We start from the raw sequence: 57,671 nt of genomic DNA, 5'->3' as shown, positions 1-57,671 counted from the left end.
CGAACTATTACGAACAATAACGAATGGTTTATTCATATACATCGCAACGCTTTGCGCAATCGGAATTCCTTTAGTCTCAACTGTCATAATAACATCAACATCAGCATCAACATATTGAGTAGCGATTAACTTACCAATCTGCCGTAAGATTTCCGGTTGGCCGATTAAATCCGATAAGTAAACATAGCCACCTGGTAACAAACGTGAATCATCATTAACCCGGTCAACCAAGTTATTAATGGCCACTTGAGCATTTTCTTTAGAATAAAATGGTGTTAATACTGCCCCACCACTTGCACCAGGAATTGTCTCTAATCGTCCTTGTCCCCAAGTTTGGAAGGTATGTTTAACAATCCCTAAATCTTCACTGATTGATGACTTAGCTGAGTCGTAACGTTCTCCGAAAAACTTCAACGATACTAATGATCGCGGATGTTCAAGCAAGTAACGTGTCATGTCCACCAATCGGTTACTCCGTCTAATTTTCATGTTCTTTCTCTGCCTTTCAAAAAGGATTAATTAACATTGATTTTAACATAAAATGTTCGGTTTTTCGGCAAAAATTTAGCATTTACTGAGAAAAAATGGCGCAAAGGAGAAATCTATCGCAGCTTCATTTTTCGACGCAAAACTAACCTCTAAGAGCTCCTACAAACAAAAATAGACCTCCAACGTTCGGCTTTACCGGACGATGAAGGCCATTATTCTATTGTGCTATTTTAACCTACCAGATGCCACAGCTTTCTCCAATAAAATCAATTTGATTCAATAAATTTACTATAAATCAAAGCTACTGCATAAATAACAACTTCAATTACTGCGATAAAGAAGCTGACCGGCCATTCTGTCAAATAACCAAGAAAGAGACCGAGCCATGTTCCTAACAGTGAAAATAAAATTGCTAAAACGATCATCCGCGCGACGCCATGCGTAAAGTATTTAGCGCTAGCAGCAGGTAACGTTAGAAGAATAAAAATTAGCAAAGAACCAACAATCTGAGCAGCAACACTAACACTTAGAGCAAGCAGTAAAAGAAAAACAACAGAAATCACTGTTTGATTTATCCCACTGACTTGCGCACCAATCGCATCAAAGGAGTCAAATTTAAGGCGGCGATACATCAACAACAAGATGATCAAAACAAGAACGGAAAGGTAGACAAGCTGCCAGACCTCATTCGAACTAATTCCAACTACACTACCAAATAAAATACTCGTTGCTGAGCTAGCTGACTGACTGCTCAAAGATAAGAAAAGAATCCCTAAGCCAATGAATAGTGCCGAAACAGCACTAATAACGGCTTCTCGTCGTGATTCTTTTATACTCATTTGTCCAACAATAACTGAACTTAACATGGTAAACAAAATCATTCCATTTAGTGCTGGCCATCCAGCAAAAACGGCAAAAGCACCACCAGCAAACCCAATTTCAGACAAGGTATGTGTTAAAAATGATAAATTTCGTGCAACGACAAAGACTCCAATAATCCCGCAAATAATCGCAATAAACGTACTAGCGATAAATGCATGACGCATAAAACTTAAAGTCAACATTATTTTTTATCCCCCTTTATCGGACTGGGTAACTCATTAATTGGCCCAGTGGAATAAGAACCGGGAGAAAGGTACAAGAAACGTGTCCCGTATTGTTCTGCTAAATCCCAATCATGAGTAATAAACATTACGCTTAAACCATTTTGTTGAAAACGGGTTACAAGATCTAGCAATTCATACTTCATTTCATTATCCAGACTCGCAGTCGATTCATCCAGAATAAGGAGGTTAGGATTAGGTAATAATGCCTGAGCAAGATATGCTCGTTGTTTCTCACCACCTGATGCTAAGCCAAGAGGACGTTCAGCAATCTTTGTTAGATTATTTTCACGAATCATCTGTTCAACGCGGTTTCGTTCGCTTTTAGTTAGCCATGGTAAAAGGCGTGGTTTAGTATTTAAAGCAACAAAATCGCGAATAGATAGTGGGTATTCCTCATCAATATTACGAAACTGAGGAACGTAGCCAAGGCGTGTACTTTGCGGAATAGTTATTGTCCCGCTTTTCGGTTTTAAAAAACCAAGCATCGAGCGAACAAGAGTCGTTTTTCCGACCCCGTTTTCACCAACTACGACGAGAAAATCCCCTTCATTAATGGAGAAGCTTAAATGATCGATTACAGTATGGTTTCCGTAAGCGATCGTTAAATCATCAACTGATACAACTGCCATTATCTTCTTAATTCTCCTTTTGTTGAATGCGAGACAATGCTTGGTATTGCTTGAGCATCCACTGCATATAGTCATCCCCATTCGGCTTTGTTTCCGTTACCTTTAATACTGGAACATCATGTTCATGGGCAAGTTTAACTAAATTATCAACAACTTTATCACTTGTCTGTGAATTATCAACAAAGAAGGCAATTTGGTGATTAATGATTGCTTGTTGAATTTCTTCAATATCTTTTGGTGATGGATCATTCCCATCTTCAACAGCTTTTTCGAAATGCTTGTCCATAATTTGATAACCAGCATTTTCTAAGGCATAATCAAAAACTGGTTCACTGACTGCAACGCGATTATTATTAGGATTTACCTGGCGCTTTACTTTCGCAATTTCTTCATTAAGCGGTTGAAGAGAAGCTAAATATTTGCGTGCATTTCTTTGGTAATCCTTAGCATGTTGCGGATCAATTTTACCATATTGAGTTGCAAGATCATTTGCTAACTTTTCGACTGTCTCAGGTGCGTACCAAATATGCTCATTGTCACCAGCTTTCTTGCCGGCTAAAGATGCTACATTAATTACTTTAATCTTGTTATGGTTACTGCTTGATTTAACAAGTTTGTTTACCCAGCTATCATAGCCGAGACCATTTTCAATTACTACATTGGCTTTAGCAACTTGTTGGGCTTGCTTAGTATTGGGTTGATAATCATGAGGATCAACCGAAGCACTATCAATAAACGAAATCACTTGGCCATGATCGCCAGCTACTTTCTGCGCTACTTCACCATAGAAATTCAATCCGGTTACCACTCTAATTGGCTTTTGATTTTTCCCCATCGATTTCCATGGAACGAAGGATAAACCAAGTATTATAACTAACAAAGCAATAATGCTACTAATACCGATAATATATTTTTTCATTCTTTCCCTCTTTTAATCGTAATCATTACTATTTAGAACAATGAATATAATAGCGAACTTTATGCGGGATTGCAACTATAAAAATAAAAAGGACAAGAGAGAAAGCCTTTTCTTCCTATCCTCTTGTCCTTAAATATAATCAGAGCAAAGTTACAACATGAACGTCGCGACAAAATCCGCGAATACTATTTTGAATCCGTTTTGCTCGCGATTCTGTATGACAGATTGCGAAGACAGTTGGTCCCGTCCCACTCATCTGTGCAACATCAGCCCCCAATTCTTTCATCTTATTCTTTAGACGACCGATTTCTGGATAAAACTTCATCGTTAAGGGTTCTAAAACATTTCCCATATATTTTGTTGCTTCTTGCCAATCCTCTTTTTTTAGATTTGCCAGTAAAGCTCCATTGTTAAGATGATGAAGCCTTTCATAATTAATTTGCCGTAAAATTTGCGGCGTGGAGACACTAATCTTTTGCTTTGCAATCACGGCCCAATAGTGAGGCTGTGATGGTAATAATTCAATCTTTTCACCATGCCCAGTAACGTGAGCTAATTTGTTGTATATACAATATGGAACATCAGAATCAATTGTTAATGCGATTTTTGCTAACTCTGATAAACTCAAGTCCAACCGCCAAATACTATTTAACGCTCGCAAAACTGCCGCTGCATCCGAAGAGCCACCACCTAATCCGGCCGCGACTGGAATTTGCTTCTTAATCCGAATTGTAACACCATCTTTACAATGAAAACGACTGCGTAAAATATGAGCTGCTTGGTATGCTAGATTACGTTGGTCATTAGGTAAAAAGCCACTATTTGTATAAACTTTAATTGTTGTCGGGTGTCGGTGGGTCTCAACAGTTACATAATCAGCCAGGTCTGCCGAAACCATTACCATATCCCATTGAGGAGAACCATCAAAATATCGCATCGGCGTGTCTAAACTCAAATTCAATTTTGCTGGTGCTTTTTCTGTAACTATCATCCGGCAACCCTCCTTATCTGTAATAATTTAGTTAGTTAAATTATACTAACGGAACTATAATCCATGCAACTACTGTTTCCTAACTATTCCTAAAGCAAAAGGAGTGGGTAAAAACTGCCTTCCAGTTGAAAGGTATTTTTTACTCACTCTTATTATTTTATAAATATGAATTTTAATTTTTATCAGCTTATTCTGCTTCATCGAAGGCAATTGAAATATTTCGTGTTAACAAATCAGTATAACTATAGGAAACTCGATCCAATGTTCCTTGTTCATCATTCAAATGAATAACAAATACTGCAGGATAAGTCTTACTTAAAATACCGTGATGGGTGGTAATACGTTTACGTCCAGCTTGCGCTTTTACTAAAACATGCTCGCCAATCCGTTCATCTAGCTTCTTCTTAATTTCTACAATGCTATTAGGCACGACTCCTTCACCTCACTGTAGACTAGCATACTCTTTTTTTACACAAAAAGCAAAATTGTACCATAATGTTTTATAACGGTCAACCATCTTTTACAAGAGATTCTGTTGATGAAGAGCATTCGCGAGTTCAATAAATTGTTCAAGGGTTAGCTTTTCTGGACGAATTTGCGGTGAAATATCCAGCTGGGCTAAGACAGCAGTCATTTTCTCTTTTACTGCTGGATCTTTACCAATTACACTTTGCAAGTTATTCCAAAGACTCTTGCGACGATGAGCAAAACATCCCCGAATAAAACCAAATAATTTTTGCTTATCAAAAGGCTGAACTGGAAGCGGATTTGTCCGTGGCGTTAATACAACAATTGCTGAATCAACATTAGGTGACGGCACAAATACTTTCCGTGAAACATCAAAAGCAATTTTAGCTTGCATTTGGTATTCCATCGCTAATGTCAAAGCACCATATTGTTTAGTTCCTGGTTTAGCTGTGAGTCGCTGAGCAACTTCCTTTTGCATCATTACACAGATTGTTGCCCACTCAACAGGACTAGCCAGTAAATTCATTAAAATGGGACTTGTAATGTAATAAGGAAGATTAGCAACCACCTTAATTGGTCGACTAGGATCTTTAAATTCCTTTTTGATTAATTCTGGCAAATTAGCTTGAAGGACATCTTGATTAATCACCTTTACATTATCATATGGTGATAATACTTCTTTTAGAACCGGAATTAAATCCTGATCTATTTCTAAGGCTAAAACTTCTCCTGCAGCTTGTGCTAATTGCTCCGTTAAAGCGCCAATACCGGGACCAATTTCAATTACATTGTCATTATCTGTAATATCCGCCGCCTCAACGATATTTTTTAAGACATTCAAATCAGTAAGGAAATTCTGACCGAAACTTTTCTTTGTGCGGATCCCGTACTTTTCCATTATCGCGCGGGTACGTGTTCGACTACCAATTTCTGGTGAATTACTCATGATCTTCCTCCTGATTTATTTGCTTAATTGCTTGTTCAAATGTTGCGCGGTCAACTTGAAACATATTTAGACGGTGAATCAATTGCTTTCCATTTCCATAGCCGATTCCAAGTAATTGCCCTAACTTTTCACGCCGTTTTCGTGAATCTGCTTGACCTGTTAATCCCCATTTTTGCAAATCTTCGCGCGTAAAGACTTGCTGGGGTGTCGCTGCCTGGGTATAAAGGTGCTCTAAAGCTGACTTTATAACTGCTGGCATTGCATGCTCAACTCCTAAGCTACCGTGAGCCTCAGTTGGCACACCATCTTTGCGTTTAATAAAAGCATGCTTAACTCCAGGGATGGCTTCACTGATTATTTTTCTAATCCGCTCACCGTTAAAGTCCGGATCAGTAAAAACAATTAGGCCCCGGCTTGCTTGTAACTTTTTCAACTTTGCCAAGTCAGCTGTTGAAATTGCAGATCCATTTGTTTCGTATGTATCTGCATCAACTGCTTTTAAAATTTGCTTAGTATCATCTTTACCTTCAACAACTATAACTTCTTTTATTCTAATCATAGGCCTCTTTCTTCATTTTCCAAAAATAAGCGGTGGGCGTTCGTAAATGTTTTATATGCCACTTTACCAGCATCAATTTGCTTTAAATCCGCAATTGCATCCACCGTAAATTTAGTAAAACCGGGTTCATTTTGCTTTCCTCGATATGGGAGTGGCGTTAGGTAAGGAGCGTCTGTTTCAACCATCATCTTTTCCAAGGGTACAACTAATGCGGCTTCATGGACTTCTGTCGCATTTTTGAAGCTTACGACACCACTAAAAGAAATCATCATCCCGAGATCCATAAATTTCTCTGCCCATTCTGGTGTCCCGTTAAAACTATGCATAACACCACCAAATTCATCGATGTGAGCATTACGCAAAAGATCATACGTATCAGCTAATGCATCCCGGCAGTGAATTGAGACCGGTAATTTAAGTTCTCGCGCCCATTCAAGCTGTTCAGCAAAAATTTCTTGTTGCCGCTTGTGAGGAGAATGCTCATCATTATAATAATCTAAACCAATCTCTCCAATCCCTACGACTAAGGGATCCGCTAATTGTTGACGTAACTCTTTTTTAGTTTCGTTATTCCAATTAGCAATATCTTCTGGATGCCAACCAATAATTGGATGAAGGTGATCATATTGGTGTCCCAACTTTAAAGCACGGGTATTTAACAGCTGATTAGAGCCAACAATATTCATCTCCGTCACGCCATAATGAGCAGCACGGTTAATAAATGCAGGCACATCATCATAAAACGCATCGTCATTTAGGTGGGTATGGGAATCATAAACCAGCTGCTGGTGTTGATGATTGCTCACTTTATTCAACGCCCATTCCAGGCACTAAATTATCAGGAACAGTTACTACTTGCACATTACCGTCCTTTTCAGCAGACAAAAGCATTCCTTGGCTTAATTCGCCCCGCATTTTCCGTGGTTTCAAGTTAGCAACAATCAAAACTTTCTTACCAACTAAAACAGAAGGATCTGGATACCATTTAGCAATTCCAGAAAGAATTTGACGGCCTTCTTCTGTTCCATCATCCATATGGAATTTTAGAAGCTTATCAGCACCTTTTACATGGTCGGCAGCAGTGATTTGAGCCACTTTCAATTCAACCTTGTCAAAGACATCAATCCGAATTGACTTTTTACCATCGTTTTTCTCTTCTTGCGCTGTTTCTTGAGCTTTTTCTTTTGCTTCAGCCATTGCCTTTCTTCCCTTCTTCTTTTCATTTGCTGTCATCTTACTCTTAATAAATTCAACCTCAGCCTTTACATCCAAGCGTGGGAAGATCGGAGTTCCTTTAGCGACAACTTGAGCCTCTGCTGGGAAATCATTAAATTGAAGATCAGTTAATGACAAGTTAGTTTCTTCAATTCCAAGTTGTTCAACAATTTGTTTTGGTGCGTTCGGCATAATTGGTTGAATTAAGGCTGCAATAATTCGCAAACTCTTTGCTAGATGGGTCATCACATCAGATAATACAGCCTTCTTACTGTCATCTTTTGCTAATACCCATGGTTCAGTTTCGTCAATGTACTTGTTAGCACGACTAACTAGCTTCCAAATAGTTGCCAACGCTTCAGCAAATCGTGTTTTATCCATTAATTCTTTGTACTCAGCGATTACATCACTAGCAGTTTGTTCTAAATCAGCATCAAAATCAGTGGTTGCATCATTAGCGCCAACCAATTTACCGTTTTGATACTTATTAATCATCGCAACAGTCCGATTAAGCAAGTTTCCTAGATCGTTAGCAAGGTCATAGTTTACCTTATCAACAAAGTCTTCTGGACTAAAGACGCCATCATTACCAAATGGCATTGCCCGCAATAAGTAGTAACGTGTAGCATCGAGGCCGTAGCGATCAACAAGAGTTTCAGGATAAATAACATTTCCCTTTGATTTCGACATCTTACCGTCACGCATTGTTAACCAGCCATGACCGATGATATGTTTTGGCAATGGTAAGCCAAGTGCATGAAGCATGATTGGCCAGTAAATCGTATGGAAACGAACAATCTCCTTCCCTACCATATGGACATCAGCAGGCCAGTACTTTTTGAAGAGACTATCATCATCACTGCCATATCCTAATGCAGTAATATAGTTTGATAATGCATCAATCCATACGTATACCACGTGCTTAGGATCACTAGGTACCTTAACGCCCCAGCTAAATGATGTCCGCGTAACTGCAAGGTCTTCTAGTCCTGGTTTTAAGAAGTTATTGATCATTTCATTCATCCGTGATTGTGGTTCGATAAAGTCAGGATGTTCCTTATAGTAGTCCATTAACCAGTCGGCATACTTGCTCATCTTAAAGAAGTATGATTCTTCCTCAACTAATTGAACCTCATGACCTGATGGAGCTTTTCCACCGATCACATTGCCGTCTTCATCACGGTAGACTTCTGCTAACTGACTTTCTGTGAAGTACTCTTCATCATCAACAGAGTACCAACCAGTATACTTACCCTTGTAAATATCCCCTTGGTCGAGCAATTGTTGAAAAATCTTTTGGACAGCCTGTTCATGGTAGTCGTCGGTCGTCCGAATAAACTTGTCATTTGTAATTTCAAGTTTATTCCATAGTTCTTTAATTTGGGCAGCCATTTGATCAACGTATTCTTGTGGCTTCATGCCAAGCTTTTCAGCCTTTTGTTCAATCTTAAGGCCATGCTCATCGGTTCCTGTTAAGTAGAATACGTCATAGCCCATCAAACGCTTAAAACGTGCTTCTGCATCGCATGCAATTGTTGTGTATGAATTACCAATATGGAGTTTACCAGATGGATAGTAAATTGGTGTTGTAATGTAATAAGTTGGTTTTTGTTCAGCCATATGAGGCCCCTCTTTCTAAGATATTACTAATTAAGATTTAACATTTAGTATAGCATTTTATTAGGACTTGCTCCATCCTAAAACAGATCAAGCTGTTCTGGCGATTTAGGTGCCAGCCCCTCGAATTCAATATTCATCATTTTTTGCAGACTCAATGCATTGGGTGCTGCATCCTTAGCTGAGTTATTGTTGAAGATAACACAGAGTTCTTTAGGTTGCGGCTCTAAAGACTCAATTTGTTCTTTAAAGAATTGAAGTTCTTCCGACGAATATCGATACAAAGTCCGCGTTTTCCGCCATTCTTTTCCTTGATTTTCCCATCCTTTTCGATTACGGCCATGAAGGCGCAACATCGCTAAGTCAGGATTAGTTGTTGCAAGTACAAATGGTACTGATGTTGGTGTATTATGGGGTTCATCAGCGGCCACTAATGTAAAATTGAGTTCACGACAAAAATCTAAGACTGACGGTAAAATTTCTTCCTTATACCAAGTTTGGTTACGAAATTCGACTGCAATTGGCAGATTTCCTAACCATTCTCGAATTAATCGTAAGTAGGAAAAGTCACGCACAGTTGCATCAAAATATGGAGGAAATTGAAACAATATCGTCTTTAATTGACTAGCAGCTACCAAGGGGGAGATTGTCCGACGGTATTGTTGAAAGACCTGTTCTAGTTCGCCACGTTCTTGATTTCGCTGATGCAATGTCATTTTCTGGTTAGCCTTAACGATAAACTGAAAAGTTGGTGGAACAGTAGCAAGCCAGTTTTGAATTGTTGATATCTGAGGTAAAGCGTAGAAAAAAGTATCAACCTCAACCACCGGAAAATGTTGAGCATACTCATCAAGCCTTACAGGGCGTTGTTCATCATGAATGAGTACTGGATGCTCTGTCCACGTTGTCATCCCCATTGTTATTTTCATCTTTAATCCTCCCTTTCATGCCTAAAAATCCGCCTCAAATTACTTAGCAAATTCTTATACACTGCAAAATAAATCTATATTCATTTTTTAAGGACCTCAATCCCCATTTTTATCACTTTTATTCATTTTGATAGTAAAATACGAACGGATTATGCATTATTCTCACGCCTTAAAATGAAAGCGCTTCTCATACTTCATTATTTCTCTAGGAAAAGCGTTCAAAACATGTTATTTTACAAGTGAACAATACGAAAGGAGCGATCAGAAATGCTACTAAAGAACAAAGGTATTCGTCACATTTTTTATCAAGAAAAGGATGCTACTAAAAAGAAGGGTTCTCGTTTAGTAGCACTCCCATTCAAAGTTGATGGGAAGGTCGTTTTCTTTGAATAGACACTGGAGCAAAAAGAAGCTGGAAATTGTCCTCAGACAACTGCAGCTTCTTTTTTATACTTTTAATTCGTCAAAGAATTTTGTTGCATCGTCTTGAACCATTTGAAAATCAAAGGGAAATTGCAATAACTGCTGATTAACCGCAATCACCTTTGCATTGGGATTGCGATAATCTAACAAGCCCGCAAATGGGTATACTTTCATTGAAGTCCCCACAATCACAACTAAGTCAGCTTGTTGCATTGCCTTGACAGAATTGACAATATCTTCTTGCCTAATCCCTTCATCGTATAGCACAATATCTGGACGCAAGGGACCATTATCCTTTTGATGCAAGCGACTCTTCAAATATTCACTCACCGGAACTGTTTCATGACACTTTTCGCAATAAACGTGGAAGAGATTCCCATGAAAATCAATCAAGTGTTTCGTTCCCGCTTCTTCATATAAGTTATCAATATTTTGCGTTATCACAGTCGCACGATCCTGTTGTGTCAAAGCTGCCTGTTTTTGATGAATTACATTGGGCTTTGCATCTGGAAAATACAACTTTTTCTTGCAAAATTCATAAAAGCCTTCTGGATCGCTAACAAAATAACGATGACTTAAGTAATATTCAGCATTCTGATTCTGCGTATATAAACCGTTTGCTGACCTAAAATCAGGAATACCAGAAGCGGTTGAAACACCAGCTCCCGTTAGAAAGACAATATTTTTTGCGTCGTCAAATGTTTTTTGAATCGTCGCATCCATCTAACTCACTTCCTTACGATGTATGGAATGCTATTCTGTTCAAGAAATTCCTTCACTGATTGATCATATATCTTCTTGAATGCTTCGGGCGCATTTTGAGTTGGTGCCGGAAGAGTAAATGAATTTTGTCCATCACTCCGCCGAAGACCAACGTAGGCGCGCTCATCTGTCCCTCGTTCTTTCATATCAGAGTGATAGATTTCAAACACTTGGCGCATTTCTAAGCGCAATTGACGAGCACTTAGCACCGGTGAGAGGGTTGTGTATTCGTTATTATGTAAGGCTGGTAAGCCCCATTCCTGCATCTGTTGATCAAATAAAGAATAAATCTTAACAATTGACCGGCGCATATCGAATGGTGACTTAATTGGCTTCTTTGTGATTTCGGCATACATCTTTTTTGCCGCAGCCAGTGCAAGCGGGTACTTTTCTTCTAAAGTTTTTTCATACTTTGAAATGTGGTCACCGTAAAAGACCAAAGCATCCAAAAGGGTTAATAACCGTAACGTCCGTTCATCATCTTCCTCTTTTTCCGGAGTTAATGTATGTTCAATCCCCTTTAAATACTGCTCTTCAATCTCATCAGTAATAAAACCATGCTTACGTTGTTCTGCCACAACTACTCGATGCATAGCGATATTATACAAGTCAGTTGACATAATCATCATCTGTTCATCAAGTTCCTTATCCCCAAGAGATAGTTGGAAAAAGATTTGCGGAAAACCTTTTAACAACATCAAAAGGTGCAATAATTCGTGTGAAGCAGTGTAATTGGGAGCAGTCAAGTCAGTCACAATTATAACCAAGGCACCAGGAATGGTTTGCTGCGTTGCTTGGTCATGGCGAACGTATCCTGACTTGTCACCATGAAACTGAACGAAGACACTACCTTCAGGATATAGGCTATTAACCTGATCAAGGAGTGCTTGATTTTCTTTATTTAGTGTAATTCTCTCTTCAGTCATTAACTTGGTCCTTTCTGATCGTTGATAATATTTCCTTAGCAAGCGCTTGATCAACATGTGAGCGTTGCTTTAACCGTGCTACTACTAATGGCACTTCTGCTGGGGTCGCGCCGACGCTTGCCGCTAACGAACGGTATTGGAGTTTCATATGGCCAGCTTGAATCCCGGTAGTTGTCAATGCTCGTAAAGCAGCCAGATTTTGCGCTAATCCGATACTTGCTGTCACTGCTGCTAATTCTTCGGCACTTTTAATTTGACTAATATGATAGTTTATCTTTGTCATCTTATTTAAACCAATTGAACCACCAATTACACCGACCGGTAAAGGAAGAACAATTTTTCCTACCAAATAGTCATCCTGAATTTCCCAAGTACTTAACCCTCGATATTGTCCGTCACGAGCAGCATAGGCATGTGCTCCGCTTTCAATCGCCCGCCAATCGTTTCCACTTGCGATCATGACCGCATCGATTCCGTTCATTATTCCCTTATTATGGGTAGCTGCTCGGTAAGGATCAACTTGTGCAAGATCACTAAGACGGGCAATTCGTTGAGCAACCTCTTTACCATCCATCTCCAGAGTTGCTAAGTATCGAAAATCAACTTTACAGGTAGCGGTTTGCAAACTCTGCGTTGCAAGATTGCTTAAAATTGCGGTAATAACATGGAAGCCTTGATCCGTTAACCATTTTCCAACCGCTTCTGCCATCGTATTGACACTATTAGCTCCCATCGCCTGACAAACATCAATCCCTAAATCAACGCTAATGAAGTCACCAGGAGTGCGAACTTTCATCGACTTTGCACCCCCGCCTCGTGCCTGCATTGAGGGATGAGCCTGGTTAGCGATTGTTAAAATCGCATCTTGGTGTTCGAAGAGCCATGATTTAACTGCTGTTTTATCGGTCACGCCGTCTAAAACAACTTGGCCCACTAATTGCCGGTCTTGCTGAGGGGCAGTAAATCCTCCTGACCTACTTACCCGATGCGCGCCATTGCTAGCAGCGGCAATGACTGATGGCTCTTCAACCACCATTGGTACAACATACTGACGATTATTTACAGTTATATTTAAGGCTACTCCTTCAGGCAAAGAATAATCTGTAATATAATTTTCGACTAACTCATCCCCTAAATCTGAACTTGTATTTGCTAATACTTGCTCTTCTAGCGGGGATAGTTGACGAGCTTTTGTCAATTGTTGACGTCGATCATGGGCAGATAATTTATAAAAACCGTGTTGCCAATCAGTCATGGTGTCGCTTCCTTTGATTTACATATTCAGTGATAATTCCTTCACGAACACCACTCTCTGAAAAAATAACCCGACCATCACTATTGCGTTGCAAAAGGGTTACAAGAGGCAGCATTCCGCCAATGATAATGTCTGCGCGTTCTGGTTCTAGACCAGTCATACGTTTACGCTGGGCTAAATTACGATTTAGCAATTCACGATAAGTAGCAAATACTACTCGTGAAGAAAGCTGATATCCATGAATCGAACCATTTCGGCGATGACGGTGATGATAGGATTGAGTCATCCGTGCTAAAGTCCGGTTCGCACCACCTAATAAAACAATCGGCACACGTGTCGCATAACGTAACCATGGAATTTTTGTCAATCGTTCATTCATCGCTACCTGAGCACGAAAAAGGTCAGCTGAACGAACATAACCATTTAAGTGGTATTGCTCTGATAAATTAACAGCTCCTACCGGAATCGAAATCAAGTTACGCGCTTTTCGCTGCTGCACTAATATCAATTCACAACTTGCTCCACCAACATCTAGAATTAAACAGTGGTTAAGTCGCAATGTCCGAACAACGCCTAAGTAATCATAATAGGCTTCTTTTTTACCAGATAAAACTTGTAGATGAATACCAACTTCCTGTTGGACACGATTCAAAAACTCTTGGCGATTTCGGGCCTGCCGAACTGCAGCAGTTGTAATCGCACGAACCTTAATATTAGGAATCTCTTGGTAGATTTTTTTAAATCGTTTTAGAGCCGCAATCGTTCGTTCAATTGCACTCTCTTGTAACATTTTTTCTCGTCCCATTCCCTCAGATAAACGTGTATTTTCTTTTACACGTCGAATTTCACGAAATCGTCCATCTGGAGCAATTTCCGTTATTGCCATTCGGGCCGAGTTTGAGCCGAGGTCTACAATCGCGAGGTTTTCCACCATTTTCACCTCCGCTTTAATTAATTATTTTTCGTATAAATACATCTCTTTTATGTTACCATGTTCTGCTATTGGAGACACGAAAAAAAACGGGGCTCAAGGAAAAACTTATTTTCCTAACAACCTCGCTTTTTCAGCTCATATTTTTATCCAAAGTAATTAATCCCGATTGCATCACGAACTTCTTTAAGCGTTTGATTAGCGACTTCATTTGCTCGTGCTGATCCTTCTTTAAGAACCTGATCTACATAATCAAGATTAGCAGCATATTCTTCGCGCCGCTTGCGAATTGGTTTAAGTTCAGCTTCAAGGACTTCATTTAAGTACCGCTTGATTTTAACATCGCCAAGACCACCAGCTTGGTATTGTTCTTTCAATTTAGCAACCTGCTCTTTGTCTGGATCAAAGATGTCAAGGTAAGTAAAGACAGTATTACCTTCAACATGACCAGGATCACTAACTTTGATATGTGTTGGGTCTGTATACATCGACATTACTTTCTTTTGCACTGTATCAGCATCATCAGACAGGTAAATTGCATTGCCAAGGGACTTACTCATCTTTGCGTTGCCGTCTAGTCCTGGAATTCTTCCTTGGCCCTTTGGCGGAAATACTCCTTCAGGTTCAACTAAAATATCTTGTTGGTAAATGCGGTTGAACGTCCGTACAATTTCACGGGTTTGTTCAAGCATTGGTTCTTGATCATCACCAACCGGTACTGTATCAGCCTTAAATGCCGTAATATCCGCAGCTTGGCTTACTGGATAAATAAAGAATCCGGCTGGAACACTTTCACCAAATTTCTTTTGCTTAATCTCAGTCTTAACAGTTGGATTTCTGCGTAAACGCGCAACAGTTACTAAGTTAAGGTAGTGCATCGTTAATTCATTTAATGCTGGAATTTGTGATTGAACCAAAATTGTTGATTTCTTTGGATCAATTCCAACCGCCAAATAATCAAGGGCAACTTCATGGAGACTACGACGGATTTTTTCAGGATCACGAGCATTATCAGTCAATGCTTGTTGGTCAGCAATCATGATAAAGGTATCATATTTACCCGTATTTTGTAATTCAACCCTATTTTTTAATGAACCTACATAGTGTCCAATATGCAACTTACCTGTTGGTCGATCACCAGTTAAAATAACGTGTTTTTCTTCTGCCATTTTAAATTCCTCCTAAACTATAAAACGCCCTACTTAGCCATATAAACTAAATAGGACGCTTTTCGCGCGGTACCACCTAAATTGCAATCATCATTGCCGCTCATTATATATTTTGTTGTGACCATTTCGCACTTTGGGAACCTTTTCACCAACCGTCCCTCGCTAAGACTCGCGCTACTTAATATAGTTAATTTTAATCCAACTCCTACTAAAAAGGCAAGACAATCCTGAATATGACAAGTATAATAATACTAAACGTCGAACAGGAGTGGTCAATATGCGCTCAAAAAGAAATAAAACAATTGATTTCACGCTTGAGGAGGCTTCACCTGAGCTCCTCAGCCAGATTATTCACCCAACTGATAATCTCCAGACAATATCCAACAAGATTATCAACGGGGATTCCTTCAAAGTAATGACTCAACTAGCACCACACCAGGTTGATCTTGCCCTTATTGACCCTCCCTATAATCTTAACAAACAATATGATGGTTTAAACTTCAAAAAGATGTCTACGAGCCAATATCAGACTTACACGCAAAAGTGGATTGATCTCTTAAAGCCATTACTAAAAGAAAATGCTAGTATCTATGTCTTTTCTGATTGGGCAACTAGCATGGCACTTGCGCCGATCCTCGAAAAAAATTTTACAATTCAAAATCGGATTACTTGGCAACGGGAAAAAGGACGCGGCTCACAGAAAAATTGGAAAAACGGGATGGAGGATATTTGGTTCTTGACTGCTAACCCCAGTGACTATACCTTTAACGTCGACCAAGTTAAACAACGACGGCAGGTGCTAGCCCCTTATCGTCAAGATGGGGTCGCTAAAGACTGGCAAGCTACTAAAAACGGTAATTTTCGTGATACAATGCCCTCTAATTTTTGGAACGATATTTCAATCCCCTATTGGTCAATGCCAGAAAATACTGGTCACCCTACGCAAAAGCCAGAAAAATTACTGGCAAAAATTATTCTGGCTAGTTCTAATCCCAATGACTTTATTTTCGATCCTTTTGCCGGTTCCGGTTCTAGTTTAGTGACTGCTGCTAAGCTCAATCGCCACTATCTTGGAATCGAGCAAAGCCTCTTATATTGTGCATGGGGCCAGTACCGGCTTAATCAAGTAAAGGCTGATTCTAGCATTCAAGGCTATACTGACGGTGTTTTTTGGGAACGTAATACCCTAGCAGTACAACGGAAGATTAAACGCCAACAAAAAACAAATGGAAGATAAAAAGACTGAGAGAAAAATTTTTTCTCTCAGTCTTTTTATCTTCTACTGCTTATCTTTAATATCAAATTCTGGGAACCAAATACCAATTTCGCGAGTAGCGCTATCAACATTATCAGATGTATGAATGATATTTCGCAAGTTACCATCAGGCCATTCACGACCGTAGTCACCACGAATTGTTCCCCATTCAGCTTCACCAGGGTTAGTAGCTCCTGCCATATTATGAATTGCTTGAATTACATTAGTGCCAGAGACGACAATTCCTACAATTGGTCCTTCTGTCATGTATTCTAACAATTCAGGGAAGAATGGTTTGTCAACTTTATCAAAATAATGCTGACGAAGCTTTTCTTCTGATGGGTCAATCATCTTAAGAGCTTCAATATTATAACCCTTTCGTTCAATACGGGTAATAATATCTCCAATATGGCGGGTCTTTACCCCATCAGGTTTTACTAGTACAAGTGTGTATTCGTCTTTAACCATGGCGAAGCATCTCCTTTTTCTATATCTACTCCATTAGATTATCATAAGTCACCACTTCTTGAAAGCGTTTTTAGTCAATCAAAGAATTTAATTTTTATTTGGTAATTGATACTCAATTGTCAAAAGGCGACCAGCTTTCTCATTAATTGCCTCACTAACTGAACCATTGCTTAAAAGGACCAGTTCGTGCATTGCTCGTGATGCCATCGTATAGATCATGCCAACTTCATCAGTATTCGCTAGATTTTTAGCAGAGACATCGGCAGCGAGAACCGCATCGAATTCGAGTCCTTTTGCTAAGTAAATTGGAAGAATTAAGATCCCCTTTGGCAATTCACTCGCATCCTTATCTAGCAGATGAATATTTTCAACTTTTTGCCGATGAAGTAATTGATAAATAGCAGTTGCTTGCTCTTGATTCTTGGTTAAGATCGCTACAGTTTCATGTTCGTCAGCTAGTTTAAGTGTCTCATCTAGCAAACTTTGCTGACTCTCTTTATCAGAATAACGGACTAATAAGCGCGGTTTCTTCCCATGACGAGTGAAGGAAATTATCTTATCACCATCCGGCAACAAAGCCTTTGCAAAATTAGTAATCTCTGTCGTGGAACGATAACTCCGCCGTAAAGCAATCAAATTAGGGCGCTTAGCCTTTAATACCCCACTAAGTTTGTTTAATAACTCTTCCGGTAACTGCAATGGCTTAAAAAGAGCCTGTTCACTATCACCAAGGACGGTAAACTTAGCTTGCGGAAAGGCGTGTTTTAAGTATATTAACATCGCTGTTGAATAATCTTGCATCTCGTCAATAAATACATATTGAAAAGAACGATTTTGCCCTGTACCGGAAATCAAATCACGTAGATCCATCAACGGTGCCGCATGCATTAATTCGAGCCGATGATATTCAATCTCATCTTGAAAGGCAAGAATCATTGTCGCCCATTCCCGTTGACTAATTGTCTTAGGCACTTCAACCTGATGCAAAAACTTATTATATTGATTATAAAAATCAAGAAAATAATTATTGTAGATTGCGTCTGCAATAACACGTAAGCGTCGTTTAGCTAAGCGCCGTGAAAGGTAAGCATATTGTTCATCTTCATCCTTAAAATCATCAATTGTTTTCTTACCATAAAGGTTGTGCAATTGTTGTAAATCAAGTGAATCTAACTCTTTAGCTACCCAGTCCTTTTTAGCCTCATCTTTAACACGTCGCTGCAATTCACGAATTAACTTATTTTTTAAGTGGACTAACTTATCAGCAGGAGCCATCGTCAAAGGTAATTCTTTATAAAGATCCTTGACATGATCAGCCGAAAAGAAAACTTGACCATTAAAACGAATATCAGCAAATTGCAAATCATCAATTGTCATTTTTTCGACGTAATGTGCAATCGATGTCATAAAAGACTCACTTTCAATAAAGTCGGCAACAACATGAGAAGCATTTTCAGGTTGTTGTCGTTCTTCATAGCGATCGAATAATGTTTCTACTTGCAAACCTTCAAAACGTCGACGAATAAATCCCTCTAATGTTACTTGTCGCATATTTCTTTCACCAAGACTTGGCAAAACTTCAGAAATATAGTGGCTGAATAAATTATTGGGACTAAAAAGGACAATCTGGTCAGCGTTCAATTCCGTTCGACTGTGATAAAGCAAATACGCAATTCGTTGAAGGATCGCTGAGGTCTTTCCCGAACCAGCCACCCCTTGTACTAGTAAAAGATCACTATGCGTATCACGGATAATATCATTTTGCTCTTTTTGAATTGTCGCCACAATATTATGCATATACTGGTCATTTTGCTTTCCAAGAGCCGCTTGTAGAACTTCATCACCAACCGTTTCATTGGTATCAAACATATTAGTGATTTTACCGTCCTTAATAGTAAATTGCCGTTTCTTTTTTAATTCCGTGGTTTGCATCCCAGCCGGAGTTTCATAATTGACTTTCCCAAGGGTACCATTATAGTAAACTCCCGAAATTGGTGCCCGCCAGTCGTAAATCAAAAAGTCTGTTTTATCTTCATTCATTAAAGATGAAGTACCGATGTATAGCGTTTCGCTCTTATCTTCACCAGGATCTTGAATATCAATCCGGCCAAAATACGGTGACCCTTTTAAGTTTTTCAAAGTTCTTAACTGGTGCTTGAGAATTGATTCACTTTCCGCTGCTCGTGAAACCAATTGGCGCTGCTGTTCAATCATTGACCGAGATTCGGCAATATCATCAACTTCATAACGGTTAATAGACGCATTTTCACTATAATTACGTTCAACTGCTCGTGTTTCACGATGGGCATCTTCAACAGCTTTAGTGGTTGCAGCTACTTGTTGGTCAATTTGTTTCTCAACATTATTGACCCGTGCTTGCTCCGTTTCTCGTTCATGATTTTCCATCAAAAGTCTCCTTTACTCAAGTTCGTTGGCTGATCGTTTCAATGCATTCTTTAAGATAAATGGCGCTAATACAGTTGCAATAATAATCACGGTAATTACATCTGAATAATACATTGGTGAAAGAAGATGGGCTTCATAACCAATCTGGGCTGTAATCAATCCCATTTCACCACGGGCAACCATCCCACTACCGACAACATAAGAACTTGGCATACTAAAGCCAGATAGCTTAGCACCGGCTCCACATCCAAGTAGTTTTGTTAAGCATGCAAGAATTGTCATCACAATAACAAAGACAAACGATTCACCAATATTGTCAAAGCGCATGTTCAACCCTACGCTGACAAAGAATAGCGGAATAAACATTGCGTACCCAATCGGAATAAAACTCCGATCAACAACTTCTTTATGCTTTGTATTAGCCACTGCAATTCCGGCAAAGAATGAGCCTACCGCCCCACTTAACCCAACATAATCAGCAATTGCGGCCATCCCTAAACAGATAATCATCGCCATTACTGATGTTGAAGCAACTGTTAATAAGCGATCACTCATATGAATCAGGTAAGGTGCTAACCAACGAATCAATAGGTAAGTACCACCAAAGAATACTAACTGCATCAAGAGGACAATTCCTAAAGGCTGACCATTACCGTGACCACTATTATTGCTTCCATTAATTACACTAATCATCACACTTAATAAGATAACACCAATAATATCATCGGCAACCGCTGCTCCAAGCACCGTTGCCCCTTCTCGGCTATCTAGCCGATTAAATTCACGTAATACTGCAACTGAAATGCTAACAGATGTTGTTGCGAAAATAACCCCGATAAAAAGCGATTCAAGCTTAGTAAAACCAAACATATAACTTACTGGACCCATAATTACAATGGGAACAATAACTCCCAAAAGCGCCACAACAACGGCGGGCTTCAAATATTTTCTTAGTAAGGATAGGTCACTTTCCAATCCTGCAATGAACATCAAGATAATAACCCCAATTTCCTGAAATTCATTCATCATTGAGTTTAAATGAACCCAATCTAAAACAGCAGGTCCTGCAATGATTCCTACTAGGATTTGCCCAATTACTTCCGGAATCTCAACCCGTCGACATAGGTGTGCTATAACTTGTGTTGCTAGCAGTAAGCCTGCTAAAACTGCAATAAATTCCATTTCTTTTCCTCCAAGTTAATTACTGTGCAATATATATTTTTGATTTTACCATATCAACGCTAAATATTATTGAGGGCGTGTATAATGTAAGTTAAATAACCTTTAAATTTTCGAAAGGCGGAATTGTTGTGTCCAATAGCCAGTCTAACATTAAACGTGCCCGTGATGTCTTATCAAAACCGATATCAACAGCCTTCATTTCATTAATTGGTAAAGCCATTATTGTTGGAGCTTTGACCGGATTTATTGTAAGTATTTTTCGGTGGATTATTGACCATACGTTAAAGTTATTAATGATTATTTATCCAATGATGACTCAACATCCCCAATTACTTATCCCTTATATTATTATTACAATTTTAATTGTTTTCATTCTCAGTAGAATCCTTAAGCCCTCTTTACTCGATCTAGTTGGATCAGGGGTACCACAAATTGAAGCCATTCTATTAAATGAACATCAAATGAATGCCTGGAGTGTCCTATGGCGTAAATTTATTGGTGGATTATTGGCAATTTGTCCAGGGCTCTTTCTTGGTCGCGAAGGTCCCTGCATTCAAATGGGAGCTTGTATCGGTCAATTATTAGGGGAAAAATTTATGATAAGTAAAGAAGAAAAAAGATTCCTCCTAGAATGTGGAGTTGCTGCTGGTCTTTCGGCTGCATTTAGCGCGCCGTTAGCAGGAGTTATCTTTCTCTTGGAAGAAATTACCTTCGATTTTCATCCCCAAGGTTGTATTACTGCCCTCGCAGCAGCAATTACATCTGACTTTGTGACAATTTTATTCTTCGGAGTCCGTCCTTGCCTCTATATTCCAGTACATACAAATGTACCTAAAGATTGCTATGGCTGGTTAGTTCTCCTTGGTATTTTAATTGGTTTACTCGCTTTTGGCTATCAATATACTCTCTTAAACTTGCGTTGGTGGTACAGTAAGATTAAGTTCCCCCATATTTATCACAGTGTAATCCCCCTACTTCTTGTGATTCCAATTGGATTGTGGAATGCGCGTATTTTAGGAGGAAGCCATGATTTTATTTCTTACATTGTCAGCCTTAATCAAACTAAAAATTTAACAAGTCTTTGGGGAATTTTCATTATCTTCTTCATCATTCGTTTTTGCTTTTCCATGATTAGTTATGGTGCTTCTGTTCCTGGTGGGATTTTCATGCCAATCCTTGTATTAGGGTCATTAATCGGCGCAATTGCAAGTATAGTTATGATCCATCAAAATATCATTCCGGCAACATGCTATCTTAATTTTGTAGTTATCTCAATGGCAGCCTACTTTGGGGCAATTGAAGAGGCTCCTTTTACCGCAATTACCTTACTAACAGAAATGGTTGGGTCTGTTGATCAGATTTTACCAATGACAATCCTAACTTTTATTGCCTATATCACTAGCAATTTATTAGGCGGACAACCTATTTATGCATCGTTACGTAAAGAATTATTTCCAAAATGAATAGCAAACAACATGCTTGATAGGGCGATTACTAAGCTTGAACGAGATTAGCATAATAAAAGGAGGCTAAGAGAAAAATTTTTGTTTTCTCTTAACCTCCTTTTAGCTACTCTAAAGCCATCTAGCGGGTTCGAACCGCCGACCTCATCCTTACCATGGATGTGCTCTACCTAGCTGAGCTAAGATGGCGCTTAAAGTATACCCGAAGATGGTCTTAAATTGCAAGAGTTACCAACCTAACTCTTCTGCATTTGCGGGAGCCGCTAATTTGCCAGCAGCTAATTCCGCAAATGCTTGATCAATCATCGCAAAAGCTTGATCTAATTCATTTTCTGTAATAACCAATGGTGGCTGGAAACGAAGAATGCTTCCCCGTAAGCTAATGATAATCGCCCCTAATTCAAAGATGCGATACATTAACTTGGTTGTTGCTTCTGTATCACCTTTTCCTGTCGTTGGATCGATGATATCAATACCACCATCAAGCCCATACATTCGAACATCACCCACGAAGGGATATTTTTGCTGTTCAAGCTTAAAAAATTGAGTTGCTTTTTTACCAAGTCGTTGTGAACGCTCTAAAAGGTGCTCATTCTGAATAACATCTAAGGTCGCATTCGCTGCCGCAGTCGTAATCGGATTGCCGGCTGTAGTATAAACATTAGCTGGCGCACCTAGTGATTCCAGAATCTCTTTACGACCAATCATTGCACTAAGCGGCATTCCGGATGCTAAGGACTTCCCAACAGACATTAAATCCGGCTCAATCCCAAAATGTTGAATAGACCACCACTTACCAGTACGGCCCATGCCCTGATTAACTTCATCAACGGCAAAGAGAATTCCATTAGCTTTAGCAAACTCATATACCTTTTGCATATAAGCAGGCGGAGTTTTTACAATTCCCCCATCACCCTGAATTGGTTCAATAAGAATTGCCGCTACTTCATCCACCGGTAAATAAGTTTCAAAAGGTAACATAAATTGATGAAACATCCGCTCAACAAACGCTTCGTCACTTTCATTAGTCAATCGTTCCCATGGACTAGGGAATGGCACCTTTACTACGCCTGGTAGCATTGGACCCATTTTTCTTGTCATATTTAATGAAACACCTGATAAGCTCATTGAACCGTAAGTTGATCCATGATAGGCCCCTGTAAAGGAAATAATATATTGACGACCAGTATATGCTCGGGCAAATTTAATAATTGCATCGTTAGCATCCGAACCAGAATTACCCCATACCATTTCAACTGGTCCACTTATCGGCGCCAATTCTGCTAATCGAGGTGCTAACCGCGCTGCTTGCGAATTAGCAAAGTACGCTGGAGTATACTGAATCATTTTAGCTGCTTGGTCTTGAATAGCCTGGACTACTCGCGGATGTGCATGGCCAGTATTAGTTGAACTAGCACTGGCAAGCAAATCGATATAATTATTACCTTCAATATCAGTAACTGTTGCGCCCTGTCCATGATCTAATACAATATCATAGTACTTAATCCGGGCAGCAGTCGCAAATGCATTTTCTTCTTCTAATAAAACATCTCTATTCGTCTTCTCCTGCTTCAGTTTCGTTTTTAACATTTTGTCCATCTTCTTTCTTTGCCAGTGACGAGTGACGCATTCCATAAGCAAAGTAAATAATTAAGCCAAAGACAAACCAGATACCAGCATAAAGTTTTGCCTGGTAATCTAACCCCATAAACACAAGTAATGAAGCAAGAAAACCAAGAGCTGGTAATACTGGATAGAATGGCATCTTAAACGAAGGGTCTGGAATATCTTTTCCTTCACGACGACGTAATGCATAAATACCAAGTGAAACAAACATAAAGGCAATCAATGTACCGGCTGAGATCAACTGAGAAAGAAATGCGAATGGAAAGAAAGCACCGATTAAAACCGCACCAATTGTAAGTGTCCAAAGTGCACGGTTTGGTCGATTATCTTCATCAAGTTTTCCAAGCCATTTTGGTAGCATTCCATCACGACCAAATGAGTAAATCAACCGCGAACCAGCCATACTCATCCCAATTAAGGCGGTAAACATTCCTAGAACCGCAATTGTTTGAACAACAGTTGCTACACCACTATGATAAGCTGCACGTAATGCAAGTCCAACCGGTTCAGCACTGTTAGCATATTGTTGATATGGTAATACCCCAATCAATACAAGACTAACTGCGATAAAAAGCACAACCGCGATTACTAAGGAACCAAGGATTCCACGTGGCATCGTTTTCTGTGGATTGATTGCCTCCGCTGAATTAGCAGCAATTGAGTCAAATCCGATATAAGAAAGGAAAATCATCGATACCCCGGCATAAATACCTTGCCAACCACCAAATGCACCATTAGCTGTTTCGTGATATTTTGGGATAAACGGCATAAAATTGCTTGCTTTTATAGCTGTTAAGCCAACAACAATAAAAAGTAAAATTGCAAAAACTTTGAGGATAACAAGGAGGTTTTCAACACGAGCAGCTTGGGATACCCCACGTGAAATTAAGAGGGCTACTAAAATAATTACAACAACTGAAACAATATCAACAACTCCGCCTTCTGTACCAAAAGCATTTGATAATGAAGCTGGCAGTTTCCAGCCAAGCGGAACAAACAATGCCCGGAAGTTAGCAGAGAGACCAGACCCAACAAAGGCCAAAGCAATAAAGTATTCAGCTAATAGTGCCCAACCAGCGATCCAACCAAAAAACTCTCCAAACACGACGTTAATCCATGAATATGCTGAACCGGCAAACGGCATTGCAGCAGCCATTTCTGCATAGGCGAAGGCAACTAGTCCCGCCACGATCGCAGCAATTAAAAAAGAGATAACTACTGAAGGGCCGGTATGCATTGCGGCCACTTCACCAGGAAGAGTGAAAATGGAAGTGGACACAATCGTTCCAACACCTAAAGCTAAAAAATCCCGCACCTTCAAAGATCGAACCAAATGACCGTCTTTATTATCGTAAACACGCGGGTCTTCTTTACGTGTAATTGTTTTCCAAAAACTCATAATCATCCTCCTTTTTTGAATAATTAAATTTCGATTAGAATTATAAGAAAATCTTTAATACATTTTACCAAGGCGCCTTCCCTAGGTCAATCGTTTATTTAAATTAATCAAAGAAAGCGTTTTCTACAATTACATCATTATTAAACATTTTTTTCTTAACCTAAATTGGTGTCATATTGTTAAACTCAAATTTTACAAATAAGAATTTAATGAGTATAAAATGTAGTTATTCTTCTTCGCTATTTTAATCATTCGGGTTAAAATGGTTATAATCATATTCGGAAAGAGTGATTTTATATGTTATCACCAGATGAAATTCGTTACTCAATTAAAGTCATGCGGCAAACATTTCCTGAGGCAGGAACAACCTTGACTGCTGACACAAACTTTCACTTTCTCTTAGCTACAATCCTAAGTGCACAATCAACAGATCGATCTGTCAATGAGGTAACGCCAGCGTTATTCGCTCGCTTTCCTCTGCCAGCAGATTTAGCAGGCGCTGAACCCGAGGAAGTTGAATCTTATATAAAAAGATTAGGGCTTTATCGAAATAAAGCTAAATTTTTAGTCAAAACGTCACGGCAAATTGTCACTGACTTTAATGGTGAGGTTCCTCACACTCTCAAGGAGCTAATGACCTTATCTGGGGTCGGTAGGAAAGTTGCTGACGTTGTCCTCGCAGAATGCTTTAATATTCCTGCTTTCCCAGTTGATACCCACGTTAGTCGTGTTGCCCGTCGCCTAAGAATGGTAGATCCCCAAGCATCCATTCTTGCAATTGAAAAGAAATTAATGAAAACTATTCCTCCTGAACGCTGGTTAGATGCTCATCATAGTATGATTTTTTGGGGTAGGTATGTCTGCACGGCAAGAAATCCTAAGTGTCAGACTTGCCCACTACTATCACTCTGCGTAACAGGCCAAAATAATGTAATTTAACTCAAATAATTATGGATATTAAAATGAGAGAAATAGAAGAAAATCAATATATTGGAAATGGCTTTAGTGCCTATGGTGGTGAATTAGAAGTTTTATTAACCTACCAAGACGATAAAATTCAAAATTTACAAATAATCAAACATCATGAATCTGAAATGGGTCAATGGGCTTTGGATGAACTTCCCGGCAAAATTATTGCAGCTAATAGTGCAGACGTGGATGGCATCACTGGGGCCAGCGCAACAAGTCGTGCGATTAAAGAAGCAACCAAGGATACACTGCAACAGGCACAACAAAATTAAGCATAAATACAACAATAGCGAGAAATTAGAAAAATTTTATTTTTCCTAATTCCTCGCTATTTCATTTTCTTAATTTAAGAATAAAAACATTAAACGTTTAGTCGTTAGTAGCTGCTTTTCTTTCCCGTCCTAAAACAAGTGTTATTACCCAGGAAATAATTAGGAATATCGATACAAACCAATATGGATATTGATAATTTACATCTAATAAATAACCACTAATAAGGGGACCAATAATATTTCCCACACTTGTTAATGACATATTTACTCCGTTCAATAATCCTTGATTTGTCTTGCTCATCTTAGTTAATAATGTAGTAATTGTTGGGCGTAACATATCGAATGCTTCAAAAACAAACAAGGTTGCAATAATAATATGCCAATGATTATGATCATAAATCACCATGATCGTTCCAACTAAACTAAGGAAAAAACTGTATCGCATTAGTCGAACTTCTCCCAGCCAGCGAACTAGCCGATCAAAGAAAAATACTTGCAGGATAAGTGAAATAATCCCATTGAGCGTTAAAACAAGCGCAATTGCGTTTAAGTCAAAATTATGAACTTCATTGACATATAAACTATAGATACTTTCAAAGCCCGCTAACCCAAATGAAGCTACAAAGATCATTCCAAAGAGCGTAATTAGTATTGGGGTCATAATTTGTTTCAATTGACTCCAACCACCAGTCAATAATTCATTTTCAGGATTTTTAGTTTCACTCTTGAATAGTTCATCCTCATCGTGAGGTAAAAAGCGCCAAGCAACAACCGTACTAATCAAGCCTAGAATACCAGCAACCCAAAATGGAAATTTATAATTTACATGCGCTAACATTCCACCAAGCCCCGGTCCTAAAATCAATCCTCCACTAAAAGCCGCTGATAACCAACCAATAACTTTGGCGCGGTCTTTTTCACTAGTAATGTCCGCCGCTAATGCCATTGACGTTGGTACAAACATAGCTGCCGATAATCCATCCACAGCCCGCGATAGGTCAAATAACCATAAATGCTGTGCTAAGGCAAAAACGAATTCAGCAATCGCAAATATCAGCAATCCCCATACTAACATTGGCTTTCGTCCAACCTTGTCTGAAATCCGACCAACAATGGGAGAAGCAATAAATTGTACAAACGCAAATAGGGAAGACATCACTCCCATGTCAAAGGCAGTAAAGTGATATTCATTTTTAATGAACGGTTCAACTGGGAAGATAAGACTCATTCCAAGACAAATCAAAAACTCACAAAAAAGAACTACAAAGATTATACGCTTTACTTCTTTTGTCATGATATATTTCCTTTCTATATTTTTACAGAATAAAAGTGGTGCCACCAAATTTATTTGATGACGCCACTTTTATTTGTTAAGTATAGAAGCAACTCTACCATGCATAAATTTTTTATGCTAGTCTATTTTCTTTATTTAAATTTTCCTTAATCTTTTGCTTGCAAACTTTCTTGATATTTCTCCTTAATGAAATCCGCTGATGTTTGCAGCTTTTGTAGCTCTTCATCTGTCAAATCAAGTTGAGCTTGTTCTACAACTCCATCACGCCCAACCACTGCTGGGTAAGATAAGTAGACTCCATATTCTTCACGGAAATTTGATACCGGTAATTCAGTTAATGAATCGGATAAAATTGCATTGACAAGCTTAACAGCTGCCGTTGCAACCCCATAATTAGTATACTTCTTTCCTTGGAAGACGGTCCAGCCGCCCATCTTAGCTTCCTTATCAAGCTCTTCTAAGTCTAGTCCACGCTTATCTGCTAATTCAGTTAAAGGACGACCAAGAACGCGAACGGTAGACCATGCTGTGAATTGAGAATTACCGTGCTCACCAAGATTATAGCCATCCACAGAACGCGGATCCAAATTAAGTCGTTCAGCCACTGCCCGCTTCATTCGTGCAGAATCAAGCAGCGTTCCTGTTCCTAATACATGGTTCTTCGGAAGACCAGTTATTTTTTGATAAAGCGAAGTAATAACATCAACCGGGTTAGTAATAGCCACAATCTTGCCCTTAAAGCCGCTTTCCTTAATCTTTTGCGCAACCTCTTTTACCGCTTGCCGGGTAAATGGAAGTTCCGCAAAACGATCAGCATTAGGGTTATCTTGGAGTTTGATATTTCCTAATGCAGATACAATTACATCTGCATCCTTCAATGCACTGTAGTTATTAACAGTAATATTGGTATGGAAAGGCAAATTAGCCATCGCGTCTTCAAAATCAAGTGCATCTGCCTTAACCTTTGCATCGTTTTTGTCAATCAGAACTAGGTCATCTGCAAATCCCATCGCCACAATATAGTGCGCAACGGTTGAACCCACATTACCCATTCCGATAACTCCAACTTTTCGTGTCATTACTAAGACCCCTTTCAATTATAGGTTAATGTTTTAATTGTTTTCTAATATTAACATAATCTTTTTTTAATTACCAGAAGTGCTAAAAATAAAAAAAGCAGGTGAGAACACCCACTTAATGATATTTTTACTCTCTTACCAGGGAAAACAAGTTAAGAATGTTGCAAAACTAAAGAAAATTCCAGGAAAGCTCACCCAAAACACTGGCCAATCACGATTCGTCTTGAAGTAAGCATAGATACTCCACAAAGTACAGTTTATTCCAGCGACAAAAGGTTGGAGAGGTGCCGCATAGTGCCCATGCAAATTATTATAAATCTGAGCAATATATGAAATATACATTAAGACAGCAATTACACTGGCAATTCTTCCTAGCCAAACGATAAATTTTTTCTCATCCATTTGTCTCATTCTCGCTAAATATATTATTCAGTTGCAGCTTTCAATGCTAAGGCAAAATCACCGATTGTTGCTGAACCATTATTCTGAGCTAATGGCATCGTAATGTATTCGTCAACATTACCAACATTAACGTAATCATTAAGTAACTTCTTAAATTCACGGCGTACTTTCTTTAAGAATTCCTCACTAACTACTCCTCCCCCAAAAACGATCTGTCCGGGACGGAACATTAAAGTAGCATCAAGGGCCGCTTGCGCAACATAGTAAGCCATAATATCCCAAACATGGTCAGTTAATGGAACATCGCGCCCACTCTTACCTAATCGTGCTTCAAATGTCGGTCCACTTACAAGACCTTCAAGACAGTCCCCGTGATATGGACAAATTCCTTTAAAATCAAGATCATCAGGATGCCGCTTTAACCGAATATGCCCCATTTCTGGGTGACCTAATTCGCCAACAAATTTACCATCAATTACACAGCCAGCCCCAACACCTGTACCTATTGTGTAGTAAACCAAGGAATGGATCCGTTTGTTAAATAAGGTTGATAAAACATATTCTCCGTATGCTGATCCGTTTACATCAGTAGTCCAAGCAATTGGAACATCAAACGCCTTCTTTAGGGTGCCAACAAAATCAACATCTTGCCATCCTTTTTTCGGGGTATTAGTGATAAAACCATATTTTGGTGAACTGCGACGAATTTCAATCGGACCAAATGAGGCCACCCCAATTGCACTCAGATCATCAAACTGCTTAAAGAAATCAATGCAGTTTTGCAACGTCTCTTCAGGGGTAGTGGTTGGAATATGAATCGCCTTCTTAATTTGGTAATTGATATTTCCAACCGCGCATACAAATTTAGTTCCACCCGCTTCAATGCTTCCTAACAGCATATAAGTCACCTCATTTTTACTAACCATTTACATCACTATGATATTTTTAACGCCTTTATGGTATCGCTTTCATTTATTTATGTCAACCGGTTGACATAAATAAATGAAAAAAGAGTAACATTAAGCTGTTACCCCTGTAATTAGCTTCACTGGTAATTGAACAGAATCTTCAATTACCTCTCCCTTAATCTGCTGTTCAAGTAGTTCAACTGCTACCTTAGCCATTAAATTGATTGGTTGCTGAATTGTTGTTAATCCCGGAAAAAGAACTTTAGTGATATCGGCACCATCAAAGCCAATTATCTTTAAATCTTCTGGAATCTTACGCCCATACTTTTGGGCTACCTGCATAATTAATGCCGCATTGGTATCATTATCAGCAAAAATTCCATCAACTTCTGGATGTTCACTAAATATCTGTTCAAATACTTTCTTTTTCTCTTCAACTGGCCAATCAAAATCAACTGCATAGGTAATCGCTGGCAATCCCTTTTCCTTCATTACATCTTCATATCCCTGCCGTCTTTGACCATTTGTCGATTCTTCATGCGGAGGATAATTAGTATGGATAATATGGCGACAACCGATTTCTACTAAACGCTCCGTCGCTAACCGTCCTCCTTCATAATTATTTACACCTACCATTGGAATATGAGAACTCACTAACCGTTCAATTGATACAATGGGTAAATTCTTTTCCTTATATTGGACGTCTTGATCATTATGGGCCCCGATAATTAACCCATCAATCTGGTGGTTGAGCAAAAGTTGTATATATTCTTGTTCTTTTTGCGGGTTGTTTTGACTATTTCCCATCAGAACTTTATAGCCAGCCTGATATAGTTCTGTATCTAACGCTGCCTCCAATTGACCAAAAAATGGATTATTAACCGTTGGAAAAACTAACCCTACTAAATTAGTTTTTTGTTTAAAAAGCTGGCGGGCAATAACATTGGGACGGTATTCCAACTCTTTCATTGCGTTATGAACTTTCTTAATTGTTTCTTCACTTAAATAGCCTCGCTTATTTAACACCCGCGAGACAGTTGTTTTAGATACGCCGGCTTTTTTAGCAACATCCTCAAGTTTTACTGGTTTATTCATTAATTTTCGATCCTTACTATCTTTAATAAATACTATTATAATCTCATGTAAAACGATTGATGACTCAAATAGAGTAAAATTTAAATTAAAAAATGCGTTGACAAAAATGAGAGAACCATTATAATGAAACACATAATAATTAATTGAACGTTAAAACATATCGAAAAGCAGAGTAAGTAGCGAGGCTTACAAGAGAACTTCTGGGTGGTGTGAAGAAGCAAGCGTAACTACTGAAGATGGGCTTGGAATGGTATCGATGATTGTTAGTCGATAACGGGTTAGCACACGTTATTAGTGCTAGGTAATTCTAATTATTTTATTAGAGTAACCTACTGAGGCTGGGTCTGTGAAGATTCAGCAAATAAAGGTGGTAACGCGAGCACTCGTCCTTTGAATAAAGGGACGAGTGCTTTTTTATTTACTAGCAATCTAACGTTTCAATTAACCAACGAAAATATTTAATTGATTGAAAGGGAGCTTTTTACTATGAAGAGAAAGAAAAGAAGAAATATCATTATTTGGTCAGTAGTTGCACTTATTGTTGTCATTGCCGGATACTTTAGTTTTATTCGTCCGCAACAACAAGCAAAACGAACTGTTACTGTTGGGATTATGGCTGGTTCAAAACAAGACGATGAAATTTGGAATTCAGTAAGTAAAACCGCTAAAGATAAGTACAACGTTACTTTGAAGTTCAAGCGGTTTACTGATTATAACCAGCCAAATAAAGCCTTAGAAAATGGCGATGTCGATTTAAACTCATTCCAACACAAGCTATTCTTACAAACATGGAATAAAGCACATAAGACAGATCTTGTTTCTATCGGTGACACCTACATCACACCAATCCGTCTTTACTCTAAGCAATACAAGAGCGTTAAGGAAATTCCTAATGGGGGAACAATCGCAGTGCCAAACGATGCTTCAAACGAATCACGGGCATTATTCGCATTAAAGAATGCTGGTTTGATCGACCTAAAGAAAGGCACAAAGCTTGCAACTGTAAATTCAATTTCCAAGAACCCGCGCGATCTTAAAATTAAAGAATTAGCCGCTGATCAAACAGCTCGGTCATTAGATAACGTCGATGCCGCGGTAGTTAATACTAATTACGCTCAAGCAGCTGGTCTTAACTACAAGAGTGCAATTTTTGTTGAACCAATTAATAAAGATTCCAAACAATGGGTTAACGTAATTGCTGTTAAAGGTAGTGAAAAGAATAACAAGATTTACAAAGATGTTGTACGTGCTTACCAAACAGAAAAGACAAAGCAAGAAATCAAGAAGCTTTACGGTACTGCTGAAATTCCAGCATGGGATCTTAACTTCAATAAATAAGGAGGATTAATATGGCGAACCCAATTATTGACTTAGATAATATTAGCGTAACTTTCAAACAGCGAAAACAAACTGTTCATGCGGTAAAAGATGTTACCTTAAAAGTAGAGAAAGGCGATATTTATGGGATTGTTGGTTATTCTGGAGCTGGTAAATCAACATTAGTTCGAACAATCAATCTCCTACAACTCCCCTCTGCTGGGTCAGTAACAGTTAATGGAACCGTCTTTTTCAAAGACCATCAACAGCAAATTAGTAATAAAGAGTTACAAGAAAAGCGGCGAAAAATTGGAATGATTTTTCAACACTTCAATTTACTAAATGAAACTTCAGTAATTGAAAATGTCCTTTTTGCTCTTAAACATACTGACTTAGACGATGACGCAAAAGAGAAAAAGGCGCTTGAACTTTTAGATTTAGTTGGCTTAAAGGATAAAGCTGAATTCTATCCTGTTCAATTATCTGGCGGTGAACAGCAACGAGTTTCAATTGCCCGGGCATTAGCTAACGATCCTGAAATCCTAATTTCTGATGAAGCTACTTCTGCCCTTGATCCTCAAAACACTAATCAGATTCTAGATCTTCTTAAACGGCTCAATGACAAATTAGATTTGACAATTGTCCTCATTACCCATGAAATGGACGCTGTTAAACGAGTAGCTAATAAGATTGCTGTCATGGAATATGGACAAATTATTGAGCGTGGTACCTTACAAAAGGTGTTCCTCCAACCACAACAGGACCTAACCCGGCAATTCGTGGGAGGATCCTTAGCCGCAGTCGATACCCTTAAAGCATTCGATCTTGGTCACCTTGATGATGACGAAGAGTTACTGCAATTAGTCTACGATGCAAATAACGTGACTAAATCAATCATTATCGAGTTATATAAGAAACTCCAGGTTGAAGCAAGCATGCTTTATGGAAACATTGAAGTCTTAGCCGGCTCCCCAGTCGGTACCCTATTTGTAGTTATCAAGGGCGATGCTGATAAGCGTCAACAAGCTATTGACTTCTTAAAGCAAAATGATGTTACTGTAACAAAGATTGATGATCGGAGGATTTGGAATGAATAATCTTATACCAAATGTAATTCAACTTGGCTGGGGTGGTGACAATGGTTGGGGTACCTCAATCGTCCAAACCATCTACATGACTTTCTGGCCTGCTATCTTCGGTGGAATTTTAGGATTAATCTTCGGAGTAGCGCTTGTGGTTACTGAGCCGGGGGGAATTTTAGAAAATCGAATTGTTTTTAGTATTGTTGATAAGGTTGTATCTGTTTTCCGGGCAATTCCATTTATCATTTTGTTGGCCTTCATTGCCCCCTTCACCCAATTGATTGTTGGAACACAGATTGGAACGACCGCCGCATTAGTTCCCCTTTCATTAGGCGTATTTGCTTTCTATGCTCGTCAAGTTCAAGTTGCGCTTGAAAGCGTTGACCACGGTAAAATTGAAGCTGCCCAAGCTATCGGTGCTACTAACTGGGATATCATTATTGACGTTTACCTTCGTGAAGCACGTTCTGAACTTGTCCGTGTCTCCACCGTTACACTAATTAGTTTAGTTAGCCTTACCGCAATGGCTGGTGCAATTGGTGCCGGCGGTTTAGGTAATACCGCTATTTCATATGGTTACGACCGATTTAATAACGACGTAACCCTTGTCGCCACTATCCTCGTTCTTTTATTTGTTTTAATTATTCAAGTAATTGGTGATATTTTAGCTAAGAAACTTAACCACCAAGATCGTTAACATATAGGAGGGATCACTATGGAAGTCAGTGAAAAAGTCAAAGTACTGCAGGATTTAATAAAAATCCATTCTGTTAACGGAAATGAAGTTGAAGTGGCCCACTACTTACAAAAACTTTTAGCAAATCACGGAATCGATTCAAAAGTTGATGAATTCGGTGACCGTCGTGCAAACCTGATTGCGGAAATTGGGACTGGTGAAAGCAAAAAAATTCTTGGGCTCACTGGACACCAAGACACCGTGGCAGTACCTAATCCAGACCGCTGGCAACATGATCCCTTTGGTGGTGAAATTAATGGTGATTATGTCTTTGGTCGGGGAGCAGCTGACATGAAAAGCGGACTGGCTGCTCAAGCTATCGTATTAATCGAATTGAAAGAAGCTGGGCAACTGCCATCAGGAACGGTTAGATTTATCGCTACTGCTGGAGAAGAACTTGGTACTCCTGGAGCTTATCGTTTACAAAAGCAAGGGATTGCCGATGACCTTGATGCATTATTAGTCGGCGAGCCAACTGGCGGTAATGTGATTTTTGCTCACTCGGGGAGTATGAATTACCGCGTTACCAGTTATGGAAAATCTTGCCATAGTTCTCACCCGCAAAATGGTATTAATGCAATTGAAGGGCTGCTAAAGTTTATCGAAGAAGAAAAACATCTTTTTGATAACACCAAAGATGATCAATACCTCGGAAAAGTCCAACATAGCATTACCGTTATCGACGGTGGATCGCAAGTTAATACCATCCCCGACAGTGCTAGTTTGCAAGGAAATATCCGTCCTACGGCAGCATTTAATAATATTAAAGTCACAGATCGATTAAACGATGTGCTTGAATATATCAATCACACAACTCCCTTCCAATTAGAACTAAAAATTATTCAGGATTTCTATCCAATTGCCACAGAACCTAACAATGATTTTATCCAAATTGCCCTCAATGCCGCCCAGCGAAACTATCCAAATGATACCAAGCTTGATATTATCAATGGTGCAACTGATGCAAGTGTATTTACATTAAATCGTCCTGACCTTCCAGTTGTAATCTTAGGATGTGACGATTGGAACGTTGCTCATCAAACTGATGAATATACAACCATTTCTAGTTACGTTGCTACAATTAAGGCTTACAAGCAAATTATTCGCGACTTTTTCAAAGAATAAACAAGATGTTTAAATAAACACTTTAATTAGTAAAATAAGAGATGCTTTTTAATCAATTCTAGCTAACTAATGTTATAATGTAGTTGATGAAAGCGATGTCAATTTTATTAAGAAAGGGTGTTTACCATGATGTCATTATTGAGTAACGTAATCGCTGTTGTAAGTTTTTCCGTAATTTTATTAGCTTCAATTATAAGTTTATTTGTGGATGGTAAACACCAGCATAGATTTTATTAGTTTATTTCATCCTTCGTTTCGGTGGCACTGGTGCTACTGTCCCAGGTGGTATTTTCATGCCATTATTCGTTTTAGGAACAGTTATCGGGGCATTGACTGGAACCATCCTTATCCATATGGGAATAATCCCAGCCAGTTGTTATGTCAATGTCATTATAATTTCAATGGCTGCGTATGACATTAATTACTTTAGTCGCCTATTATGCTAATCGTTTATTAGGTGGTCACCCTGAACTTTATGATGCCATATTTAGAAGAAAAATAAACTTTAAAACGAAAAATGAGGATAGGAGAAATTTTCTTCCATCCTCATTTTTCTATTTATCAAACAAATTTAGATATTCTCCGTAGCCTTCTTTTTGCAATTTATCAACTGGAATAAACTGCAAAGCTGCTGAATTAATGCAGTAGCGCAATCCTCCGCGATCAGTTGGACCGTCATTAAAGACATGCCCGAGATGCGAATCAGCTTCCTTACTTCTTACCTCGGTCCGCTCTATTCCAAATGATTGATCGCGTTTTTCTGTAAGAACACGCTTCTTAATCGGTTTAGTAAATGCTGGCCAGCCGCACCCTGCATCGTATTTATCTAATGATGAAAATAATGGTTCACCACTAACAACATCAACATAAATGCCTGGTTCATCAAATCGATCATATTTACCACTATATGGTTTTTCAGTAACCCCCATTTGAGTCACGGCATATTGCATTGGCGTTAATTTCTTTAATTCATTTTTATCCATTTAGCACCCTCCTCGTTTTCGTTATCTATTTTGATTATACGAATTCTCAGTGAATACTACTAATTTCTTGCTCAGTTATTTAATACTCCTTTCCATCGATGCAACAATGTCCACGAAATCAATTGAACAATTCCTGCACACACTAACGTTAAAGCCATTGTCAAAACTGTTCCCCACAAAATTGGCACTACCTGTTGCCCCTGTAGTCCTTCAAACAATAATTGACCAAGCCCACCGGCATTGATCGTTGCCGCAATAGTTGCCATTGCCATTGTCGAAGCTAGTGCCACTTGGATTCCACTAAAAATTGCTGGTAATGCTAATGGCAATTGAATTTGGCAAAAAACCTGTCGAGATGTCATCCCCATCCCAACACCAACTTCGATTAATTGTGGATCAACACCACGAATTCCCGTAATGAAGGAACGCAATAAAACATATTCAGAGTAGATTGTTAAAACAATAATTGCCGTCTTCATCCCTAACCCAGAAATTGGTAAGAGTAAGGCAAAAAATGCAAAACTTGGAATCGAATATAAGAGCGAAAAGAAATAGATCAAACTGTTAAGCCACTTTTCACGGCGCAAAAACAATAAGATTATTATAACTGCAATCACTAAAGCAATTGTTAATGAAGAAAGAACCATCGTTGCATGTTGCCGCATATCATCAAGCATTATCGGCCAATTCTCAGTCCAATACTCAGTCATATTGTTGCCTCCACAAATCTTGGTTTTGGCGAATCGTTCCTAAAAGCTGCTTAACAAATTCAGTTGCTGGATGGTGAACAATTTCTTCCGGCGTAGCAAATTGAACGATGCGTCCTTCATGCATGATCATTACTCGTTGTCCCAAAAATAAGGCCTCGTTAATATCATGAGTTACAAACATAAAAGTCTTTTCTGCTAATGATTCATGAATCTTTTTTACTTCTCGTTGCAATTCCATTCTCGTTAAGGCATCCAGCGCGCCAAAGGGTTCATCAAACAACACATACGGCGGATTAGTCGCTAAGGCCCTTGCCACTCCCACTCGCTGTTGCTGACCACCAGATAATTGTTGGGGATACCGATTTATATATTCAGTGGGGTTTAGTTGAACAAGACTTAGTAATTCGGTAACACGGTTATTAATCTTTCTCTTATCCCAATGCAGCATTTTGGGCACAACTGCAATATTTTGACCAATCGTCATATGCGGAAATAATCCTATCTGTTGGACAACGTACCCCATGTGCCGCCGCAATTTTACAAGATCAAGGTCCCGAAGGTTTTGTCCATCAATTAATATCTCACCCGCACTTGGCGTTATTAGTCCATTGATCATTTTTAAGGTAGTAGTTTTTCCTGAACCAGATGAGCCAAGAATCGTTATAAATTCACCCTTGTTGACCGTAAAATTAAGATCAGAAATCACCGTTTGATCGTTAAAACGCTTCTCAACATGCTTAAATTGAATAATTGGTTCTGTCATGCTTTTGTACCTTTCTAATTAAAAAATCAAAGCTAATCATTGCTAGCAAAGATAAAATAGCAACACTTACTGCGCCAATCACCACATAACTCATATCGTATAAGCCTAAGCCAGTAAATATTAGAGTTCCCAATCCACCAGCACCAATATAAGTCGCTAAAGTTGCACTGGCAATGATTTCAACCAATGCTAGTTTTATTCCGTTTAAAATATAGGGCAATGCAAGGGGAATTTCTATTTGTCGGCGTAATTGACGCTGATCCATCCCTAGGGCTATCCCAACTTCCTTATACAGTGGGCTCACTTCATTAAAGCCAAGAATTGTATTGATTAGCAACGGCGGAAGCGCTAAAACAATTAAAGCAATTAACGCAGGGACAACCCCCGTTCCAATAAATGGAATTAATAAGAACAGTAATGCCAAACTAGGAATGATCCGTAACAGTTGCGCAAACATCACACAAAATTGAGCAACCGGTTTAATTTGCGAACCAATATATCCTAATGGCAGTGCAATGATCATTGAAATCACAAGCGTTACGACAGTCAGAACAATATGCTGACCAACATATTGCCAATATTGTCCGCTATTTGTTTGAAAATATTGAATTATTTGCCCTAGCAAGCTACCACTCCCTATTTATTGCCTATAACGAAGGAGCAAATACCTAGCAATAAAAACTAGTTATCTGCCCCTTTGGCACTTATTTTATATTTTGATTATACCAATTTTTAGCCACAGTCTTATAATTCTGCCCGTCGACATTAACTTTTTTATTTAAATCTGTTAATTGCTTAGTTGTTAACTTCGCATCAACCTTATTTAAGGCTTGCTCCATTTTGGGATGACTTTTGGCAGCTTTTTTATTTACGACTGGAACTAAATTATATGGTGGCCAAATATTCTTATTATCCTTTAGTAAAGTAAACTTACTAGTTGCTAATTGACCATCAGTTGTTGAAACCGGGGCTGCTTGAGCTTTTCCTTGTTCCATAATCTTATAGAGTAAATTTACGTCATAGTCCTTAATTGACTTAAAATCAAACTTACCATAAACTTTATTCATTTCTGGAAGGGCATCAGCACGTTTTTCGAACTCACCCTGTGAAGCAAAGTTAATCTTCTTTGCATTCTTTTGTAGTTCACTTAAATTAGTAATGTGGTACTTCTTCGCATCCTTAGTTGGCATTGCGACACCTTGACGATTATCACCTGGTGCGTATTTAAATGTCGTTAAGCCGTCTTTTTGAATACCATCGTGTGCTAGCTTAGCCATTTGACTAGCACTCTTGCCAGTCCCCTTCTTTTTGAGATATGCTTCCACGATTGTTCCCGTATAATCAGGATAAACGTCAACTTCGCCTTTTTGCGTTGCACTAAAAATTACATTATTTGAAATATTGGGTTTCCGAGTAACCTTATATCCTTCATGCTCAAGCGCAAGCGCGTAAATTTCACTGACAGTCTTACTTTCTGAGACGTTTTTTGACCCCACAATAATTGGTTTATTGCTAGCAGCACTTGCTACCGCCGGCATAATAGTCCCTGCTAGTAAACCAGCAATGCTTAATAATGAAAGAGCAACGATTTTCTTAAATCTCATTTATTTTCTCCTTACTTGTAACTCAAAAAGTTTCAATCAATAAGCTAATACTATATCCCAGAAAAACAATTGTCAAGGCAACATAAAATTTAATCTCTTGACATCATGTAACTACATAAATTACAATCACAATTAAAGGAATGATAATATGAAAATTTCAACTCGTTTTAGTGATAGCATCCATATCCTTGCTTTCATTAATATTTATCAAGGAATTATTCCGTTAACAAGTAGTAATATCGCTAGCAGCATTGAAACTTCACCAGTTGTCGTCCGACGTTTGATGAGTGCGCTCAATAAAGCGGGATTAATCAACACGGTCCACGGGGCAGCAGATCCAGTGCTTGCAAAATCACCCGAAAGCATCTCACTCTATGATGTTTTTCTTGCGATCGAAGGGGATGCTCATCTATTTACGATTGATGAACGAACAAATCCACAATGCATCGTTGGCGGAAATATTCAAGAGACACTTAACGGATTTTACCAGCAAGCAGAAATAGCGGCGAAAGCTAAACTTGCAAGAATCAGTTTACAAGATGTAATCGACACTATTCGTGTTAAACAGGCAATAAAAGATGCTGAAAAAGAAAGAAGGAACTAATAATGAAGTATATGGTTACTGGTGCAACCGGGCACCTTGGTCAACACGTTGTTAAGCAATTAAGCAAACTTACATCTCCAGATAACATCCGCGTCGGCGTTCACAATCCTGCCAAAGCTTCCCAATTCAAAGATGCCGGATATGAAATTGCCGCAATTGACTATCATGACGTCGCTAAGATGACGGCAGCTTTTAGCGGAATCGATGTTGTTATCTACATTCCAAGCATCACCTACTTAGTTAAGGATCGAATTGATGAATTTGAAAACTCATTAACCGCAATGTTTAAGGCCGATGTTCATAATTTGGTTGATGTTAGTTTTATTGCAGATCAATATAATAACCCATTCCAAATGGCTGGTTACTACGCATACTTACCTGCCCGGCTTGCCAGTTCCGGCCTTAAATATGCTGTTGTTAAAAATTCGCTATATGCTGACCCACTCGTTCCTTACCTTCCAGAATTAATCGAACGACACAACATCATTTACCCAGTCGGTGACCAGGCAATGAGTTTTATTTCCCGTCAAGATAGTGCTGAAGCTATCGCCAAGGTAGCAGTCAAACCATACTTGCGAGATAAGGGTCAAAATTATCTCCTTACCATGAGCAAGAATTATACAATGCCAGAACTTAGCTATATTATGACTAATGTTACGGGTGAAAGAATCGGCTATGACCCTGTTACTATAAAAAAATTTGCTGAAATTTACGCTGCTGAGGGTGACGGAAACGAACTTGCTTCTATGTACCAAGCAGCTGCAATGGGCTTGATGAACCGCGTTACTGACGATTTTGCGCATATCACTGGACATCAACCAACAGATATGAAAGAATTCCTTATAAAAAACTACTAAGCGCTTAAGTAAATTTTGAAAGGGTGTCTTTTCTATGTTTACTCTTCCCCTTGGTATTGGACAAATTCATGCAATGCACGAATTATTTAAAACAAACCCACGTCTTGCTGCCCTTGTCCTTCTTTTGATTATGGGAATTGCTATTTACTATAAATTTCATCGTTAAAATAGATAAAAGAGGATGGAAAATCAGAATTTTTCCATCCTCTTTTATTGATATGCAGAAAATAATTCTCTTAAAAAACTATTACCAACTGGCAACTTATCTCCCAAATCATAATTATCAAGAATTGTTGCCCCAATATCGCTAAAACTTTTGCCACCAAGAGAAATATTTTGCTTAAGATGCGGAGATGTTACAAGCAACGGTACGTATTCACGCGTATGTTTTTCACCAGGATAAGTAGGATCATTCCCGAAGTTCCCCGTCACAATCAGTAAATCATCATTTTGCAGTTTATCGATGACTTTTGTAAGTTCGTGATCAATCCGCATTAATTCCGTTCCAAAGCCTTCAGGATTACGCGCTTTACCAAATTGCTCCATCTCTCCTACTTCTGCTATACAAACACCTGTAAATCTTTTGTCGATTAGCTCTTGTAGCTGAACAAAACTCTCCTTATTATTCCCAATTATTTCTTTACGAGCTAAATCAAAGAACTGGGCACTTTTTCCGATTAATTTTACCGCATAGCCTTCTTTCAGGAGACAATCAATAACTGTTGGACTTGGTGGAGCTAAGGGAAACTTATAAAGTTCTTGGGGATAAAAATTAGTCGGCCGGTTGCCACTAAAAAGAAGGCCATTTACATTTTCAATAGTATACGGAGAGTTATCGAGCATTGTTCGCAAAATCTGACAATCTTCTTTTAATTCGGCAACCGAAATAGTATGTTCATGTGCAATTAGCCAAACACTCGAAGAACTAGCCGTTGCTAATAACAGACCACCTGTTGCCAATTGCTCAAGGCCGTAATCTTTCAATACCGTCTGAGTATTCAGTAGCGAATTACTTAAAAGCGGGCGCATGGCTTTGTTCGCAAAAGCAGTCGCTATTTCCAACGGCACACCATCAATAAAAATGTCAGGTTCAGCGGTCGTTGCCAAGCCCATCATCTCCCACTGGCTTTCACGATCACTTAGGCCCGTTGAGATTGAACTTATTTGCCCATAAGCAGCGTGAGGATTTTCAAGCGAAGGCATCCCCATAATTGGGTGCAGGTTTCCTAGACCCAGTTTCTGAAAAATCGGCAATTGCAACCGCATCCGAAAATGTTCCCCAACATGACCTAGTGTATCAGCCCCTAGACTCTCAAAACGATTGGCATCAGCAGTTGCTCCAATTCCTAATGAATCAATTATCAACACAAAAATTCGTTGATAAAATCGGCTATTTTGCATTATTTTTCACCAGTTCCCCTTAATATTTCTAATTTTTTATTATATCACTGCATAAAAACTCTATAATTAAAGTGTAGAAAGTATTAGGACTAAGCGGGGGTATTATGAAAAAACTATCTAATAAGCAAAAATTAATTATCATCTTAGTAATTGCCGCAATCGCAGTTGTACTCCAATTTGGATTCCATTTACACCTCTTTGCACAAATTTTGGTCACTGTCGTTGGGGCAATTGTTGCTTTTTCAATGTTTGTTGGCATGATAAAAACTATTCGTAGTGGTAAATATGGCGTTGATTTACTTGCCATTATGGCTGTTGTGGCAACGCTAGCTGTTGGTGAATACTGGGCAGCCATGGTTATTCTTGTAATGTTAACCGGAGGAGATGCCTTAGAAGATTATGCCGCCAAAAAAGCAAGTACTGAATTAAAAGCATTACTTAATAATTCACCGCAAACGGCACATTTAATCACCAATGGTAAAACTAACGATATCTCAGTTAACGATGTCAAAGTTGGCGATCAGCTTATTGTTAAACCTGGAGAATTAGTACCAGTCGATGGAATTATTAAAAATGGTGAGGGCTTGTTTGACGAATCTTCATTAACCGGTGAGTCACGGCCAGTTTCAAAAACGGCTGGTGACGAAGTGATGTCCGGATCAGTTAATGGTGATAATGCCACTACTTTACAAGTCACCAAGCTAGCAAAAGATAGTCAATATCAGCAACTCGTTAAATTGGTTAAGGAAGCTGAATCAACTCCTGCCCACTTTGTTCGATTAGCTGACCGATACGCTGTACCATTTACAATTATTGCTATTATTATCTCTTCACTTGCATGGGCACTTTCCGGACATCCTGAACGATTTGCGGAAGTTCTCGTTGTCGCTTCACCATGTCCGTTAATCCTCGCAGCTCCTGTGGCAATGGTTTCTGGAATGAGCCGAGCTTCACGAAACGGAATTGTTGTCAAAACAGGGAGCGTACTGGAGAAACTAGCGGTTGCTAAAACTGGTGCATTTGATAAAACAGGAACTATTACAAGGGGTCAATTGACCGTTGATAAAATCTTACCAACAGGAAAAATTGATTCAGCCCAGCTTCTCCATTACGCAGCAAGCGCCGAACAACAATCATCACATATCCTAGCACGCTCACTGCTTTCTTACGCCACTGCGTATAACATTCCCTTATCAACCGTTGATCAACTTAAAGAAATAACCGGTAAAGGAATTTTAGCAACTGTTGATGGACAGGAAGTTAAAGTAGGAAAATTAAAATTCGTATCACCTGAAAATCTTGACCAGATTTTGGCAGTAACAGCTATCTATGTGAGCGTTGATGGGCAATACTATGGCGCAATCACTTTTATCGACCATATTCGTCCTGAAGCAAAGCAAACAATGGACCAGTTAAAACAGCTTGGTGTTACCAATCTATTAATGTTAACTGGCGACCAAGCTGTTATTGCAGATAAAGTTGCTCAACAAGTAGGGATCACCCAAGTTAAAGCCGATCTTCTTCCACAAGATAAAATCAATGCACTCAAAGCCATTCCAACAAATGAACATCCTGTTTTCATGGTTGGCGATGGCGTAAATGACGCACCTTCTCTTGTGACAGCTGATGTTGGAATTGCAATGGGGGCTCACGGATCAACTGCTGCTAGTGAATCTGCTGCAGTTGTCATCCTAAAAGACGACCTTTTGCGAGTCGCAAAAGCCGTTAGCATTTCTCAGGAAACTCTGCGAATCGCAAAACAAGCGGTCCTAATCGGAATTGCAATCTGTACTATCTTAATGCTTATTGCTAGTACCGGAATTATTCCAGCCTTTTTCGGCGCCATGTTACAGGAAATAATTGATACTGTTTCTATCCTGTGGGCACTAAAAGCGCGGAAAATGACAGACTAAATATAATAGCGAGGCTGAGAGAAATTCACTTCTTTCAGTCCCGCTATTTTTATTTATTATTAGTATATAGTTTTTGTACCGCTTGCACATCATCTGGTTGAATCGTATAGAATGATCCAGCAGGCTGCATTACCGAAACAGCATTGGTATGATCAAGTCCAATCGCATGTCCCAGTTCGTGTTCGGCTGTATTAACAATTCGTTCCTGACTATAGCCATAGCTTGGGTCAGTTAAATAATATGTATTTAAATACACCGTTGCATGCATAAATCTTCTTGTCAACGAATTCGAGGACGTCTTCGTTAACCCAGCAGCATTTGAATCAGAGCGGTTCATCGTCGTTACAACAATATCCGCTTTACTTTGATTGTTTACTGGTTTGAATGTAAATGCCCCGGTTTGATTCCAGTTTTGAATTGCAGTATTAGTAGCTGCATCAAGTTGAGCATTATTTGTATTTACATAAACCGTTGCTTGATTAGTCGCCCATCGTCCAGTAGACGGAATCGAAGTTTGTGTACTCGTTTGTTGTTCTGTCGTTGGTTCTTGTTCATTTTTAGAAGAACCGTTATTTGCATCGTTTAAGTGCAGATTAGAATTATCGTTTGAATTTGTATCGTCTTTACCAATTAACTTAGCAATACGATCACGAACGTTCCATGCAGTTTGGTTTGCAGTTGCTTGAACCCGTGCATCATTGAAATAAAGCCATCCTCCACCTACTAAAAGTCCTATTATAAATATCCGCTTAAGCAGTCGAAAAATGAAATTTATCTCGTTCACCTTCTTTCAATTGTTACTAATTATAAAAAGTCAATCGGGATAAATCATGAACTAAATTTTAAGTTTTGGTAATGATCAGCGATAATTTAATTCACGCTCTAAATCGCGAGCATAAAATTTCAAGATTTGTTCAATCGCTATCACATCATTTTGGGCTTGATGGTATTTAACCCGAGGAAGATGCAACAACCGACACATCTTTTCCAGACTGATCCCACTTTTACTTTTCCATACTTCTTTAGCAACTAATTTTTCCAGATCTAACGACTGAATTGTGCGCCAAGGACGATCCTCTTTCCTAATCTTTAATCGATTTGCTTCATAATTCAACGATTCAAAGTCAGTTCCATTATCCCAACTCACAATATAGTCGGGGCGTTCTACCGCAATGAAATGAAAAATCCGGTTAAAAATCTGTCTAACCTCATATTCATTTACTTCCGAAAGGCGAAGGTCATATTGTCGTAAAAAAGCCAATTGCCGCTCAGCAGACATATTCTGGGCATAGAGGTAGTAATTAAAGCTGCTTTGTGTTTCAAACATTCTCCCTGCAATCTGGGCAACTCCATTTCGATGCTTCTGCTGATCTTGAAAAAACTCAAGGTCCAAAATAAGAAATCGTGCTTGACTATTTAATCGTTGACGCAATTAATCAAAGTTTTTAATGGCTGGCGCCTTCTGAGCCTCTTTGTTCCTTTCAACCGGCAACGACTGTAAAATCATCTCTGTCACCGGCGCAAAAGAACTAAAGTGAACTACTGGCATCCCATCTTTTAGCATCTCTACTCACCTCTAAACATATGTTCGATTCATTATATCATAGAGTCGAGAATTAGCGTATAAAAAATAGGATTGGAGAAAATCTCATTTTCCCTCAATCCTATTTTTCCTAATGTAAACATGTGATAAAGGTGATTAAGCCAAAAATAATGCCAGGGAAATTTGCCCAGAAGACTGGCCAATCACGTTGTTGTTTGAAGTAAGCATAAATGCACCATAACGTACAGTTAAGCGCTGCCACTAATGGTTGTAAAGGAGCACCATAATTTCCTGCCAAATTATTCTTAATCTGTGAAATGTAAGATACATACATCAAAATAGCTACAACTGTTGCAACTTTACTCAAGATGTCGATAAACTTGGTCTCTTGAATAACTGTTTTCTTTTCATTTACTTTTTTGGGGTGTTCTACTAAATGTGCAGCTTTCATTATAATCTCTCCTCAATCAAAACTTTTTGTAAATCAGTAAAACGTTTTATTTCGATAGCACACTCTTTATGATCAATAATGTACAATGTTTATATAATACGTTTTTCTTTAATATACAAGTTCTGACTGCAGTTGGGACTAATATATTTACGATATTATCCTAACACTTTGTTCAGTAAAATGCAAACTGCATATTTGTCTTATTTAAGCGTTTTAAGTGACAAAACGTTTATTCTTAGTATAATTTCAAAGTATGTAAAATAATTTCAACTTTGGAGGCCTTTTAATGGAAACAGTCAAGAATATTATTATCGGGTTTGGCAAGGGCGGAAAAACGCTTGCGAAGTTTCTCGCTCAACATGGGGAACAAGTGCTTGTTATTGAAAAATCGAAGCAAATGTACGGGGGAACCTGCATTAATATTGCTTGCCTTCCCTCCAAACGGCTAATTATTGAAGCTGCTAATGGAACCTCATTTGAAGACGCAGTCGATGGAAAAAATGTGATGACATCCCAACTCCGCCAAAAGAATTATCAAATGTTAGCAAGTGAAGATCATATCACTGTTTTAGATGGAACCGCTCATTTTACTGGTAACCACACGATTGATGTGCAAACTCCAGATGGGCAAACGCTTTCCTACAAGGGCGAACATATTTTCATCAATACTGGTGCAACACCAACCATCCCCGACATTCCTGGATTAAAAGATAGTCGATTTCTTATGAATTCTACTCAAGCGATGGATCAGCCTAAGTTACCACGTGAACTCGTGATTATCGGTGGCGGTTACATTGGTCTTGAATTCGCAAATATGTTCACTTCCTTTGGTTCACACGTCACGGTTCTTGATCACCATCAGACTTTACTACCACGTGAAGATGATGATGTGGCTGAAATGGTAATCCAAAACTTTAAGGATAACGGGGTTCGCTTTGAAGTTGGGGTTGATATTAAAGCGATTGGCGAACAAGATGATCAAGCTGCGATTACTTTTGCCAGAACTGATAATCGTGAAACAACCATTTTTGCTGATAAAATTTTAGTGGCAACAGGCCGAAAACCTGCAACAGCGGCCCTTGATTTGCAAAATACAGATATTAAGGTCGCTAAAAACGGGGCAATTGTTGTCGATGATCTCCTCCACACTAGCGTTCCTAATGTGTGGGCAATCGGAGATGTTAAAGGTGGTCCCCAATTTACTTACATTTCACTTGATGATTTCCGGATTATTAAAGAGGAATTATTCGGTAACAAGGAACGGCGAGTTAGTGATCGTTTAGTTGTCCCAACCAATGTCTTTATTGAACCTTCCCTTGCACAAGTCGGTTTAACAGAAAAAGAAGCACAAAAACAAGGGAAAAAGTACTTGCTCTTTAAGATGCCAGCTGCTGCAATTCCAAAAGCAAAAGTATTGAAGGATACCCGTGGACTGCTTAAGGTATTGGTCGATCCACAAACGAACTTAATTATTGGGGCTACCCTTTATGTCCAGGAAGCGCAAGAAATTATCAACATGATTGTTCTGGCAATGCAGGCAAAACTCCCCTATCAAATGCTTCGTGACCAAATCTATACCCACCCAACAATCAGTGAAGCGTTCAATGATTTATTTAAACAACCAGTAAATAAAAAAGAATGATTAAAAATGGAAGTGGGAAATAATTTTCTCGACAAGGCTCAAGGCTAGTTCCACGATATCGTAACAATATTCGTATAAAAAACGAGGCTGTTGAAAAAACAAAAGTTTTTTCTCAGCCTCATTTTTCTACAGCTTAGTATCAAGACGATCAATTAATTTGGAGATATGATTATTAAGTTGATCAATCGTATCCTTTTGTTCATCAATATGTTCTTGTTGCCGTTCAATGGTATCGCGTAATTCATCTTTCTTGCTTTGCTTATTCTTCTTTTGACTCTTCTTTAAGGACTTTACTAGGGCCCCCATTGTGTTGACATCATATTCATTTAATAAGCCAGCTAATTCATCTAATTTAACATCCCGAACTGAACGCTTATCGCTAGTTTTTACCTTTCCTTTTGCCATAATATTCATCTTCTTTCTTCGTCTTTAATTATAGAAGATTTAGTAAAAAACAAAAGCAATATGGTTGCGTTTACATCACTAATAGATTCATCATCGCCGGGGTTAGCGGATGTTCTAAGACTAAATCCATCCCCACTGCTGCTTTTTTCTTTGGACCAACCAATTCTTCTTTTACTGAGTCCGGTTGAATATAAGCGGGACCTAAATAATAAAATTCCTTGCCAACCGCATCGCTCTGTTTGACAAATAAGTGTAACTTTACTTGTGGTTTGCCCTCTTTTACCCCTGCAAGCAACCGCTGCACTTCATCAGATGAAAGATGACGAGGCGTCCGTGTGTACCAGCGCAATGAACGGCCATCTTGTAATTGATTATTATAGATAGCATTTCTTTTTTCTTCCGCATCCTTATGGTAGGTAATGAAAATTGGACAAACATCTTCTGCTACTCGGTACCCATATAACGGAGCACTTACGTCGAGGGGCCAATTTAATAAGCGACAAACATCTTTTCGATCATATTGCTGATAAAGAGTAAACACTTGCTTAAAATCATATTGCTTAGCGATTTCAAGTCCCGTTGTTAATACATCGGTAAACAAGCGCTTGAAATCATTGTGACTTTCTAGTCCTGCTCGAATTTTTGAATTTAACTGATACGTTAATAAATCTGGATGATCAACAATCGGCTGTCCGCCATACTGATCCTTTTTTAACTGTTTACCAGCTTTTACATTAAAGAATTGCAAGCTTAAAATATCATCAACTGATTGTAAAACAGCTGGTGTAACACGAATATTTTGCTGCTCTAGTTTTGCTTTAAAAGCATCAATTGAACACGTCCCGCGGAGTAAACATTGAAGGAAGATCAATTCATGTGGCCGTTTACCATTAAGAAGCTCTTTAGTTAAAAAGGCCAGTACTTGTCGCTCATAATTAGTTAATTTAAGTTCGGTCCCCATCTTCTCTAAAAAGTCACCATAATGGTTGAGTTGGGTATTTTGCGCAAATACTCGGGGATCAACCGAACCATAACGATAAAAGTCATTCAGCAACGGTGTTTTCCCTAGTTGGTTAGTTAAATCATGGTATGCCTGCCGTAATTCACGCATCGAGTCCAATTTAACCTTATCAAGAGAAGCTAAAATTTGTTCTTCGGCAACCTTCGTAAAGTTAATAGTTGAAACATCAAAATTAGTTGGTACCTTAACTTCACGACGCGCTTGATCCTTACTTCGACTATTATCCTGATTAAGCGCAAGAGGAATCATGTAGTTATGCTGATAATTTCCAATAAAATCAATTACTGTCACAAAATCTTTACCAGGGTATTTACGCAATCCGCGCCCTAGTTGTTGGGTAAAAACAATTGGTGACTGGGTATTGCGCATCATTACAATCTGATTTACTGATGGAATATCGACTCCTTCATTAAAAAGATCGACGGTAATAATATACTCAATCTTTCCTGCTTCCAATTGTTCAACTGCCTTTGCCCGCTCTTGACTGCTACTTTGATTCGTTAATGCAATCGCAGGATGGTCAGCCGCATTAAATTGAACTGCCAATTCTTTTGCTTCTGTCTGCCGACTACAAAATACTAATCCACGAGGCTGCTCCCCACAGTATCCATAGTAGTCTAATTGACTAAGAACATAATTAACCCGTTTTGCAGCAATCAATTGATTTAACTTAGAAGTCTCAGTAATAACTTCGCCATCAACTTCATAATCGGTGACCCCTACATAATGAAAGGGAGTTAACATTTTAGCAGCCAATGCATCTTTCAGACGAATTTCGTAGGCCAAATGATAATCAAATAACTTAAACACATCTTGATTATCCATTCGTTCAGGGGTTGCAGTCATCCCCAACCAAAACTGCGGGATAAAGTGGTTTAAAATTCGTTGATAACTAGGTGCTGCTGCGCGATGGGCCTCATCGATCAAAATGTAATCAAATTCGGTCGCTTTGAGCTTATCCAGAACTGATTGCTGGCTCAGTGTTTGGACAGTTGCAAATAAATATTTAGCATTCCAATCATGGCGATTACCTGTCAGTAACCCATAATCAGTTTTCTTTCCACCAATAACTCGTTGAAAACTAGCTAACGATTTTTTGGCAATCTGTTCTCGATGAACGATATATAAGAAACGACGCGGTTGATATTTTTTTACCGCAAACGCCCCTAGATATGTTTTTCCAGTTCCAGTTGCTGAAACGACCAGTCCTTTTTTAGCGCCAGTTTTTATCAGAGTACTTAATTGTCCTAAAGCAGCCTGTTGCATTTGATTAGGCTCAATTGGTTTTAATTTTTCCGGTTGCGTCACCCTAGTCTTTGGTGGTTGCCAATTCTTGCGATACTCCACAATCCAATCTGACGTTAGAGCAGTACTCTCATGTTTAACAGCATTTAATTCCGCCGTTAGTTGTTGAAAAAGGCTTCCTTCTTGGCGGGAACTTAATTTCAAATTCCACTCCTTATTAACTAACAAAGCAGACCGTGTAAAATTAGCACTCCCAATAATTACGGTCTGATATTCCCCATGATCAAATAAATACCCCTTAGTGTGAAATCCATTAATATCAGCAATCCTGACCGTTAAATTAGGAATTTTTTGCAATTCTTCAAACATCGCGGGGTGATTAAAGTTCAAATAATCACTGGTAATGATGGTCCCACGTACTCCCTGCTGTGCTAAGTCAGCCATCACCGCCTTAAATGGAACCAACATGTCTAACGTAATAAAGGCGACTGACCACGTAAAGTTTTTACATGACAGCAATTCGTGCCGTAACGTTTGCCAAATTGTCGATGATTGATTATTGGTTAATAATTGCGGACCTAGTAACGTATTGCCTTGATATTGATTACTAATAAGCCCATTCAAAATTGCGTCTTGCAAGACTGAATTGTCCATGAAATACACCTTTCTAAAAATTAGACAAGAAATAAAAACAAACCACAAATAAAGCCACAAACAAACCCGATAACAACATCACGAGGAAAATGAACTCCGCCAATCACTCTCGTAATAGCTGAAACAACAGTTAAAGTGAGTAAGATCATTCCTAAAATCAAATTTAACCTTAATCCACACATCGCAATAACAGTCGCCGAAAAAACATGACGACTAGGCAGTGAATCACCAGTTTTTTGCCGTAAAATTAAGGGATTAATCGGAAATTTTTCATATGGTCGTGGCGCATTAATCCGTTGGCGAATAAAAGAAAGTAGGATAAAGCCAATGCCAGGAATAAGCAGAAAAGGGCCTGCTTTTAAGACATCATTTTTCCCTACCCACACCAATATAACGATATAGGCAACGTACATAATCCACACAACAAATTTATTAATCGCTCGTAATAAAGGAATTGTCCACGGGTGTCGATAAAACGGAGCTGTAATATGCTGATAGAACTGGAGATAATCTTTTTTCATTATGGCAAATCATTCCCGGCCGCAAGATATAGGTCATACCATTCTTGACTCGTCAACGTAATATCGCTCCCCCTAGCACTGTCAATAATATGAGCTGGCGTCATAGTGCCAAGCAACACTTGCATATGCGCAGGGTGACGTAAAATCCATGCAACGGCAATTGCATTTTTACTTACCTTATATTTTTGCGCAAGTGTTTCTAACATTGTGTTTAGTTCAGAGAATTGATCATTATTAATAAATATCCCAGCAAATGTGCCGTATTGGAAAGGTGACCATGTTTGAATCGTCATCCGTTTACGTTGCGTATATTCTAATAGGCCACCGTCATGGTTGATTGCAGCATCATCAGTCATGTTTGTATGAAGGCCAAAGTCAATCATCCCTGTATGTTTTAAGCCAAACTGTACCTGATCAATCAAAAGTCGTTGATTAGTTGCTGATTGAAGGAACGCAATTTGTTGCGGGTTAAAATTCGATACTCCAAAATGGCGGACTTTCCCAGATGCTTGAAGTTGGTCAAAGGCTTCTGCTATCTCCGCGGGTTCCATTAAGGGGTCTGGACGATGAATCAAAAATGAATCAAGATAATCAATTCCCATCCGTTGCAAAATCCCATCAACAGCAGCAATTAAATGCTTCTTTGATGAATCATACCGCGTTATTTTGTTATCCGCGTTCGCAAAAAGGCCTCCCTTTGACTGAATATAAAAGTCATCACGAGTAAGACTGCTTTTCTTTAACGCTTCACCAAAATGAATTTCCGAAGATCCGCGTCCTAACTGTGGGTCGTTGCCATAAATATCAGCTGAATCAATAAAGTTTATTCCAGCATCGTGGGCGGCTTCTAAGGCATCGATCGCTTTGGGCACTGCTAATGTCCCCATTCGCATAATACCCAATGCAACATTCGATACTTCCCAGCTTGTTCCACCAATTTGTACGTTTTTCATAATTAAAGCCCCTTTTTCTTTCTCCACCTTATACCGTTTCTATTTTAAGTTACTTTCTTTAATGTTATCAATTAAAATTCATAAAACAGAGAATGCAAAAAGCGCGATGGCAAAGGAAAAATCCTTTGCCATCGCGCTAGGTCAGGGCGGTATGTGGGATTCGAACCCACGCGTGCCGGACCCACAAACCGGTGTGTTAACCAAACTTCACCAATACCGCCATAACAACTGTTAATAACTATAACACAAAATGACAGTAAAGAGAAAGACTTTTTTTATTTTTCTTGGTCCTTTTTTAAATAATTGACCATCCGCAAGAAATTATCAACATCTAAACTTGCCCGGCCGATTAATACCCCATCCACATCTGGCTTGTTCATAATCATTCCGATATTATCTGGATTGACACTGCCACCATATAGGATCCGGATCTTATCAGCAATCTCATATGTATAATTGTCAGCAATCGTTCGTCGAATTTGGCGGCATCCTTCTTCAGCAAGAACTGGATTAGCGTGCTGACCATATCCTACTGCCCAACTTGGTTCATAGGAAACGACTACATTTTTAATTTGATCAAGAGAAACGCCCCTCAATACGCTCATCAATTGTTGGAAAACGTAGTGGATTTCACCATTAACTTCTTTCTGGACCATCGTTTCATCCGTACAAATTATCGGGGTAACACCCATTTGGAGGGCTGCTAATACTTTCCGATTAACCAACTCATTATCCTCGTGGAATAAATGGCGACGTTCAATATGTCCTAACATTACATATGAAACGCCAGCGTCAGCTAAACCTCGTAAGCTAATTTCACCAGTGAAAGCTCCCGAATATTCAGCCGCCGCGTTTTGCGCGATTATCTTTAATCCTGAATCATCAGCAGCGTGAACCATACTGGGTAATGCAAAAGCTTGAGCCGCAATTCCGACTTCAATTTCTTGCGGATCCGGTAGTTTTCCTTTAATTGCGTCCACAAATTCAACCGATTCTTGGACATTTTTATGCATCTTCCAATTAGCTGCAATAAAGGGTTTTCGCATTTCTCACTCCTCCTTTTATCCTCTACCTTTAAGTATCGCATATTTTTAATAGCTATTTTGTTAAATATTAGCTAAATTTCTTGATCATTGCTATTCTATAGATAAAGCGTTTTCTTGAGGAGTATTAGAGAATGAAAAAAATATATAAATTAGCAGCTAATTTTAGTCATATTTTGCGTCTATGTACAATCGGTGCACTAGCAATTCTAGGAATTTTATTAACTATTATTTTATTTACGGAAACTTTTTCGCTGATTCCTCTTATGCAAGCGGGAAATACGGACCATGTCATTTTTAAGATTTTGGATCGCGTTATCGTCTTCTTTCTTTTCTTTTCATTTATGACAATGATAATTGCCGCGCTAAAACATCATGGCCGGATTGCGGTCGATTTTCTATTAAGCTTAGGAATTATGGCTTTAATCCGGGGACTAATTGCCGCCCACGGTCAGCCTTATGAAATTCTTACTAATTCGATTGCCATTTTATTATTAATCATCGGCATGGTAGTATTGAAACACTTTATGAAATAGGAGTCGTAATAATGAAGAACGCATACTTATAAAGATGACCCAATCGTTCCTTATCAAAATAGCATTGCGGTCGCTAATAAAATTAGAGCAAAACTCATAGTTAAAGAAAAAGGCGGGCACTTTTTAACTAGTGACGGCTTCATAAAATTTCCTCTAGTCTTAAAAGAATTAAACGGATTAGCCGGATAACTTAACTTTATAAAGAAATAACTCGATTTTTCTTAAGAATTAAAATTTATTAATTCATATGATAGTTACTTATAATATTTTGCTTATAATCATTCCTTCCTTTCGTAAAAAAGCTCATTAAAAGCTTAGCTAATTATTATCGTCACTACTGCTTAGACCTGTTACAATACTTGGTGGAGAGGGGAAAACAATTATTATAATTTGTTTTCCAAAAAGGCAACTGTAATTGGTTGTGCTGTAAAAAATATTTTAATTATGTAAAGGAGTTGTTCAATATGATGTCAATTATGAGTAATATGATCGCTGTAGTAAGTTTTATGGGACTGATTATTGCAACATGCGCCCACGTAATTAATAACCGGGCCTAGCAATTATTTTCATTATTATTTTTAGTAAAAGCTGAGAAAATCGTTTTCTCGGCTTTTATTTTTTGCGTTACAATTAAACTGATTTTATTAACCAAGGAAGTTCTTAAATTAATGACTAAATTTAAAAGACATACAACCGAAGAAATGAATAACTGGGAAAAAACGCAAGCAACCGAACTAGCAAAGATTCGAGCTTCCCAACACCATTTAATCTATAACTTGGTTGCTTATGTTGTTATTTCAATAATTGAGTACTGGTTGGCTGAAATAAGTAAATCGCAGACATTACGGGCCGATGCTTTCAACAACCTTTCGGGAATTATCTCGACCTTTTTACTGATGATGGGCTTACACATCGCCCAGGATGTCGATGATGATGATATCATTGGCGCACGGCTACCTTCTGGAAATTATCAAGCACATATGGGGTCTGACCAACGAGTACAATTTGTTCGTTGGCGTTATGAGACAATTTTTTCCCTTGTCACAGCGGTCGTTATGGTTGCGATTGCTTTAAGCGTTATCATCGATGGCATTAAAAGTCTCCTCAATCCTGCAAGTCGAGTAGTTCCACAACCAGTCGCATTGATCGGGGCGGGGATCGCGTCAGTTATTATGTTAGTCGTTTGGTATATGAATCGACAAACAGGACTTAAGTTAAAAAACGCCGCGTTGCTTGCTTCTGCCCAAGATAGCCTGAGCGATGCCTTCACAAGTATTGGAACCTTGATTTCAATTGGTGGTGCCCTCCTCTTTAACCTTCGTTGGCTTGATGGTGCTACCAGTATTGTCGTCGGTTTCTTTATTCTATATTCTGGACTAAAAATTTTCTTTGAAAGCAGTCTTAACTTAACCGACTACTTTGATCCCCGGGCTGAACAGGAATACCGCCAAACAATCACCAATATTCCGCACGTTGTAAAAGTTGTCGAACTAAAAGCTCACTATAACGGAAACGTGGTCACGCTTGATGCTTCCGTGATGGTTAACGCTAAAATGACGATTCTCAAAAGTTTCCAATTATCAGAACACATCGAAAATGTAATGCGAGAAAAATTTGGGATAATTGACACTGATATTTCTTTTGTCCCTGATCCTCATTCATTTTCTGATAAGGATATTTCTGGTGAATTCTAAAATTAGAGTTTGACAAATTTGAATTAGAATGTTTTAATAATTACAACTTAACTTGAAAGGAACGACTAACATGATTCAATACTCATTAACTTCAACCAAGTATTATAACAACTATGCTTACCGTGCATAATTGTCTGTACTCATTTAGGTACGGACAGCGGTGTTCGTACCTAAGCAGGGTTGTTTTAATGAGTCCTTTGCTAGGTACATTGATCTAGTAAGGGCGTGTAGTTTTCCGCGATTTTTTATACTACCGTAATACCAACTAGATTAAGCAAATGCCGCTGATCCAGTTGGTATTTTTTATTAAAAAATAAGGAGAGTTACACAATGAAAATCCTAAAAAAAACTACTAATAAGTCGGAACCGATAATTAGTTTCACCGAAAGCCTACTTATTCTTGGCGTAATATTATGTATCTTAGGCTACCCCATTATTTTTAAACACCAAGAACCACAAGCACCACTATTTATTTCATTTGTTTTGCTTGCTGTTTACGGGCGAATTCGTGGATTTAAATGGGATACAATAATGAATGGAATGCGTCATGGTTTGAGAGCCGGTGTTGACCCCCTCATTATCTTTCTTTCTATCGGTGTCTTAATTGCTACCTGGATTTTCTCAGGAACTATTCCGACAATTATGTACTTTGGGTTTGAAATTATTTCTGTAAAGTTCTTCTTACCAACAGTTTTTATCGTTTGTACCCTTGTTGGGGTCGCTTGCGGAAGCTCATTTACAACTGTATCGACAATGGGGATCGCCTTTATTGGCATTGGTGCAACCCTTAAAATTAACCCCGGTTTAACTGCGGGAGTAATTGTTTCAGGGGCCTTTTGTGGTTCGAATATTTCCCCGCTTTCAGGAACTACAAACCTTGCTGCCAGTGTTGGTGAAATCAGTATCTACAAGCACATTAAATCCCTACTCACCACCGATATTCCTGCCTGGGCAATCTGTCTTATTCTTTACACCTTCCTAGGATTGAACTCCAAAAATGTTAGCTTAGGCGCCGTTCACCAAATGATGGCCGGTTTACAAAATGGGTTCTGGATCTCAGGATGGGCTCTTCTCCCTGTTCTTCTCCTAATCGTGTTAGCCATTTTCCAAGTTCCAGCTATCCCTTCCCTTGGCCTTGGCTCACTCTTTGCGGTCGTACTTGGCTGGATTCATGCACCTAAAACCAGCCTTACTACTATTACCAATACTATTATGACTGGTTACGTTTCCCATATCGGTGATAAAACAATCGATACATTGCTTTCTAAAGGTGGTATCTCTAGTATGCTTACTTCTCTAGCCCTAATTATCTTCGCGCTTGCTTTAGGTGGCTTATTGATCAAGTTCAATATTATTAGCGCCATCATTAATCACTTAACTGGGATTGTAAAAACGCCTGGTCGATTAGCATTCTCCACAACCCTTACCTGTATTGGGGTTAACCTCCTTGTTGGGGAACACTACCTTGCAATTATTCTTCCCGGTCAATCATTTCTCCCGTCATTTGATAAATTAGGCTTAAAACGGGTTGATTTAACTCGGATTCTCAATGACGCAGGGGCCGCAGTCAACGCAATTGTCCCATGGAGTGTTTCTGGGGTATTCATCGCTAGTACCTTACAAATTAATCCATTAAGTTTTATTCCGTGGGCATTTTTCCCATTCCTCGTTACCATCCTAACGGTTATTGCAGGAATGCTTGTAAAGGTCCCAGCC

At 38.8% G+C, this 57,671-nt stretch carries 58 protein-coding genes, 2 tRNA genes, 1 pseudogene and 1 other annotated feature (2 of these 62 cut by a window edge); of the genes and pseudogenes, 19 read left to right on the top strand and 42 right to left on the bottom strand.

The features are described 5' to 3' along the window. The 11 genes from purR to H5S10_RS06380 form a co-directional block, all read right to left on the bottom strand. Positions 1–489: the 5' portion of a pur operon repressor gene (purR, locus tag H5S10_RS06430; RefSeq protein ID WP_182589100.1), read on the bottom strand. 357 nt of this gene lie to the left of the window's left edge; only the first 489 of its 846 coding nucleotides appear in the window; its start codon is at positions 487–489; the stop codon falls past the left edge of the window. A gap of 266 nt (positions 490–755) precedes the next feature. Next, positions 756–1,553, bottom strand: coding sequence for a metal ABC transporter permease (locus tag H5S10_RS06425; RefSeq protein ID WP_182589099.1), 798 nt, complete (start codon positions 1,551–1,553; stop codon positions 756–758). Next, positions 1,553–2,224, bottom strand: a complete 672-nt coding sequence (locus tag H5S10_RS06420) for a metal ABC transporter ATP-binding protein (protein ID WP_094501089.1) — start codon at positions 2,222–2,224, stop codon at positions 1,553–1,555. Before H5S10_RS06420 ends, H5S10_RS06425 begins: the two co-directional genes overlap by 1 nt. A 7-nt stretch (positions 2,225–2,231) precedes the next feature. Then, a complete protein-coding gene (locus tag H5S10_RS06415; protein WP_182589098.1) occupies positions 2,232–3,143 on the bottom strand; it encodes a metal ABC transporter solute-binding protein, Zn/Mn family in 912 nt (303 codons plus the stop codon). 139 nt (positions 3,144–3,282) lie between these two features. After that, complete coding sequence (gene ispE / locus H5S10_RS06410; protein ID WP_182586533.1) at positions 3,283–4,134, bottom strand: 4-(cytidine 5'-diphospho)-2-C-methyl-D-erythritol kinase; 852 nt, start codon at positions 4,132–4,134, stop codon at positions 3,283–3,285. Between the two features lie 187 nt (positions 4,135–4,321). Further along, positions 4,322–4,564, bottom strand: coding sequence for a Veg family protein (locus tag H5S10_RS06405; RefSeq protein ID WP_003665581.1), 243 nt, complete (start codon positions 4,562–4,564; stop codon positions 4,322–4,324). A 90-nt stretch (positions 4,565–4,654) separates the two neighbouring features. Beyond that, positions 4,655–5,548, bottom strand: coding sequence for a 16S rRNA (adenine(1518)-N(6)/adenine(1519)-N(6))-dimethyltransferase RsmA (gene rsmA, locus H5S10_RS06400; RefSeq protein ID WP_182589097.1), 894 nt, complete (start codon positions 5,546–5,548; stop codon positions 4,655–4,657). Beyond that, on the bottom strand, positions 5,541–6,107 hold the full coding sequence (gene rnmV, locus H5S10_RS06395) for a ribonuclease M5 (RefSeq protein WP_182586536.1): 567 nt from the start codon (positions 6,105–6,107) through the stop codon (positions 5,541–5,543). The genes rsmA and rnmV overlap by 8 nt, the downstream gene beginning before the upstream one ends. Then, entirely contained in the window at positions 6,104–6,922 is an 819-nt protein-coding gene (locus H5S10_RS06390) for a TatD family hydrolase (protein WP_182589096.1), read from the bottom strand. Before H5S10_RS06390 ends, rnmV begins: the two co-directional genes overlap by 4 nt. Further along, entirely contained in the window at positions 6,915–8,942 is a 2,028-nt protein-coding gene (metG, locus tag H5S10_RS06385; RefSeq protein ID WP_182589095.1) for a methionine--tRNA ligase, read from the bottom strand. The genes H5S10_RS06390 and metG overlap by 8 nt, the downstream gene beginning before the upstream one ends. Before the next feature lie 77 nt (positions 8,943–9,019). Continuing rightward, entirely contained in the window at positions 9,020–9,868 is an 849-nt protein-coding gene (locus H5S10_RS06380) for a DUF72 domain-containing protein (RefSeq protein ID WP_182586539.1), read from the bottom strand. Positions 9,869–10,135: 267 nt separating this feature from the next. On the opposite strand from H5S10_RS06380, the gene H5S10_RS10435 reads away from it, so the two are divergent. Further along, the gene (locus H5S10_RS10435; RefSeq protein ID WP_003674574.1) at positions 10,136–10,261 is read left to right on the top strand and encodes a hypothetical protein; all 126 of its coding nucleotides are present in this window, start codon (positions 10,136–10,138) and stop codon (positions 10,259–10,261) included. Between the two features lie 54 nt (positions 10,262–10,315). Here the strand turns inward: H5S10_RS10435 and H5S10_RS06375 are convergent, their stop codons facing one another. The 5 genes from H5S10_RS06375 to trpS form a co-directional block, all read right to left on the bottom strand. Continuing rightward, positions 10,316–11,014 (bottom strand): NAD-dependent protein deacylase, encoded by a 699-nt coding sequence (locus H5S10_RS06375; protein WP_182589094.1) that lies wholly within the window; start codon positions 11,012–11,014, stop codon positions 10,316–10,318. A 5-nt stretch (positions 11,015–11,019) separates the two neighbouring features. Further along, positions 11,020–11,979 carry an IpaB/EvcA family protein gene (locus tag H5S10_RS06370; RefSeq protein WP_182589093.1) on the bottom strand — a complete coding sequence of 320 codons (960 nt, stop codon included), beginning with the start codon at positions 11,977–11,979 and terminating at the stop codon, positions 11,020–11,022. Then, entirely contained in the window at positions 11,972–13,234 is a 1,263-nt protein-coding gene (locus tag H5S10_RS06365) for a hydroxymethylglutaryl-CoA reductase, degradative (protein WP_182589092.1), read from the bottom strand. Before H5S10_RS06365 ends, H5S10_RS06370 begins: the two co-directional genes overlap by 8 nt. After that, complete coding sequence (locus H5S10_RS06360) at positions 13,227–14,168, bottom strand: Ppx/GppA family phosphatase (RefSeq protein WP_003674567.1); 942 nt, start codon at positions 14,166–14,168, stop codon at positions 13,227–13,229. Before H5S10_RS06360 ends, H5S10_RS06365 begins: the two co-directional genes overlap by 8 nt. 143 nt (positions 14,169–14,311) lie before the next feature. Beyond that, the gene (gene trpS, locus H5S10_RS06355) at positions 14,312–15,334 is read right to left on the bottom strand and encodes a tryptophan--tRNA ligase (RefSeq protein ID WP_182589091.1); all 1,023 of its coding nucleotides are present in this window, start codon (positions 15,332–15,334) and stop codon (positions 14,312–14,314) included. Positions 15,335–15,611: 277 nt separating this feature from the next. On the opposite strand from trpS, the gene H5S10_RS06350 reads away from it, so the two are divergent. After that, a complete protein-coding gene (locus H5S10_RS06350; RefSeq protein WP_182589090.1) occupies positions 15,612–16,571 on the top strand; it encodes a DNA-methyltransferase in 960 nt (319 codons plus the stop codon). A 42-nt stretch (positions 16,572–16,613) separates the two neighbouring features. Here the strand turns inward: H5S10_RS06350 and ndk are convergent, their stop codons facing one another. From ndk to H5S10_RS06335, 3 genes are all read right to left on the bottom strand, one after another. Next, the gene (ndk, locus tag H5S10_RS06345) at positions 16,614–17,057 is read right to left on the bottom strand and encodes a nucleoside-diphosphate kinase (protein ID WP_019252303.1); all 444 of its coding nucleotides are present in this window, start codon (positions 17,055–17,057) and stop codon (positions 16,614–16,616) included. Between the two features lie 87 nt (positions 17,058–17,144). Then, a complete protein-coding gene (gene helD, locus H5S10_RS06340) occupies positions 17,145–19,463 on the bottom strand; it encodes an RNA polymerase recycling motor HelD (RefSeq protein WP_182589089.1) in 2,319 nt (772 codons plus the stop codon). Between the two features lie 12 nt (positions 19,464–19,475). Beyond that, complete coding sequence (locus tag H5S10_RS06335) at positions 19,476–20,645, bottom strand: cation:proton antiporter (protein WP_182589088.1); 1,170 nt, start codon at positions 20,643–20,645, stop codon at positions 19,476–19,478. Positions 20,646–20,773: 128 nt separating this feature from the next. On the opposite strand from H5S10_RS06335, the gene H5S10_RS06330 reads away from it, so the two are divergent. Then, positions 20,774–22,108 (top strand): ClC family H(+)/Cl(-) exchange transporter, encoded by a 1,335-nt coding sequence (locus H5S10_RS06330; RefSeq protein WP_182586547.1) that lies wholly within the window; start codon positions 20,774–20,776, stop codon positions 22,106–22,108. A 115-nt stretch (positions 22,109–22,223) separates the two neighbouring features. Here H5S10_RS06330 and H5S10_RS06325 read toward each other — a convergent pair. From H5S10_RS06325 to H5S10_RS06315, 3 genes are all read right to left on the bottom strand, one after another. Continuing rightward, positions 22,224–22,297: transfer RNA gene (locus H5S10_RS06325), tRNA-Thr, on the bottom strand. A gap of 39 nt (positions 22,298–22,336) precedes the next feature. After that, on the bottom strand, positions 22,337–23,698 hold the full coding sequence (locus H5S10_RS06320) for an aspartate aminotransferase family protein (RefSeq protein WP_182589087.1): 1,362 nt from the start codon (positions 23,696–23,698) through the stop codon (positions 22,337–22,339). After that, positions 23,661–25,133, bottom strand: coding sequence for an APC family permease (locus tag H5S10_RS06315; protein ID WP_182589086.1), 1,473 nt, complete (start codon positions 25,131–25,133; stop codon positions 23,661–23,663). Before H5S10_RS06315 ends, H5S10_RS06320 begins: the two co-directional genes overlap by 38 nt. Before the next feature lie 297 nt (positions 25,134–25,430). Here H5S10_RS06315 and nth point away from each other — a divergent pair, with 297 nt between their 5' ends. Both nth and H5S10_RS06305 read left to right on the top strand, forming a co-directional pair. Further along, the gene (gene nth, locus H5S10_RS06310; protein ID WP_182589085.1) at positions 25,431–26,072 is read left to right on the top strand and encodes an endonuclease III; all 642 of its coding nucleotides are present in this window, start codon (positions 25,431–25,433) and stop codon (positions 26,070–26,072) included. Positions 26,073–26,083: 11 nt separating this feature from the next. Next, positions 26,084–26,374, top strand: coding sequence for an FMN-binding protein (locus tag H5S10_RS06305; protein ID WP_182589084.1), 291 nt, complete (start codon positions 26,084–26,086; stop codon positions 26,372–26,374). 97 nt (positions 26,375–26,471) lie between these two features. On the opposite strand, the gene H5S10_RS06300 is transcribed toward H5S10_RS06305, so the two are convergent. From H5S10_RS06300 to H5S10_RS06280, 5 genes are all read right to left on the bottom strand, one after another. Then, positions 26,472–27,668, bottom strand: coding sequence for an MFS transporter (locus H5S10_RS06300; protein WP_072575169.1), 1,197 nt, complete (start codon positions 27,666–27,668; stop codon positions 26,472–26,474). Between the two features lie 146 nt (positions 27,669–27,814). Further along, positions 27,815–28,747: an L-lactate dehydrogenase gene (locus H5S10_RS06295; RefSeq protein ID WP_182586553.1), complete on the bottom strand. Its 933-nt coding sequence runs from the start codon at positions 28,745–28,747 to the stop codon at positions 27,815–27,817. A gap of 135 nt (positions 28,748–28,882) precedes the next feature. After that, entirely contained in the window at positions 28,883–29,149 is a 267-nt protein-coding gene (locus H5S10_RS06290; protein ID WP_182589083.1) for a hypothetical protein, read from the bottom strand. A gap of 23 nt (positions 29,150–29,172) precedes the next feature. Further along, on the bottom strand, positions 29,173–30,048 hold the full coding sequence (gene scrK, locus H5S10_RS06285) for a fructokinase ScrK (protein WP_182589082.1): 876 nt from the start codon (positions 30,046–30,048) through the stop codon (positions 29,173–29,175). 120 nt (positions 30,049–30,168) lie between these two features. Next, complete coding sequence (locus tag H5S10_RS06280; protein ID WP_182589081.1) at positions 30,169–31,152, bottom strand: LacI family DNA-binding transcriptional regulator; 984 nt, start codon at positions 31,150–31,152, stop codon at positions 30,169–30,171. 151 nt (positions 31,153–31,303) lie between these two features. Next, positions 31,304–31,546: a binding site (T-box leader), on the top strand. A gap of 92 nt (positions 31,547–31,638) precedes the next feature. Here H5S10_RS06280 and H5S10_RS06275 point away from each other — a divergent pair. From H5S10_RS06275 to H5S10_RS10305, 5 genes are all read left to right on the top strand, one after another. Continuing rightward, positions 31,639–32,490 (top strand): MetQ/NlpA family ABC transporter substrate-binding protein, encoded by an 852-nt coding sequence (locus H5S10_RS06275; RefSeq protein ID WP_182589080.1) that lies wholly within the window; start codon positions 31,639–31,641, stop codon positions 32,488–32,490. Positions 32,491–32,501: 11 nt separating this feature from the next. Continuing rightward, positions 32,502–33,566: a methionine ABC transporter ATP-binding protein gene (locus tag H5S10_RS06270; protein ID WP_182589079.1), complete on the top strand. Its 1,065-nt coding sequence runs from the start codon at positions 32,502–32,504 to the stop codon at positions 33,564–33,566. Continuing rightward, positions 33,541–34,248, top strand: a complete 708-nt coding sequence (locus tag H5S10_RS06265) for a methionine ABC transporter permease (RefSeq protein ID WP_019252293.1) — start codon at positions 33,541–33,543, stop codon at positions 34,246–34,248. The genes H5S10_RS06270 and H5S10_RS06265 overlap by 26 nt, the downstream gene beginning before the upstream one ends. A gap of 18 nt (positions 34,249–34,266) precedes the next feature. Next, positions 34,267–35,412, top strand: coding sequence for an ArgE/DapE family deacylase (locus tag H5S10_RS06260; RefSeq protein WP_182589078.1), 1,146 nt, complete (start codon positions 34,267–34,269; stop codon positions 35,410–35,412). 227 nt (positions 35,413–35,639) lie between these two features. Then, complete coding sequence (locus H5S10_RS10305; protein ID WP_325064752.1) at positions 35,640–35,858, top strand: chloride channel protein; 219 nt, start codon at positions 35,640–35,642, stop codon at positions 35,856–35,858. A 108-nt stretch (positions 35,859–35,966) separates the two neighbouring features. Here the strand turns inward: H5S10_RS10305 and msrB are convergent, their stop codons facing one another. From msrB to H5S10_RS06230, 5 genes are all read right to left on the bottom strand, one after another. Next, positions 35,967–36,395 carry a peptide-methionine (R)-S-oxide reductase MsrB gene (gene msrB, locus H5S10_RS06250; protein ID WP_182589077.1) on the bottom strand — a complete coding sequence of 143 codons (429 nt, stop codon included), beginning with the start codon at positions 36,393–36,395 and terminating at the stop codon, positions 35,967–35,969. Between the two features lie 71 nt (positions 36,396–36,466). After that, the gene (locus H5S10_RS06245; protein WP_182589076.1) at positions 36,467–37,105 is read right to left on the bottom strand and encodes an ABC transporter permease; all 639 of its coding nucleotides are present in this window, start codon (positions 37,103–37,105) and stop codon (positions 36,467–36,469) included. After that, positions 37,098–37,868: an ABC transporter ATP-binding protein gene (locus tag H5S10_RS06240; RefSeq protein WP_182586559.1), complete on the bottom strand. Its 771-nt coding sequence runs from the start codon at positions 37,866–37,868 to the stop codon at positions 37,098–37,100. The genes H5S10_RS06245 and H5S10_RS06240 overlap by 8 nt, the downstream gene beginning before the upstream one ends. Further along, positions 37,843–38,508, bottom strand: a complete 666-nt coding sequence (locus tag H5S10_RS06235) for an ABC transporter permease (RefSeq protein ID WP_182586574.1) — start codon at positions 38,506–38,508, stop codon at positions 37,843–37,845. The genes H5S10_RS06240 and H5S10_RS06235 overlap by 26 nt, the downstream gene beginning before the upstream one ends. Before the next feature lie 64 nt (positions 38,509–38,572). Continuing rightward, positions 38,573–39,472 (bottom strand): glycine betaine ABC transporter substrate-binding protein, encoded by a 900-nt coding sequence (locus H5S10_RS06230; protein ID WP_003665486.1) that lies wholly within the window; start codon positions 39,470–39,472, stop codon positions 38,573–38,575. Positions 39,473–39,620: 148 nt separating this feature from the next. On the opposite strand from H5S10_RS06230, the gene H5S10_RS06225 reads away from it, so the two are divergent. The 3 genes from H5S10_RS06225 to H5S10_RS10430 are packed head-to-tail and all read left to right on the top strand — an operon-like array spanning position 39,621 to position 41,099. After that, positions 39,621–40,076 carry an Rrf2 family transcriptional regulator gene (locus tag H5S10_RS06225; RefSeq protein WP_182589075.1) on the top strand — a complete coding sequence of 152 codons (456 nt, stop codon included), beginning with the start codon at positions 39,621–39,623 and terminating at the stop codon, positions 40,074–40,076. A gap of 2 nt (positions 40,077–40,078) precedes the next feature. Continuing rightward, on the top strand, positions 40,079–40,933 hold the full coding sequence (locus tag H5S10_RS06220) for an NmrA family NAD(P)-binding protein (protein WP_182586561.1): 855 nt from the start codon (positions 40,079–40,081) through the stop codon (positions 40,931–40,933). Between the two features lie 34 nt (positions 40,934–40,967). Further along, complete coding sequence (locus H5S10_RS10430) at positions 40,968–41,099, top strand: hypothetical protein (RefSeq protein WP_003667147.1); 132 nt, start codon at positions 40,968–40,970, stop codon at positions 41,097–41,099. A 44-nt stretch (positions 41,100–41,143) separates the two neighbouring features. Here the strand turns inward: H5S10_RS10430 and H5S10_RS06215 are convergent, their stop codons facing one another. Then, entirely contained in the window at positions 41,144–42,334 is a 1,191-nt protein-coding gene (locus tag H5S10_RS06215) for a phosphopentomutase (RefSeq protein ID WP_182589074.1), read from the bottom strand. 104 nt (positions 42,335–42,438) lie between these two features. Between H5S10_RS06215 and H5S10_RS06210 the strand changes: the two genes are divergently transcribed. Further along, on the top strand, positions 42,439–44,247 hold the full coding sequence (locus tag H5S10_RS06210) for a heavy metal translocating P-type ATPase (RefSeq protein ID WP_182586562.1): 1,809 nt from the start codon (positions 42,439–42,441) through the stop codon (positions 44,245–44,247). A 49-nt stretch (positions 44,248–44,296) separates the two neighbouring features. Here the strand turns inward: H5S10_RS06210 and H5S10_RS06205 are convergent, their stop codons facing one another. The 3 genes from H5S10_RS06205 to H5S10_RS06195 all read right to left on the bottom strand — a co-directional run bounded on the left by H5S10_RS06205 (position 44,297) and on the right by H5S10_RS06195 (position 46,241). After that, the gene (locus H5S10_RS06205) at positions 44,297–45,031 is read right to left on the bottom strand and encodes a M57 family metalloprotease (protein WP_182589073.1); all 735 of its coding nucleotides are present in this window, start codon (positions 45,029–45,031) and stop codon (positions 44,297–44,299) included. Positions 45,032–45,106: 75 nt separating this feature from the next. After that, positions 45,107–45,574 carry a hypothetical protein gene (locus tag H5S10_RS06200; RefSeq protein ID WP_231795530.1) on the bottom strand — a complete coding sequence of 156 codons (468 nt, stop codon included), beginning with the start codon at positions 45,572–45,574 and terminating at the stop codon, positions 45,107–45,109. 346 nt (positions 45,575–45,920) lie between these two features. Continuing rightward, the gene (locus H5S10_RS06195; protein ID WP_182577639.1) at positions 45,921–46,241 is read right to left on the bottom strand and encodes a hypothetical protein; all 321 of its coding nucleotides are present in this window, start codon (positions 46,239–46,241) and stop codon (positions 45,921–45,923) included. Positions 46,242–46,527: 286 nt separating this feature from the next. Here H5S10_RS06195 and H5S10_RS06190 point away from each other — a divergent pair, with 286 nt between their 5' ends. After that, positions 46,528–47,883, top strand: a complete 1,356-nt coding sequence (locus H5S10_RS06190) for an FAD-dependent oxidoreductase (RefSeq protein ID WP_182589072.1) — start codon at positions 46,528–46,530, stop codon at positions 47,881–47,883. A gap of 126 nt (positions 47,884–48,009) precedes the next feature. Here the strand turns inward: H5S10_RS06190 and H5S10_RS06185 are convergent, their stop codons facing one another. From H5S10_RS06185 to tpiA, 6 genes are all read right to left on the bottom strand, one after another. After that, on the bottom strand, positions 48,010–48,288 hold the full coding sequence (locus H5S10_RS06185) for a hypothetical protein (RefSeq protein WP_231795532.1): 279 nt from the start codon (positions 48,286–48,288) through the stop codon (positions 48,010–48,012). A gap of 70 nt (positions 48,289–48,358) precedes the next feature. Further along, positions 48,359–51,208 carry a DUF3427 domain-containing protein gene (locus H5S10_RS06180; protein WP_182589071.1) on the bottom strand — a complete coding sequence of 950 codons (2,850 nt, stop codon included), beginning with the start codon at positions 51,206–51,208 and terminating at the stop codon, positions 48,359–48,361. A 20-nt stretch (positions 51,209–51,228) separates the two neighbouring features. After that, complete coding sequence (locus tag H5S10_RS06175) at positions 51,229–51,729, bottom strand: phosphatase PAP2 family protein (protein ID WP_182589070.1); 501 nt, start codon at positions 51,727–51,729, stop codon at positions 51,229–51,231. Beyond that, positions 51,729–52,682 (bottom strand): aldo/keto reductase, encoded by a 954-nt coding sequence (locus H5S10_RS06170; protein ID WP_182589069.1) that lies wholly within the window; start codon positions 52,680–52,682, stop codon positions 51,729–51,731. Before H5S10_RS06170 ends, H5S10_RS06175 begins: the two co-directional genes overlap by 1 nt. Before the next feature lie 145 nt (positions 52,683–52,827). After that, positions 52,828–52,902, bottom strand: a tRNA-His gene (locus H5S10_RS06165). 55 nt (positions 52,903–52,957) lie between these two features. Further along, positions 52,958–53,728 (bottom strand): triose-phosphate isomerase, encoded by a 771-nt coding sequence (gene tpiA / locus H5S10_RS06160; RefSeq protein WP_035151270.1) that lies wholly within the window; start codon positions 53,726–53,728, stop codon positions 52,958–52,960. A gap of 131 nt (positions 53,729–53,859) precedes the next feature. Here tpiA and psiE point away from each other — a divergent pair, with 131 nt between their 5' ends. The 4 genes and pseudogenes from psiE to H5S10_RS06140 form a co-directional block, all read left to right on the top strand. Then, the gene (gene psiE, locus H5S10_RS06155; RefSeq protein ID WP_003665465.1) at positions 53,860–54,261 is read left to right on the top strand and encodes a phosphate-starvation-inducible protein PsiE; all 402 of its coding nucleotides are present in this window, start codon (positions 53,860–53,862) and stop codon (positions 54,259–54,261) included. Positions 54,262–54,285: 24 nt separating this feature from the next. After that, positions 54,286–54,450, top strand: a pseudogene (locus H5S10_RS10300) (alpha/beta hydrolase); the annotation flags it as partial. A gap of 479 nt (positions 54,451–54,929) precedes the next feature. After that, positions 54,930–55,955, top strand: coding sequence for a cation diffusion facilitator family transporter (locus tag H5S10_RS06145; RefSeq protein ID WP_019252273.1), 1,026 nt, complete (start codon positions 54,930–54,932; stop codon positions 55,953–55,955). Positions 55,956–56,285: 330 nt separating this feature from the next. Then, positions 56,286–57,671, top strand: the 5' portion of a protein-coding gene (locus H5S10_RS06140) for a Na+/H+ antiporter NhaC family protein (RefSeq protein ID WP_182586571.1). 33 nt of this gene lie beyond the right edge of the window; the window shows 1,386 of its 1,419 coding nt (coding positions 1–1,386); it begins with the start codon at positions 56,286–56,288; its stop codon lies off the right edge, out of view.

The sequence above is a fragment of the Limosilactobacillus balticus genome, from assembly GCF_014145615.1.
GTDB lineage: Bacteria > Bacillota > Bacilli > Lactobacillales > Lactobacillaceae > Limosilactobacillus > Limosilactobacillus balticus.
Note: the sequence above shows the minus strand (reverse complement) of the source record. Positions and strands in the feature narration are given on the sequence as shown.

Excerpts from the sequence above, each read along its gene's own strand:
- H5S10_RS06425 (WP_182589099.1), bottom strand. The coding sequence starts at position 1,553 with ATGTTGACTTTAAGTTTTATGCGTCATGCATTTATCGCTAGTACGTTT.
- H5S10_RS06420 (WP_094501089.1), bottom strand. The coding sequence starts at position 2,224 with ATGGCAGTTGTATCAGTTGATGATTTAACGATCGCTTACGGAAACCAT.
- H5S10_RS06415 (WP_182589098.1), bottom strand. The coding sequence starts at position 3,143 with ATGAAAAAATATATTATCGGTATTAGTAGCATTATTGCTTTGTTAGTT.
- ispE (WP_182586533.1), bottom strand. The coding sequence starts at position 4,134 with ATGATAGTTACAGAAAAAGCACCAGCAAAATTGAATTTGAGTTTAGAC.
- rsmA (WP_182589097.1), bottom strand. The coding sequence starts at position 5,548 with ATGAGTAATTCACCAGAAATTGGTAGTCGAACACGTACCCGCGCGATA.
- rnmV (WP_182586536.1), bottom strand. The coding sequence starts at position 6,107 with ATGATTAGAATAAAAGAAGTTATAGTTGTTGAAGGTAAAGATGATACT.
- metG (WP_182589095.1), bottom strand. The coding sequence starts at position 8,942 with ATGGCTGAACAAAAACCAACTTATTACATTACAACACCAATTTACTAT.
- H5S10_RS06380 (WP_182586539.1), bottom strand. The coding sequence starts at position 9,868 with ATGAAAATAACAATGGGGATGACAACGTGGACAGAGCATCCAGTACTC.
- H5S10_RS10435 (WP_003674574.1), top strand. The coding sequence starts at position 10,136 with ATGCTACTAAAGAACAAAGGTATTCGTCACATTTTTTATCAAGAAAAG.
- H5S10_RS06375 (WP_182589094.1), bottom strand. The coding sequence starts at position 11,014 with ATGGATGCGACGATTCAAAAAACATTTGACGACGCAAAAAATATTGTC.
- H5S10_RS06370 (WP_182589093.1), bottom strand. The coding sequence starts at position 11,979 with ATGACTGAAGAGAGAATTACACTAAATAAAGAAAATCAAGCACTCCTT.
- H5S10_RS06365 (WP_182589092.1), bottom strand. The coding sequence starts at position 13,234 with ATGACTGATTGGCAACACGGTTTTTATAAATTATCTGCCCATGATCGA.
- H5S10_RS06360 (WP_003674567.1), bottom strand. The coding sequence starts at position 14,168 with ATGGTGGAAAACCTCGCGATTGTAGACCTCGGCTCAAACTCGGCCCGA.
- trpS (WP_182589091.1), bottom strand. The coding sequence starts at position 15,334 with ATGGCAGAAGAAAAACACGTTATTTTAACTGGTGATCGACCAACAGGT.
- H5S10_RS06350 (WP_182589090.1), top strand. The coding sequence starts at position 15,612 with ATGCGCTCAAAAAGAAATAAAACAATTGATTTCACGCTTGAGGAGGCT.
- ndk (WP_019252303.1), bottom strand. The coding sequence starts at position 17,057 with ATGGTTAAAGACGAATACACACTTGTACTAGTAAAACCTGATGGGGTA.
- helD (WP_182589089.1), bottom strand. The coding sequence starts at position 19,463 with ATGGAAAATCATGAACGAGAAACGGAGCAAGCACGGGTCAATAATGTT.
- H5S10_RS06335 (WP_182589088.1), bottom strand. The coding sequence starts at position 20,645 with ATGGAATTTATTGCAGTTTTAGCAGGCTTACTGCTAGCAACACAAGTT.
- H5S10_RS06320 (WP_182589087.1), bottom strand. The coding sequence starts at position 23,698 with ATGTTAAAAACGAAACTGAAGCAGGAGAAGACGAATAGAGATGTTTTA.
- H5S10_RS06315 (WP_182589086.1), bottom strand. The coding sequence starts at position 25,133 with ATGAGTTTTTGGAAAACAATTACACGTAAAGAAGACCCGCGTGTTTAC.
- nth (WP_182589085.1), top strand. The coding sequence starts at position 25,431 with ATGTTATCACCAGATGAAATTCGTTACTCAATTAAAGTCATGCGGCAA.
- H5S10_RS06305 (WP_182589084.1), top strand. The coding sequence starts at position 26,084 with ATGGATATTAAAATGAGAGAAATAGAAGAAAATCAATATATTGGAAAT.
- H5S10_RS06300 (WP_072575169.1), bottom strand. The coding sequence starts at position 27,668 with ATGACAAAAGAAGTAAAGCGTATAATCTTTGTAGTTCTTTTTTGTGAG.
- H5S10_RS06295 (WP_182586553.1), bottom strand. The coding sequence starts at position 28,747 with ATGACACGAAAAGTTGGAGTTATCGGAATGGGTAATGTGGGTTCAACC.
- H5S10_RS06290 (WP_182589083.1), bottom strand. The coding sequence starts at position 29,149 with ATGGATGAGAAAAAATTTATCGTTTGGCTAGGAAGAATTGCCAGTGTA.
- scrK (WP_182589082.1), bottom strand. The coding sequence starts at position 30,048 with ATGCTGTTAGGAAGCATTGAAGCGGGTGGAACTAAATTTGTATGCGCG.
- H5S10_RS06280 (WP_182589081.1), bottom strand. The coding sequence starts at position 31,152 with ATGAATAAACCAGTAAAACTTGAGGATGTTGCTAAAAAAGCCGGCGTA.
- H5S10_RS06275 (WP_182589080.1), top strand. The coding sequence starts at position 31,639 with ATGAAGAGAAAGAAAAGAAGAAATATCATTATTTGGTCAGTAGTTGCA.
- H5S10_RS06270 (WP_182589079.1), top strand. The coding sequence starts at position 32,502 with ATGGCGAACCCAATTATTGACTTAGATAATATTAGCGTAACTTTCAAA.
- H5S10_RS06265 (WP_019252293.1), top strand. The coding sequence starts at position 33,541 with ATGATCGGAGGATTTGGAATGAATAATCTTATACCAAATGTAATTCAA.
- H5S10_RS06260 (WP_182589078.1), top strand. The coding sequence starts at position 34,267 with ATGGAAGTCAGTGAAAAAGTCAAAGTACTGCAGGATTTAATAAAAATC.
- msrB (WP_182589077.1), bottom strand. The coding sequence starts at position 36,395 with ATGGATAAAAATGAATTAAAGAAATTAACGCCAATGCAATATGCCGTG.
- H5S10_RS06245 (WP_182589076.1), bottom strand. The coding sequence starts at position 37,105 with ATGACTGAGTATTGGACTGAGAATTGGCCGATAATGCTTGATGATATG.
- H5S10_RS06240 (WP_182586559.1), bottom strand. The coding sequence starts at position 37,868 with ATGACAGAACCAATTATTCAATTTAAGCATGTTGAGAAGCGTTTTAAC.
- H5S10_RS06230 (WP_003665486.1), bottom strand. The coding sequence starts at position 39,472 with ATGAGATTTAAGAAAATCGTTGCTCTTTCATTATTAAGCATTGCTGGT.
- H5S10_RS06225 (WP_182589075.1), top strand. The coding sequence starts at position 39,621 with ATGAAAATTTCAACTCGTTTTAGTGATAGCATCCATATCCTTGCTTTC.
- H5S10_RS06220 (WP_182586561.1), top strand. The coding sequence starts at position 40,079 with ATGAAGTATATGGTTACTGGTGCAACCGGGCACCTTGGTCAACACGTT.
- H5S10_RS10430 (WP_003667147.1), top strand. The coding sequence starts at position 40,968 with ATGTTTACTCTTCCCCTTGGTATTGGACAAATTCATGCAATGCACGAA.
- H5S10_RS06215 (WP_182589074.1), bottom strand. The coding sequence starts at position 42,334 with ATGCAAAATAGCCGATTTTATCAACGAATTTTTGTGTTGATAATTGAT.
- H5S10_RS06210 (WP_182586562.1), top strand. The coding sequence starts at position 42,439 with ATGAAAAAACTATCTAATAAGCAAAAATTAATTATCATCTTAGTAATT.
- H5S10_RS06200 (WP_231795530.1), bottom strand. The coding sequence starts at position 45,574 with ATGTTTGAAACACAAAGCAGCTTTAATTACTACCTCTATGCCCAGAAT.
- H5S10_RS06195 (WP_182577639.1), bottom strand. The coding sequence starts at position 46,241 with ATGAAAGCTGCACATTTAGTAGAACACCCCAAAAAAGTAAATGAAAAG.
- H5S10_RS06190 (WP_182589072.1), top strand. The coding sequence starts at position 46,528 with ATGGAAACAGTCAAGAATATTATTATCGGGTTTGGCAAGGGCGGAAAA.
- H5S10_RS06185 (WP_231795532.1), bottom strand. The coding sequence starts at position 48,288 with ATGGCAAAAGGAAAGGTAAAAACTAGCGATAAGCGTTCAGTTCGGGAT.
- H5S10_RS06180 (WP_182589071.1), bottom strand. The coding sequence starts at position 51,208 with ATGGACAATTCAGTCTTGCAAGACGCAATTTTGAATGGGCTTATTAGT.
- H5S10_RS06175 (WP_182589070.1), bottom strand. The coding sequence starts at position 51,729 with ATGAAAAAAGATTATCTCCAGTTCTATCAGCATATTACAGCTCCGTTT.
- H5S10_RS06170 (WP_182589069.1), bottom strand. The coding sequence starts at position 52,682 with ATGAAAAACGTACAAATTGGTGGAACAAGCTGGGAAGTATCGAATGTT.
- tpiA (WP_035151270.1), bottom strand. The coding sequence starts at position 53,728 with ATGCGAAAACCCTTTATTGCAGCTAATTGGAAGATGCATAAAAATGTC.
- psiE (WP_003665465.1), top strand. The coding sequence starts at position 53,860 with ATGAAAAAAATATATAAATTAGCAGCTAATTTTAGTCATATTTTGCGT.
- H5S10_RS06145 (WP_019252273.1), top strand. The coding sequence starts at position 54,930 with ATGACTAAATTTAAAAGACATACAACCGAAGAAATGAATAACTGGGAA.